This window comes from Modestobacter sp. SYSU DS0875 (genome assembly GCF_054050915.1).
Map to the genome: position 1 here is coordinate 1 of NZ_JBJHAH010000024.1, position 57512 is coordinate 57512.

The window sequence follows — 57512 nt, forward strand, 5'->3', positions numbered from 1 at the left end:
CCCCCCGGCCGGGCCCCCCCCCCCCCCCCCCCCCCCCCCCCCCCCCCCCCGCCCCCCCCCCCCCCCCCCCCCCCCCCCCCCCCCCCCCGCGCCGGGTCGGCGCGGCCCGGGGTCAGCCGGGTCGGCTCAGGCGAGGCAGGTGAGCGGCCGGCCGCCGTTGAAGGCGACCATGTCCTGCAGCGCGGCCATCACGTCCAGCGGCCGGCCCCGATCCCCGGGATCACCGGAGAGGTCGGCGTAGGCGCGGTGCAGGTTGCCCACGATGCGCTCGGGGTCGCTGAGCCCGGCGAAACGTCCCAGGTCGGTGGCCCGGGCCAGCTCCAGCGGGGTGACGCCGGCGGCCAGCCCTTCCCGGGCCAGGCTCTCCACGAAGCGCAGGTAGGCCAGCACGTCGTCGATGACCTCCGGCCCGGTGACCGCGCCGTGGCCGGGCACGATCGTGCGCGCCCCCAGCGGCCGGACGAAGCGCTCCAGGACGTCGATGGCGCCCAGGACCGACCCGGAGAGCAGGAACGGCGTGCCCCCGTTGAACAGCAGGTCGCCGGCGAAGAGCACCGAGCGGGCCGGGATCCAGACCACGACGTCGTTGGTGGTGTGCGCCGGCCCGCCGCTGTGCACGACCTGGCACTCCAGGTCGTCCGACCAGAGGGTGACCCGGTCGCGGAAGGTCAGGAACGGCGGCGCCAGCGACAGGTCGCCGTAGTCGACGGGCGACCAGATCGGCCCGTTGCCGACCTGCCCGAGCGCCAGCACCTCCCGGCGGGCGTCCTCGTGGGCGACGATCGTGGCCCCGGTGAACAGCGAGTTGCCCGCGGTGTGGTCGGGATGGCTGTGGGTGTTGACCAGCGTCCGCACCGGCGCGGGGCTGCGCTGCGCGATCGCCCCCAGCAGGTCACGGGTGCGCCGCTCGGTGGAGGCAGCGTCGATCACGCTCACCCCGTCGCGGCCGACGATGAACCCGGCGTTGTTGATCATCCAGCTGCCGTCGGGCTGGACGAAGGCGAAGACGCCGTCGGCGACCTCCTCGGCGCGGCCGGGCCCGAGGGCCAGCCGGTCGATCGCGTGGTGGGTGCTCACGCCGTCCTCCAGGGCTCGATCGGGTGCCGGCTCGCGCCTGGGACGATCCGGTTGCGGGTGCCGCCCAGGCCCGCGACGGACGTCGTGACGACGTCCCCGGGGCGCAGCGGCGGCAGGTGGTCGCGGCCGTGCCGTCCCCACAGCTCGGCCAGGCACCCGTTCTGGCAGGTGCCCGACCCGAGCAGGTCGCCCGGCCGGACGTCGGCGCCCCGCGAGGCGTAGGCGACCAGGGCCTCGAAGGTCCACGACATGTTGGCCAGGGTGTCCCCGCCGATCAGCTCGTCGTTGACCCGCACCTCCATGCGCAGGTCGTAGGAGGGCCCCGACCGGTGCGGCGCCAGCTCGTCCGGGGTGACGAAGAACTGCCCGAGAGTGGTGCTGCCGTCCTTGCCCTTCGCCGGGCCCAGCCGCATGCGCATCTCGTGGAACTGCACGTCGCGGGCGGAGAAGTCGTTGAGCACCACGAACCCGGCGATGTGCCCGGCGGCGTCCTCCACGGCGATGTCCCGGCCGGCCGCGCCGATGACCGCACCCACCTCCAGCTCGAAGTCGAACAGCGCGCAGCCCGGCGGCACCGGCACGTCGGCGTACGGGCCGGCGATCGCGTAGGGGTTGGAGAAGTAGAAGGTGGGGATCTCGAAGAACTCCGGGGCCACCCCGCCCTCCGGGTTGCCGTTCCGGGAGATGCCGTTGGCGTGCTCGTAGAAGGTCGAGAAGTCACGGAAGGTCGGCGGCGCGAACGGCGCGAGCAGGTCGGCCCCCGCCAGCGGGACGACGTCGGCCCGGGACCGCAGCGCGGCGTCGGCGGCCTCGGCCAGGCGGCCCGCAGTGCCGATCAGCTCCGGCAGCTCCACCCCCGGGGGCAGGCCGGCCAGCTCCTCGCCGTCGACGACGGCCAGCCGGGGCCGGCCTCCGGTCGCGTGCCGCACGATCCTCATCGGGTCGCCTCCGCGGTCTGCCGCACGTCCAGGCCCAGCAGTCGGACGGCGTTGCCGCCGCGCACGGCCGCGGTGGTGGCGGCGTCCAGCCCGGCGGCCTCGAGCCGGTCGACCGGGTCCTCGACCCCCATGTCGAAGGGGAAGTCGCTGCCCAGGGTCACCTGGCCGGCGCCCATCACCGCGACGAGGTGCCGCAGCTGCTCGGCGTCGTAGACCAGGGAGTCGACCCAGGTGCGGCGCAGCAGCTCGCTCGGCGGCACCGAGGTGGTCCGGGCGTCGCCGCGGGCCCGCCAGGCGTGGTCGGCCCGGACGGCGTAGCTGCCCAGGTAACCACCGCCGTGCGCGGACCAGATCCGCAGCTGCGGGTGGCGTTCCAGCAGGCCGGAGAAGACGATCCGGGACAGCGCCAGCGCCGTCTCCGTGGGATTGCCGACGGTGTTGAACAGGTAGTAGGCATCCAGCCGCTCGCCGAGCGTGCACCCCCAGGGGTGGATGAGCACCGCGGTGCCCAGCTCCTCGGCGGCGGCCCAGAACTCCGCCAGCGAGGGGTGGTCCAGCTCCCGGCCGGGGCCGGCGGAGGTGGAGATCTGCACTCCCCGCAGGCCCAGGTCGCGCGCGGCGGTGCGCAGCTGCTCGACCGCCAGGTCCGGTTCGTGCAGCGAGACCGTGCCGATCGGCAGCAGGCGGTCGGGGGCCTGGTCGCAGTAGGCGCGGACCCCCTCGTTCGTCGTGGTGACGAACCGGTCGGCCAGCTCGCGGTCGGCCCAGTGCGCCGGTGCAGGCATGGGGCTGACGACCTGCAGGTCGACCCGGGCGGCGTCCATCGCGGCCAGCCGCAGGTCGAGGCCGGTGAGCCGGGGCATCAGCTCGGCCAGCTGGCCGATGTTGTGCTGCAGGGAGGCCGGGCCCAGCGTCGCGGCGTCGGTGCGCCGCTGGTCGGCCAGGCCGGGCTGCCCGTCGAGCAGGGCATCGACCTGGGGGAGGGCGACGTGCGCGTGCACGTCGATGGTGGGTGGGGTCGGGGGCGTCGTCACTGACTCTCCTCGGGTGTGCCGGGCGGCGGTGCCCGGCGGGGTCGGCGGCTGCGTGGTCAGGCCGGCTGGGCGGTCACCGCCTGCACCCGCCCCATGAGCCCGGGCACGTCGCCCTGCACCCGTTCCAGCTGCCACCGCGCCAAGGTCACCGACCCCTCGACCACGGTCTGCACGCGCGCCAGCCGGCGCTCGTGGAACCGGGCCCACAGGTCCCCGTCGACCACCGGCGCCGCCAGCAGCAGCTCGCTGAGCACCAGCGCGTCCTCCAACGCCATCGCCGCGCCCTGAGCGAACGTCGGCGGGCAGGTGTGCGCCGCGTCGCCGATGAACACCACCCGGCCGCGGTTCCACGGCGCGGGCAGCAGGTGCTCCTCGAACAGCGTGTAGTGGATCGCGTCGGGGTCCTTCACCGACTCCCGGATCTCCCGCCAGGGCCCGCCGTAGTGCGCGGCCAGCTCGCGGACGATCTCGACCTTCTCCTCCGGGGTGACCGTGGAGCGGTCCTGCGCGTCCTCGACCAGGAACGCGTAGAGCATGTCCTTCGACGTGGGGGTGTACCCGGCGATGTGGCAGCGACCGCCGTAGTACAGCTCGCCGGTCGGGACGTCGGCGGGCCGCGGCGCGAACACCCGCCAGATGCCCATGCCCAGCGGGCGCGTCTCCAGCTCGACGCCGAGCAGCGCGCGGGTGGGCGACCGCACGCCGTCCGCGGCGACCACCAGGTCGTACCGGTCGGCGCTGCCGTCGCTGAGGACGACGTCCACGCCGTGCTCGTCCTGCGCCAGCTCCACCACCGTGGTGGCGAAGCGGAAGGTCACACCCGCGTCGGTGGCGCGGTCGGCGAGCAGCGCCGCCAGCGCCGGCCGGTACATGCCGATGGCGTTGGGCAGGCCGTCGGACGGCGCGGCCGGCGCCCCCTCCGGCGGCCCGCCCATGGTCGCCAGCACGGTCGCCTCGGGGTCGGGTGCCCGCAGCCGCAGCTGCGTCGAGTCGGCGCCCTCGACCAGGCACTGGTCGAGGATGCCCACCTCCCGCAGCACCCGCAGGGCGTTCGCCTGCAGGGTGATGCCCGAACCCAGCGCGGACACCTCCGGCTTGACCTCCACCAGGTCGACCCGCACGCCGGCGTCGGCCAGCATGGTGGCGGCCGCCAGGCCGGCCGCCCCGCCGCCGATGACCAGGACCTCCTGCACTGCTCTCATGTCCCTCGCCCCGCGCTCAGACCGGCGGCGCGACGAAGACGCCGCGGTCGGGGTCGTTGAAGCTCTCCTTGCCGACCAGTTCGTCGAACGGGTTGGCGGTGCCCCACTGGTCCTGCACCTCGAGGTCGGTGACGTCGTAGAGGCTGGGGTGCCAGCTGTCCTCGTCGAGCTGCTCGAGCTCGGTCGTGTACTCCATCGTGTTGCCATGCGGGTCGATGAAGTAGCTGAAGGTGTTGTCGCCGGCCAGGTGCCGCCCTGGGCCCCAGATCATCCGGGTGCCGGCGCGCAGCAGCCGGCCGGTGCCGCGCATGTACTCGTCCAGGCCGCGCATCTCGAAGGAGATGTGGTGCAGCGAGGCGTGCGGCGCCTTCGCCACTGCGAAGCTGTGGTGCTGCGGATTGCACCGCATGAAGGTCATCAGGTCACCGACGAACGGGTGGGTGAGCTTGTCGGAGGTGGCGAAGCCCAGGTGTCGGGCGTAGAAGGCCTCGGTGCGCGCGGTGTCGGGGGAGTTGACGACGACGTGCGACAGGCGGACCGGGATGGCCTCGCGCTCCTCGATCCGGCGGTGCCGGCGGTTCTCCACCTCGGTGGAGATCTCGACCGTGCGGCCGTCGCAGTCGAAGAACCGGAAGCCGTAGCCGCCGCCCAGGGTCTGCATCGCGTCGGGCTCGCTGACCAGCTGCACGCCGGCCGACCCCAGCCGGGCGGCCATGGCGTCGACGTCCGCGCGGGAGGCCGCGCCGTAGGCGATCAGGTCCAGCCGCTTGTCGGCGTCCTTGCGCAGCCGGACGACGTACTGCTCGGGAGAGCCCTCGGCGGCCAGGTACACCAGGTCGCCGTCCTCGGCGACCGGGGTCAGGCCCCACAGGTCGGTGTAGAAGGCCCGCTGCCGGTCGTAGTCGGGCACGGCGATGTCGACGTGCCTCAGGTGGGTGATGAGCCGGTCGGACACGGCTGTCCTCTCTCGGTGCGGTCGGTGGGTGGTCAGGCCTCGTCGACGCAGCGGTTGGACTGCGCGCCGAGGCCGGTGATGGTGGAGTCCATGACGTCGCCGGCCCGCAGCAGGCGGCCGTGGGCCAGGCCGTTGCCGGCGGGGCTGCCGGTGAGGACGAGGTCGCCCGGCTCGAGGGTCGCGACCTGCGAGCACCAGGACACGATCCGGGCGACGTCGTGGACCATGTCCTTCGTCGACTCGTCCTGCATGACGTCGCCGTTCAGGCGCAGCGTGATGCGCAGGTCGCCCGGATCTGGCAGCGCCTCCCGCGGCACCAGCACCGGCCCGGTCGGCAGGAACGTCGGGGAGTTCTTGGCGGCCAGCCAGTCGGCGCCGAGCGCCGCCGAGTCCTTGCGGAACAGCTTGTCCCGCAGGGTCACGTCGTTGACGATCGTCCAGCCGGCGACCACGTCCAGCGCGCCCTCGACGGGCACCCGCCGGGCGCGCCGGCCGATCACGGCGGCCAGCTCGAGCTCCCAGTCCGGCTGCTCCCCGTCCCGGGGGAGCAGCACGTCGTCATGGGCGCCGCAGATCGCGCTGGGCAGCCCCTGGAACACGAAGGGCGGGAGCGCCAGGCGCTCGTCCATGTGCGCCGCGGCGTCCGCGCGCACCTGCTCCGGGGTTCGGCCGTCCGCGCCGTCGTGGTGGGCGACCACCAGGTCCAGGACGTGCGTGCGGTAGTTCGCGCCGGCCTGGAACACCTGGCGGGGCTCGACCGGGCTCAGCACCGTGCAGCCGGCCAGCGGCGCCCAGCCCTCGGTGGTCAGCGCGAGCTCACGGAGCAGCGGCAGCACCTCGTCCCAGCGGTCGAGCAGCGGCCCGGTGCCGGCGGGGTGGCCGAGCTCCGCGCGGCCGGACAGGTCCAGGACGCGGTCCCGGGCGACGAGCGCGGGGAAGTCCCGCCCGCCCCCGTCCCGCAGTCGCGCCACCGCCCACGTCCCCGCGTGGTCGATCTCCGAGACGCCGGCTTCGCTGTGCATCTGGCTGGGCCCCTCACGTGTGTCCGACGGTGGACGCCCCGGCCGGACCAGCTCGTCCGGAGGGCGCGCCCAGCATCTGCGACGGGGGTCACACAGCGGAAACGCCGCTTGGGTATGGCCGGCCATCCGCGCCGCGGATGACGCAGGTCACGTCCAGGCCGAGCCGCCCGGACGGGGGAGCCCGCGGGCAGGTGGGTCACCGGCGGGCGGCGGTCCCTCTACGCTCCCGCGGCACCGGTCATCGACGATCGCCAGAGGAGAGCGCATGGAGCTGCCCAGCCTGGATGTGAACCTGGTGATCGTCCTGCACGCGCTGCTGGAGGAGCGGAACGTGACCCGGGCCGGCGAGCGGGTGGGCCTGAGCCAGCCGGGGACCAGCGCGGCCCTGGCCCGGCTGCGCCGGCACTTCGACGACCCGCTGCTGGAGCGGACCGGGTCGACCTACGAGCTCACGCCGCTGGCCCACGCCCTGCGCAGCCAGGTCAGCGACACCATCCAGCGGCTGGAGCTGCTGCTCAACGCCCGGCCGGACTTCGACCCGGCGACGTCGGAGCGGCAGTGGGTCCTCCAGTGCTCGGACTCGGTGCAGACGTTGCTCGGGCCGGGGATCGTCCGCGAGGTCATGTCCGAGGCGCCGCACGTGCGCCTGGACTTCCAGCCGCTCGACCCCCGGTTCGCCGTCGACCCGCTGACCGCGGCGCGCGACATCGACGTGATGATCGCGCCCCGGGGCCTGTTCACCGCGCCGACGCTGAACGCGGTCGAGCTGTACCGGGACCACTGGACCTGCGTCACCTCGGTGGCCAACACCTCGGTGGGGGAGCACCTCAGCCCGCAGGAGATCAGCGACGCGCGCTGGGTCGTCTCCTTCCGCGACCCACCGATGAACTCACCGGTCGACGCCGCCCTGGCCGCTCTGGGCATCGACCGCCGCAGCGCGGTGAAGGTGCAGAACCTGACGTTGCTGCACCGCCTCGTCGCCGGCACCGACCTGCTGGTGCTGGCCCACGAGCTGGTCGCCGGGGACCTGGCGGCACAGGGCCTGCGGCGGGTCGAGCTCCCCGTCGCGCTGCCCCCGGTGGTCGAGGCCGCGTGGTCGCACCCCAGTCGGCAGCTCGACCCGGGGCACCACTGGCTGCTGGGCGTGTTGCAGCGGGTGGCGGCCGGCATCACGCCCCCGGGCTGACCCCGGGGCGGCCGCTCTCCGCTACGCCCGGCGGGCAGGACGGCGACATCCGCGTCGTGCCAGCCCGCCCACTGCGCGATGCGCACCAGGCGCCCGGATCCCGGCGCCGGGTTGTCGTCGGGTCCCGGAGCCGACAGGGTGGACCAACCCGTCGGGGACCACCCCGCGCCATCGGCCCCCGACCCGGCCCCGTCCCAGGGAGGCGCCGTGTCCGCCGACGTCATCGGGCTCAGCCTGCTGGTGCTGGGCGTCCTGCTCCTGGTCGCCAAGCTCGTCCGGATCCGCTCGCGGATCGCGCAGAAGCTGTTCCTCCCCAGCTCGATCATCGGCGGCTTCCTGGCCCTGCTCATCGGCCCCGAGGTGGTCGGCTCGGTGGCCGAGGCGATCGGCGGCGAGGACGCCCCGCTGACCGGGGGCCTGTGGCCCGCCGAGTTCCTCGACGTCTGGGCGTCGCTCCCCGGCCTGCTCATCTCGGTGGTGTTCGCGACGCTCTTCCTCGGCGAGCGGATCCCCAAGGTCAAGGAGGCCGCCGAGCTGGCCGGCCCCCAGCTGGCCCTGGGCGTGACCATGGCGTCGGGCCAGTACGTGATCGGGCTGCTGCTCGCCGTCCTGCTGCTCGTGCCCTTCCTCGGCCAGGACCCGATGGTCGGCGCCCTGATCGAGGTGGGGTTCGAGGGCGGTCACGGCACGGCCGCGGGGCTGGGCAGCACCTTCGCCGACCTCGGCCTCCCGGAGGGCCAGGACCTGGCGCTGGGCCTGGCCACGGTGGGCGTCGTCTCCGGCGTCGTCGTCGGCATCGCCCTGATCAACTGGGGGGTGCGCACCGGCCGCGCCCAGGTCCTCGAGGACGACGCGAAGACGTCGCTGGCCGAGCAGCGCGGGCTCTACGAGCGGGAGGAGCAGAAGCCGGCCGCGATGCTGACGGTGCGCACCGCCTCGGTGGAGCCGCTGGCCATCCACTTCGCGATCGTCGCCGTGGCGATCCTGCTCGGGCTCGCCCTGCTGGAAGGGCTGCAGGCGCTGGAGGCCGCGCTCTGGGCCGACACCGTCGAGCTCTTCGAGTTCGTGCCGCTGTTCCCGCTGGCGATGATCGGCGGCGTCGTGGTGCAGAAGGTGGTCGATCGCTTCGACCGCACCGGCATCGTCGACCGGCAGATGATGCTGCGCATCCAGGGGATCGCGCTCGACCTGCTGATCATCAGTGCCCTGGCCACGCTGTCGATCCAGGCGATCGCCGACAACTGGGTGACGTTCCTGGTGCTGGCGATCGCCGGTCTGTCCTGGAACGTGGGTGTCTTCGTCTTCCTGGCGCGGCGGATGATCCCGCGGTTCTGGTTCGAGCGGGGGATCGGCGACCTGGGGCAGTCCCTGGGCGTCACGGCCACCGGGCTGATCCTGATCCGGGTCGCCGACCCCAACGCGGCCACGCCGGCCATGGAGGCCTTCGGGTACAAGCAGCTGGCCTTCGAACCGTTCTTCGGCGGCGGTCTGGTCACCGCGGCGTCGCTGCCGCTGATCGCCCAGTTCGGGGCGGTGCCGCTGCTGGTCGTGATGGCAGTCCTGCTGGTGGTGTCGCTGGGGGTCGGCATCCTCTGGTTCGGGCGGCGGACGCCGGCCGAGGAGGAGGCCCGGGCCCCGGACGGCTGATCCGGCGATTGCCTGCCCGCCCGTCCGTCTCCAGCGTGGTCGCTCCAGCACGAGGGCATGAGGGCGCTGTGCGTGCTGCGGAGCTGCAGCCGGAGTGCCTCGGATCTCGCGGCGAGCCGGTCCAGGGCCTGAACGCGACAACGCCCCACGCCCCTGACCCGGAAGGACGTCGAGGCGCCTCGGTGTCCGGTGTCCGAGTCGCGACACGGTACGTGCGCACACGCCTCGGTCCGGTCACTCGCTGACCGGGCGTGGTCCCGCCGCCAAGCGTGGGGGACCCCTCGCCTGCCCGCCGTTGCGGGGCGCGGCCCCTGGCGAGCCGTGCTCGACGTCCCCGGCCCCGCGAGATCGCGGCCGACGCCGCGGTGGCGACCCGCGGGGCCGCTACCAGCTCATCGCACCCGATCAGGCGCGGCCGAGGACCCAGAAGTTCTCGCCGCGCTGGGCCTCGAGCTCGCTCAGCAGCTCGCGGTGGATCTCACGAACCCGGGCCGGCGTGATCGCCTCCGCCGGGTCCACCTCCTCGATCTGCAGGCTCGTCTTGTCCTCGTAGAGGTGCTCGCCGGCCAGGCGGGCCTGCTCGTCGTAGGGCCACAGGAAGACCTGCCGGCTGGAGACGTGGTACAGCCCGTCATCGCTGGGGACGTCGTAGCCGACCGCCCGCAGCTCGGCGCCCTTGGCCAGCTGGTGGAAGGTGAGCTCGTCCGCCACCCCCCAGTCGGCGACGGCCACCAGGTCGTCGGAGTTCCACAACACCGACTCCCCGACGCTGCGGTAGAAGCCCAGGACGCCGTCCTTGCCCTCGATCACCGCCGGGGTGTCGCCCCAGGTGACCCGGTAGACGGGGTGGTCAGTCATCATGTCCGCCGCCACGATGCGCTCGAAGTCGCCAGCACCTTCCAGGTGCACGTGGCGCCAGTAGTTCAGCAGGATCGCCCGGTGCCGCGGATCGGTCGTCCGCTCCAGCAGCTGCGCCGTCGGGTTCATGCACTCGTACACGGCCTTCTCGAACCGGTTCATGTCCTGAGCGTTCCTCACCACTTTCGGCGGGGCAACCACAGGCCGGGCTGCATCGGTGCCGCAGCCGGACCTCGTCGGCCGCGTGGAGGCGAAGGGGGGATGCGGAGACGGTCGACATCCATCGGAACTCGACCGGCGGGCGAGCAGTCGTGGACTCCAACGCGTCGGGACTCGACAGACGGATCGTCACGGGTGCCGCGCTGCTGTTCGGGCCGAGCGACGAGAAGGTCGCCGTTGCCGACTGGGGCTTTGCTGCGGCGTCAAGGTTCGACGTCCACCTCCCGGGCTCCGAACTGACCGAGATCGGCTCTCCAGCTCCGCCAGCCGGGCCGCGTCATCGGAGGGAGAGGGGCCGGTCCGGCCGCTCGGGGACCCGGACGTCCGGTCGCTCGTCGCGGACGCCGGGGCCCGGGGGCTGGTCAGCGCTCCGGCCGCTGGGGTGTACTCCTCGGGCGAGCCGGGCTCGCCGCACGGCCGCCGACGCGGCCGGGGCGTTCAGCAGAGGGGGCACACGTGCAGGTGACCATGACGGATGCCGCGGAGCAGCACCGGTACGAGGGACGTGTCGACGGCGAGCTGGCGGCGATCGCGGAGTACATCCGGACCCCGGACCTGGTCGTCTTCACCCACACGGAGGTCCTCCCCGGGCACGAGGGCCGCGGCATCGCGTCGTCGCTCGTGCAGCAGGCGCTGGACGACGTGCGACGGCAGGAGCTGAAGGTGCTGCCGTTGTGCCCCTTCGTCGCCGGCTGGATGCAGCGGCACAGCGACGGCTACGGCGACCTGGAGTACCGCTCCCGGACGACCATCACCGCCGCCACCGCCTGAGCCCATCGCCGGTGAACCACCGGGCGCTCCCTCGCCCGGCCGGGCAGCGGGGGCCGGTGGGGCCGCTGCGTCAACGCGGCCGTCGCAGGCACCGTGCGGCTGTCCGACCCGTCGCGCCGATGTCCCTGGCGGCGGGCTCCCGCCTCGGGTACCCGATGGTGCGCGCCGCGCCAGTGGCTGCTGGCGCCAGCCCCGGCGCCCGCGGCCACCGCGCCCCGATCGCAGCCCTGTCGTGTGATCGTCGAGGTGGCGGGTAGCGGCGCTGTGATGGCTGCCAACGTCTTCGTACTCGGAATGGACGACCTCAACGCGGAGATCCTCGATGACCTGCCCGAGGACCGCTATCGGTTCCACGGGCTGCTGCCCAAGGACGAGTTGATCGGGGTCGAGGACATCGACCTGCCGGCGCTGCTCGACCGGGCCCAGACGCACCTCGAGGCCTTCGACGGACCCATCGACGCGATCATCGGCTACTGGGACTTCCCGGTCAGCTCCATGGTGCCGATCCTGTGCCGCCGGTTCGGCGTGCCGGGCCCGTCGCTCGAGGCGGTGACGAAGTGCGAGCACAAGTACTGGAGCCGGCTCGAGCAGCGGAAGGCGATCGAGGAGGTGCCCGAGTTCGCCCTCGTCGACGTCGACGAGCCGGGCCGGCTGCCGGCTGACCTGCGCTACCCCGTGTGGCTCAAGCCGGTGAAGTCGGTGTCCTCGGAGATGGCCTTCCGGGTGGTCGACGACGACCAGCTCTCGGCCGCGCTGGCGGAGATCCGGGAGGGCATCGGGAAGTACGCCGAACCCTTCGAGTTCGTGATGGACCAGCTCGACCAGCTCCCGCCCGACATCGCCGAGGTCGGCGCCCGGGTGTGCCTGGCCGAGGAGGCTGCGGTGGGCCGGCAGGTGACCGTGGAGGGCTACCGGACGGCGGGCCGCTCGCACGTCTACGGCATCGTCGACTCACTGCACTACCCCGGTACGTCCAGCTTCCGGCGCTACCAGTACCCCTCTCAGCTGCCCGAAGAGGTGCAGCGCCGGATGACGACGCTGTCGGAGCGGGTCATCGACCAGATCGGCCTGGACCAGATGACGTTCAACATCGAGTACTTCTGGGACCCGGAGACCGATCGCGTCCGGCTGCTGGAGGTCAATCCTCGGCACTCGCAGTCCCACGCGCTGCTCTTCGAGCGCGTCGACGGCGTCTCCAACCACGAGCTGCTGCTCGAGCTCGCCCTGGGGCGGCAGCCGACCGAGCCACGCGGCGACGGCAGCTACGGGATCGCGGGGAAGTGCTTCCTGCGGGCCTTCGACGACGGGCTGGTGACGCGGACGCCGTCCCCGGAGGACGTCGCACGCGTCGAGCGGGAGGTCGAGGGCGTCACCGTCGAGGTGGTCGCGGAGCAGGGGCACCGGTTGTCGGAGCTCTCGCAGCAGGACAGCTACAGCTACGAGCTGGCGCTGCTGTTCATCGGTGCGCAGGACGAGGCGGAGCTCGACGCCAAGTACGACCAGTGCGTGCGGATGCTGCCCTTCGAGTTCGAGGAGGCCGCACGTGGCTGACGCCGAGCTGCGCCTCCTGCGGGAACTCCCCGGCGAGGTCGTCGAGGACGAGCACGTCTGGATCCCGATGTCGGACGGGACGCGGTTGGCCGCACGGATCTGGCGGCCGGCGGACTCCGCGGACCAGCCGGTGCCGGCGGTCCTGGAGCTGATCCCGTACCGCAAGCGCGACCTCACCGCCTACCGCGACTCCATCCACCACCCCTACATGGCCGGCCACGGCTACGCGTGCGTACGGGTGGACCTGCGGGGGAGCGGCGACTCCGAGGGGGTGCTGACCGACGAGTACCTCGAGCAGGAGCTCACCGACGCCGAGGAGATCCTCGCCTGGCTGACCGAGCAGCCCTGGTGCAACGGGTCGACCGGCATGATGGGCATCTCCTGGGGTGGTTTCAACGCCCTGCAGGTCGCGGCCCGCCGGCCACCGGGACTGGATGCGATCGTGACGGTCTGCTCGACCGACGACCGGTACGCCGACGACGTCCACTACATGGGCGGGTGCCTGCTCAGTGACAACCTCTCCTGGGCCTCGACGATGTTCGCCTACAACTCGACCCCGCCGGACCCGGCCCTGGTGGGGGACCGGTGGCGGGAGATGTGGCTGGACCGCCTGCACGGCAGCGGCCTGTGGCTGGAGGAGTGGTTGCGCCACCAGACCCGGGACGAGTACTGGCGGCACGGCTCCGTCGGCGAGGACCCCTCGGACGTCCAGTGCGCCGTCCTGGCGGTCAGCGGATGGGCCGACGGGTACTCCAACGCCGTCTTCCGGATGATCGAGAGCCTCGAGGGGCCGCGCCAGGGGCTGATCGGTCCCTGGTCGCACAAGTACCCGCACCTGGGCCAGCCCGGCCCGGCCATCGGCTTCCTGCAGGAGGTCGTCCGGTGGTGGGACCGCTGGCTGAAGGGCATCGACAACGGCGTCACCGAGAACCCGGCGCTGCGGGTGTGGATGCAGGACAGCGTGCCGCCGCTGACGGCCTACGAGGAGCGCCCCGGCAGGTGGGTGGGGGAGCCGAGCTGGCCCTCGCCGCACATCCGCCAGGTCGCCCACCCGCTGGCCCGCAACCGGATCGTCACCGGCGGGGAGGCGCCGCCGGAGGAGTCGCTGGGCATCGAGTCGCCGTTGTCGGTGGGGCACTTCGCCGGCAAGTGGTGCTCCTACAACGCGCCCCCGGACCTGCCCTACGACCAGCGCGAGGAGGACGGCGGCTCGCTGGTGTTCGACAGCGACGTCCTGGAGCAGCAGTACGAGATCCTCGGGGCTCCGGCGGTGGAGCTGGAGCTGACCAGCAGCCGACCGAACGCGATGGTGGCGGTCCGGCTCTCCGACGTGGCGCCGGACGGGCGGGCCACCCGGGTCACCTACGGACTGCTCAACCTCACCCACCGGGACGGGCACGCCGACCCGCAGCCGCTGGTCCCCGGGGAGCGCTACCGCGTCCAGGTCCAGATGAACGGTGTCGCCCACGCCTTCGCGGCCGGCCACCGCATCCGCCTGTCGCTGTCGACCTCGTACTGGCCGCTGGCCTGGCCCTCACCGGAGTCCCCACGTCTCGAGGTGACGACCGGGTCGAGCCGGCTGCTCCTCCCCAACCGGCCCCTCGCGGAGTCCGACGAGGTCACGCTCCAGCCCTTCGAGGAGCCCGAAGGGGCCGAGCCGATCACGGTCACCAACGTGCAGCCCGGCGAGCACCGCTGGCAGGTCACGCGGGACCTGATCGGCTACGAGTCCGCGCTGGAGGTCGTCAACGACCTGGGGACCGTGCGCTTCGACGACATCGATCTGGAGGTGACCCGGCGGGCCGAGGAGCGCTACAGCTCCGTGGGGGACGACGTGGGGTCCGTCGGCGGGGAGACGACGTGGCGGTTGGCGTTCCAGCGGGGTGACTGGCTCGTCCGGACGGTGACCCGCACCGTGCTGACCTCCACCGCGACGGACTTCTGCCTGCACGCGGAGCTGGATGCCTACGAAGGCGACCGGCGCATCGTGTCGCTGAACTGGGACCGGACGGTGCCACGGCATCTCGTGTAGGTCGATCCCCGCCACGCGCTCGGCGCCGTCCCCCGACGACGCAGTCGCCGCTGACCGGCCCGGTCAGCGGCGACTGCGCGGGCGGACGGCCCGGGGGAAGAGGGCGGTGGCGGCAGGCATCCACCCGCCGCGGCCGAGGCGGCGCGAGCAGAAGCCCGCAGACCTCGAGCAGGGGGCCCCGCCTCACGTACTCCGCAAGCGGATGCGCGCCTGGGAAGATCAGTCCTCCGGGGCGGGCGCCAGGGTCTTGGTGAAGAAGACGCGGCGGTAGCCGCCCTGTCCGGCACGGTGGGTCTCACGGTAACCGCGTCGGGCGTAGTAGGCGACGTTCTCGGTCATCGCCACATTGGTGTAGAGCCGCACCTGCGCAAGGCCCAGGGCGCGGGCGTGCTGCTCGGCGAGGCCGAGGAGCAGGGAGCCGAGCCCCTCGCCGCGCCGGGCAGCGTCCACGGCGATGTTCTCGATCAACAGATGATCGGTTGCCACCTCGCCGACAAGGACGGCGACCGTGCGGGCGTCCTGCTCCAGCACCCAGGCGCAGGCTGGTGGGGTCAGGTGACCGTAGTCGGCCAGCATCGGTGCCGGTTCACGACCGATCCGAGGCACGTAGGGCTGGTAGGCGGCGCGGGTCAGTTGGTGCATCGCGGCAGCATCCCGGTCACCCGCAACCCTCACCCGGAGGCCCGCACGCCCCCCAGCCGCCGACACCTCGTCCTCCACGGGGCCAGCCTTCCAGTTGGGCCCGTCGCAGCGTGGTGTTCGGGTCGTCGGCTTCCGCGGGAGGTCTGATCACGAGCCCACCCCCGCACCTCGACCACGATGGCCGGCCGGGACCACGGGACGAAGACGGCGGGTGAGCGCACTGGTGCGCGGCGCGCGGATCGGCGATCGTGGGGGCTGGTGGTGTCGCTGGGGGGCATCCTCTGGTTCGAGCGGCGGACGCCGGCCGAGGAGGAGGCGCGCACCCCGGACGGCTGACCGCGCACGTACCCGATCCCCACAGGTCCCGAGGGTGCAGCGGTGACCGCGGGCAGCGGGCGCGGTACCGGTGCGGCGGCCTTCCGTCCCGGTCCGACCACCGTGGCGTCCTGCTCCTGTTGTGGCATGGTCGGGTGTGCCCCCGTCCGTTCGGGAGGTGGTGCTGGACGGTCGGGTACCCCGTGCGGGCGCCGGGCGAGGGGAGCCATGAGCGGGGAAGCCATCCGGGACGTCGACGCAGAGCAGGACGGGCCCGCATCGCCACCATCCGCATCGCCACCATCCGCATCGTCACCACCGGCGTCCGGCCCGGCTCAGGGAGCCGAGGTGCCGGTACCGGCGGTCCCGGTCCCCGGCGGGACCGTCCCCCCGGAGGCGCCGGAGGCCCCGTCGGTGCTGGGCGCGATGGCGATCCTGCGGATCGGCGGCTTCCTGGTCCTCTACCTCAACGCCGCGGCGGTCTTCCTGGGCGTCATGGCGCAGGCGATCGCCCGCAGCTGGCTGGCCTTCGAGCTGACCGGGTCGAACGCGGCCCTGGGTGGGGTGCTGCTGGCGTTCGGCGTGGCCCTCCTGGTGGCCACACCGTGGGGTGGGGTCGCCGCCGACCGGCTGCCCAAGCGGCTGGTGCTGCAGGTCTCGGTGCTCCTGCTGGCGGTGTCGAGCGCCTGGATCGGGCTGGCCGTCGTCCTCGACGTCATCGCCTACTGGATGCTGCTGGGTGCGGGCGTGCTCCAGGCCGTGGGTTTCGCGCTGTTCAACCCGGCCCGGATGGCCTTCCTGAGCGAGCTGGTGCCCCGCGGATCGGTGCCGCAGGCGGTCTCGCTGCTGCTGGTCAACGCCGAGGTGAACCGGGTGGTCGGTCCGGCGCTGGCCGGCGTGGTCATCGGTGCGGTCACCTGGGGCATCGAGGCGGTCTTCCTGTTCAGCGCGGCGCTGGCGACCGTCGGGGTGCTCCTCACCGCAGCCCTGCCCGCCGGGCGGCGGCAGGGTGAGGCCTCCGGCCGGTCCCCGCTCGGTGAGCTCGCCGACGGGGTGCGCTACGTCCGCCGGCACCCCGAGCTGAGCGCCCTGGTGTGGTGCGGCATCGGCGTCGCCATGATGGGGCTGCCGTACCTGGCCTTCATGCCGACCATCTCCAGCGACCTGTTCGGCCTCGGCTCGGTCGGCTACGGCGTCCTGGCGGCGACGTCCGCGGTCGGTGGGGTCGCGGCGGGCCTGCTGCTGGGCCGGCGCGCCTCGTGGGTGCGGCAGACCCGGGTCCTGGTGGGCTCCGGCGCCGTCTTCGGCCTCGCCATCTGCGCGCTGGCGATCGCGCCCAACGCCTACGTCGCAGTGGTCGTGCTCCTCGCCGTCGGCGCGTCGATGCTCGCCTTCCAGACCACCAACCAGTCGCAGCTGATCGCCCTGTCGGACATGGAGTACCACGGGCGGGTGCAGGGGCTGATCATGCTCAGCTTCAGCGCGTTCGGCATCGCCGCGCTCCCGCTGGGCCTGCTCGCCGACCTCATCGGGCTGCGGTGGACGCTCATCGGGATGGGCGCCGGTGTGCTCGCCTTCGTGGCCCTGTACGCCGTCCTCAGCCGGCGCCGGATGGCGGGCGCAGGCCGGTTGCGGGACCTGGGCTGAGCCACCGGCCGCAGCGGTCCGGGCGGGGCGGGGTCAGCGCCAGTCGACGCCGGGCAGGGTGGCGCTCCAGGACTCGGCGATCTGGCCGTCGGCGACCCGGTGGACCACCAGCCAGGTGACCACCGACGTCTGCCCGGTCTCGAGGTTCAGGCCGGTGGTGGTGGCCCGCGTCCAGATCCTGTCCTCGGCGGTCACCTGGTCGTCGACGGTGGTGGCCGGGTCGTGCAGCAGCTGCCAGGACTCGCGGACCTCCCGCTTGAACTGCGCCCGGGTCAGCGACCGGGTCCCGGCGGAGGAGTGCCGCACGTAGGGCTCGGCGATGAGCTCGTCGATCACCGTGAGATCGCGGCGGTTCCACAGCCCGTCCCAGTAGCGCTGGACGATCGAGGTCGGTGCCTGCTGGGTCACGATGCGGGAGCCTAGGGCCGCGACCGGACCGACCGGTGCAGCTGGCCCACGGTTCCGTGACCAGAGCCCGACAGCGCCCCGGATCCGGTCAGGCCTGCCCGGGTTCCCTGGCCGGTGCCTGGGGTGCCGGGAGCGGGGTCCAGGGCAGCGGAGGTGCCACCGGGGGTGCGGTGAGCTCCTGGTAGGCGGTGGTGTGCGCCCGCAGCGCGCTGACCGCCTCGGCGACGTCGGTGGCCGGTCGGCCCGCTGCGCACGCGGCCTGCTCGGCGTCGGACACCGCGCCGCAGACGTCGGCGACCGTGTCGAGGTAGGCCCGTGCCTCCGGCGCCGGGTCGGCACCGGCCGGGTCGTGCACCAGGGCCCGCTGCCGCAGGCGCTGCTCGAGCCCGCGCCCCTCGGCGTCCAGCGAGGGCACCAGGTCCGGCACCTCGCCGAGGTGGGCACCGGCGGCCTGAGCGGAGGCGACCTGGCGGCGCAGCCGATCACGAGCGCGGGCGACCTCGAGCTGGAGCTCGGCGCAGGAGCGTCGCGGGCCCGGGGGCAGGCGGCTGGCCGCGACGGCGGTGGCGCCCTGCACGCCCAGCTCGCGGCCGCGCGCGGCGAGCTCCCGGCCCCGGGCCGCCAGCGGACTGCGCCGGACCCGTCGGAGGACCAGCCATCCGGCGAGCGCGGCCAGGAGCAGGAGCGTCACGAGCACGCCACCGAGGACGGTGATCACCGTCGGGTCCAGCCAGAGCAGCCAGGACAGCTCGTCGTCGGCGCGCACGTCCAGGGCGCCGGTCGGCAGCGGGGTGGTCATGGTGCTCCTCGTCCAGGGCGGTGTGCCGGCTGCCGGGTGAACGTCCGGGGTCCGTCCCGCGGTTCCCGCCGTCGGTGCTCCAGCCGGGGACCCCGCCTCCTCCGGCCGCATGTGATGTCTGCGGCGTCGGAGGGTAGGCCCCGGGGAACGTCAACTGCTGGAGGGAACGACATGGGCCTCATCTCTGGACTCGTCAAGGCCAACCTGCTCAAGCGACTGCTGAGCCGGTTCACCGGCGGTCGGCGCGCCTGATCGCCGATCCCGCGACAGCGCTCCGCCACGGAGCAGCCCGGACGGCCCTGGTCGACCTCCTCGCCGAGGAGGACGGCCGGGGCCGTCTCCGTCTCCCGGCCGGTGGCCGGGTACCTGGACCGGCCACCGCCGACGCCGGCGGAGGCGACGGTGGCACGCGCGCCGAGTGACTGCGGTGGGTGACGACATACCGACGGAAAGTAGGTTGACTCTGCAACCGAACCCGACAGCGGACGGCGCTGCGGCCGGTGCCCACCGCTGGCGTGCGGACAGGTCACGAACGGCGGAAACGGCAGGTCAGGCGCGTCCGGCTGGCCGTCCGGCGGCGGCCGAGGAGGCGCGTCGGCACCCCCGGGTCCTGCCCGTTCCAGAGCCCGGTGGAGGCAATCGGGGGATTGCCGTGGCCGATCGCCGTCTGCCTACCGTGCGCTCGTCCACCGACTGCGGAGGACCCGGATGGCGGCCCGCCGAACCTGCCCACCGCCACCGGACCAGACGACACGACGGGCAGGCGCGGGGGACCCACGCGCAGGACCGGGCCCTCGGGCCCTGGGGTGAAGCCGCATCCGCGGCCGGGCAGCTCTCGCCCGAACCCGACAGCTAACTCCGCAGGCGGTGAGAGGCGCACATCCATGGCACAGCGACACCCGGGACGGCACCTCCGTCCCACCCGGCGCCCGAGCATGGCGTCCGTGACCCGTCCCGCCCTGACGGTCGCGGCAGCAGTGGCCGTTCCCCTCGCGGTGGCCGCCCCGGCGCACGCCGCGGAGTACACGGTCGCTCCCGGCGACACCCTCAGCACCCTCGCCGCGGCCCACGGCACCACCTGGCAGACCATCTACGCGGACAACGCCGGCACCGTCGGCGCCGACCCGAACCGCCTGCGCGTCGGCCAGGTGCTCACCATCGGCGGCGCGGCACCCGCGGCGCCGGCCGTGACCTCGCAGAGCGTCTCGCGGGAGTACGTCGTCCGGGCGGGCGACACGCTCGGCAGGATCGCGGCCGCCCACGGCACCACCTGGCAGCAGGTGCACGCGCTCAACCGGGAGGTCATCGGCGGGAACCCGAACGCCCTGCGCGTCGGTCAGCGACTCGTGCTCGGCGGCACGGTGGCTGCTGCCGCGCCCCGGGTCGCCGAGCGGCCGGCCAGCCGGAGCGCGGACCGTGCCGCGCCAGCCGCGCCAGCCGCGCCAGCCGCGCCAGCCGCTCCCGCGGCTCCGGCGGCGAGCGCGGGGGCCTACGACGTGTGGGCTCCGCACGTCCGCCCCGCCGTCCAGGAGGTCGCCGAGCGGTTCGGCGTCGGGACGGTCGTGACCCGGCCCGGCCACAGCCCGACAGAGGACCTCGCGGCCGACTTCATGGTCCACACCGACCGGGCCAAGGGTGACGCCGTCACCCAGTACGTCATCGACAACGCGTCCCGGTTCCGGGTCGAGTACGTGATCTGGCAGCAGCGGATCTGGCAGGCCCGTACGGGCACGTGGCAGGGCATGGCGGACCGGGGGTCGCCCACCGCCAACCACATGGACCACCCGCACGTGTCGTTCCTGCCCGGCTGACGCCCGCCGTCATGGGCCGCTGAGGCCGGATCGCCGACGAGCGCCCCTTCCCCGGCAGCCAGCCGGGGGAGGGGATCGTCCGGTCAGTCCCGAGCGAATCCCGATCGCCGATGCTCGGTCGGGCTCCCTCCGAGCTCCGCACTATGGGCGGCCAGCCCAGCGGAACACTGCTCCGTGCGACCCGGACCGGAGCTGGCGGACAACGCTCGTGCGCACATATCTGTGGAGTGAGCGATCCGCCATCTCGACGGCGACCTCGTCCGCGCTGCGAGCAAGATCGATCTCCGTGCCGTCGAGCGGGCCACCCTCGGCCACGACCCGTTCGCTGGACTCAGCCACCAACCGAACGTACGCACCGCCGTCCCGCGCGGAGGCAGCTACCGACGTACCGCAGGGCTGCCTGGCGACGAGCCGGCCGCCGTCCCGCAAGGGGATCCCGCTGTGGGACGACGGCGGCGAGCTGGCTTCGGCCTGTTGCGGAGCCGGGGCACTTCGCTCTTCGTGTTGATGCATGCGCATTGACCGTTGCTGTTCGCTCGCCAGTCGATCGAGCGAGACGGGCGAGACGGGTGACTGACCATGCGCGCTCATGCATGACTATGCTGGTGGTCATGTCACATGCGTCTGCCGGCTGGGTCGTCGTCGCGTGCACTCCCGTGTCGCGCCGCCGCTGGAGCGGCACGTGCTGGAGCGGCGATCCCGCGACGTCGTGACGGCCCCGTCGGATGTGCGGGTCTGTGTCTTCGGGGACTCCTTCACCGCCGGGGTCGGGGATCGGACCGGAGCGGGGTGGGTCGGCCGGGTGGCAACCGCAGCACAGGATTCCCGCTGGATCCTGACGGTCTACAACCTGGGCGTGCGTCGGGACACGTCCGTGGACATCGCGCGGCGCTGGTTCGGAGAGGCCCGCACCCGGCTGAAGGACGGCGACCGCTTCGGCGTCGTGCTGGCCATCGGGGTCAACGACGTCGATGAACAGTGGGGACGGCGGCGGGTGCGCCGCGACCGGACCCTGGCCGTGCTGGCCGACATGCTCGACGACGCACACACCGCTGGGTGGGCGCCGCTGGTGGTCGGTCCGCCACCGGTGCTCGACCCCTCCCTGAGCGCCTGCGCGGCCGACCTGGCGGCCGGCATGGCCGAGGTGTGCGCTCAGCGTGCCGTGCCGTTCATCGACGTCGGCGTCCTGGCCGACGACCCGGTGTGGGCCGCGGAGGTCGCCGCCGGGGACGCCTTCCATCCCTCGACCGCCGGCTACGGGCGGCTGGCCGGGATCGTCGCGCCCGTCGTCACCGACTGGCTGGGTGAGCTGGTGGACCGACCGGTTGCACAGCTGCGGCCGGGGCGGACCGGGAACGCCCGGTGAACGAGCCGCTGATCTCCGCCCTCCCGTCGGGCTGGTCGGTGCGCCACCCGCACGCCGACGACCACACGCGGGTGCAGACGGTGCTGGGCCAGTGGTGGGCCGGCTTCGGTGGCGAGGCCGGAGCGCGGGAGCGGGCAGCGTTGCTGCCCCGGCTGTTCTTCGAGCACTTCACCGACACCAGCTACCGGATCGAGGACGACGACGGGCGCCTGGTGGCCTTCCTGATCGGATTCCTCTCACCGTCCCACCCCGGCCTGGCCTACGTGCACTTCGTCGGCGTCGATCCCGCAGGCCAGCGCGCTGGCCTGGGGTGCTGGCTCTACGCGCGATTCTGCGCCGCCGCCACCGCGCGCGGGGCCTGGAAGGTCGGGTGCATCACCAGCCCCGGCAACCGGAACTCGATCGCCTTCCACACCCGGCTCGGCTTCCGCCTCGAACCCGGCGACCGGACGGTGAACGGGATCCCGGTCCACAGCGACCACGACGGCCCCGGACTGCACCGCGTGCTCTTCACCCGCAGCCTCGACGACCGCGGCTCTCCAGGCACGCCGGGCAGCTGATCAACGTGCTCAGCCAGCGTTGACTCGGCGACCCAGTGCGGATCTGTTGGGGTGTTCACTCGTCCAGCACAGCGGCGGTGCTGGCGAGGCTTCTCGACGACGGGTGCCTCGCCCGAGCTGGCCCGGGCCCTGCCACCCAACGGAGTCGTACCGCGAGTGACCACGAACGCTCATGGTGCCGCCGCCCCGATGGGCAGGTAGCCGTACCAGCGGAGCAGTGCGGTCCCGGTTACGAGGCGGGCTGTAGTGCCGCCAGAGCGGGCACCAGGCGCGCACGGTCTCGGCGTTCGGTCTCGTCGACGGTGGGCAGCCATGGGCAGGAGACGTCGACGGCGACGACTCGGCCGGTGTCCATGACTCGCTGGGCAGCAGACAGCACCTCGGTCGGGCTGGGACCTCCTGGAGCCGGGAAGCGGAGCCCGGGCATGCTCTCCGGGTCGACGACGTCAACGTCCACGTGGAGCACCAGCGGACCGGGCGGCAACTGCCCTGCGGTCACGTCCTGCACCGCGATCCGCCGAGGCCCTCCCGAGGCGAGCACCTCGATCTCTGCCGGATCCAGGTCGCGGGCATCCACCAGCACCGCCTGCTCGGCAGTCAGCGGCCCCAGCCGCAAGGCATCGCCGAGCAGCTCCGGATGGGCGCCCATCGCCAGCTGCAGAGCCATGCCGCCCGGATAGCCGGACGTCGACGTGTGCAGCGTGTGCACGTCACCGTGCGCGTCGAACCAGACGATCGACGGGCTCAACGCTGCTCGCTGCAGTCCCGCCAGGACCGCTGTGGCGACCAGGCAGTCACCGGACAGGACCACCCGGTCGGCCGACCTCTCGCGCGGAGGCGACGGTGTCGGCCACGTGCTCGTACAGCATCTGCAGCCGCGGCCACATGCCTGTGTCCGGAAGTTCGGGGTCGACCACCACGACCTCATGGTCCGGTCGCGGGATGTCCGAGGACTGGAGGCGTTCATCCTGGTGAAACGGCACGATGACGTTGACCACGATGGTGATGCTGCCTCACCTGGCGGCGGCGCTCCGCAACAGGCGGGGGAACTCGGGCAACAGCACCGAGCTGCACCTACACCTACAGGTGAGCGACTCGACCGACTGGACCCGTGCGCGCGGACTGCCGTTTGCCTTCCGCCGCCCGAACGGCTCGCCCTGGGTGCCCGCGAACACGGAGCTGGTCAGCAGTTGACGCTCCCGCGCGGGATCTGCCACGGCGGTCTTCGCCCGAGCAGAGTCGTGCCGGCGTCAGCGTCCATAGGGCAAGGTCTGCTGGGCCCGACGGTCAGTACTGATCTGGACAGGAGGCCGTGGCCCTCGACTCGTCCCGAGCCGTGATGATGCTCTTCGCCTCTTCTGCTGCGTACCTGTCCAGCGGCGAGTTCTTGCCGTCTAGCACGAAGACTCGTTCGGAGAGCGTCCATTCCGGAGCTCTCACCTGCTCGGCCGGGTCATCGGCCACAAGGGTGATCTGCGACGGGCCTGAGGTGGGGTGGATCCACTCGTCGATGTAGAACGTCACGAGCAAGCCGTCGGCCTCCTGACTGGTGCTCGCCACGGTCCCCCAAAAGGCATGGTCAGAGCAAGCAATGACTGCTGCAGCACTGCCCAGGCTGCTGGCCTCAGCCTCGCTATCGCTGGTCCCGCAGCCCGCGAGCAACACCGATGCCGCAACAGCAGCTCCCGCGGACCAGGGCCGGGGATGCCCCCTTCCGCCCGACCGAGGGCGCAAGAGCATGCTTTCGGTCGCCATCGACCCAACGTAGGCACCGATGCTGGCGGTCGGACAGCAGGACGCGATCACAGTCGCCTTCGCGACACCTGTAGAGGAACGCCCAACGGGGATGGCGCAGGTCAGGTGGGTGCGCCGTGCGGCGGCCGTCCCGTATGCCCCGTCCGGTGAGGAAGCTCGTAAGGGGGCGCCAACCGGTAGGTCTGCTGCGGCCTGGCCTTGTTCCTGGCGGTGATCGGTTGGGAGCGCCCCCAGTTCAGCCCATCCCTTGCCAGAGAGCGGACGACCAAGACCCGGCCGAGGACCACGGCCAGCCGGTCGTTCGATGCAGTCCTTCAGGCATCCAGCGGACGTGCCGATCTCAGAAGCAGGAGAACCCCCACCGGCCTGAGGGCCGTGGGGGTTCAACTCGGTGTCCGAGGGGGGAGTTGGACACCGTGAAGTGGGAGCCGTCCCACCGGCTTCTCCCGCTGGGGGAGTGGGGCGCGGTGTGCGCGGCTTCGTGGACATGGTCGGAACGTAGCCCGCCGGTCGGACAGCCCACGATCCATGGGTACTCATGCCCGGCCGCCTCGCGGGGTCAGAAGGCTCGCACCGCCCGCCACCCACGGACGGCCACTGCCGTGGTTCCTCGCCAAACTCGGCCGGCGGGGCTGTGCTTCTTTCCCGTGATAAAAGACTTACATGGAGTAAGTGCAACAAGGAGTGCGAGCGCAGGGGCCCAGTAAAGCAAGAAGCGAGCGAGTGGCAACCCCGGTACGGCGCCCGGGTCGACAGCACCCACGCCGCTTCCCCCTGATGCCGCCGCAAGGATGATTAGCGAGACCCCCCACAGACAGAGCAGTACGGTCCACCAGCGGACCGGATACCCCGATGCGGCCCGCACCGTCAGGACGAGGAGCATCAGGGAGAGCGGACCGAGCCGCGCAAGCGTCGACTGCTCTACCGCGTCGGCGTACTCCGCTCCGAGGCTGTAGTGCGCGCCGTTCACTACCAGCAGACTGACGGCCAGCGTTCCCCCGACGATGTAGCGCCATGCCACAGCGGTCTCCGATACGTCCTTCGTGAAGACTCTGACGACCCGTCGTGCGGCCGCCCCTTTGATGTTCCGGCCGACTGAGCGACGCTCCAAAAGCGACAGCGTGAGCATGAACAGATGTAGGCCGCCCAGCCAGGCCACGAGAACCCAGAGGGAGCCACCGAGCTGGGACAGCGCTGCGAATCCACGTCTGTTGAGGTCCACAGTCTCGGCCAGGAAGGCGAGCACGATCACTGCGGTGAGAACTGCGCTGATCCGACGACGACGCGTATGCCGACCTACGAGGAAGCGCTCCTGCCCCTGAATCCGTTCTGAGGCTTGGCGAGCGAGGTCGTTATTGACCATCAGTGCCAGCTCATGCGTAATGCGCCACACCGCGGGTGACCCGTGGTGGAAGTACGAGATGTGGTCGAGCAGCGGGTTTCCAAGCGCGGGAACAAGTCGTTCCTGGGCGTGCGGAAGGCTCGGGAACAGCAAGCGTCCAACCATGTCGTGTGGACTGCTGAGCTCCAGCCACCTCCCCTGAAGCGGGCGTGTGGCGAGGCTGGCCAGCTCGTGAGCAAGGTCGGTACCGCTGACCAAGCGCCTTGAGAGAAAGGACAGTAAGAGCCCACCCCCGACTAGCAGCGCGAAGGCGGGAAACCCGACTTCGTGCCAGGGAAGCATCGTATCCCAGAGGTACTTGCTCGTCTCGAATGACATGGACGCCAACAGTTCCGCACCTGTTCGGCGCTCCAGTTCGTCTGCGGGGGCTGCGAGGTCGGCACCCGCGCGCGCCATGTCAGTGAGCGTTGCGCTGGCGAAGGCCAGCGTCGCCCTAATCCCCGGCGCGAAGGCGAGGCCGGCGAGGACGGTGGAGAGAAGCGTCAGCCACGCCGCGGCCACGAGCGAAGGGCGATCGAACCGTTGGATGATCCAGATCGGCTTCAAACCCGAACCTACGCCGATGAGACGCTTCACCGTGCCAGCCGGTCGGACGCCCCCTCGGCGGGAAGGACGGCGCGCGGGAGTGCGCGAAAGAGCCAGATGGGCCAGGTACCCGCCCTGAGAATGCCCGATGACGACGACCTCGTCGGCCCGCTGGCCGACCCATTCGAGTGCCTGCCGGATCCGCTGCAAGACAACCTCGGTGTCCTGACCCCCGCTCGCAGCTATTTGCACGTCCCCGAGGATGTTCCGGCTGCGGGCGATGCTGAGCACAAGCACCAGACCGAGCAGAAACAGGCCAAGGGGTCGAACGGCGTAGGCCACTCCGACGACGACGACAACGAGCATCAAACGCCATCCAGCGCGAAACACGCTCAGCTGGAACGGCTCAGCCAGTGTGGGCGTCAATGCCAGACGAAGGCTCCGGCGCCGGCCCCCGTCGTCCTCATCCCGTAGGGCGTCCTCGTCCCTGCGATCCGGCAGGATCATCAGGAAGAGGAGGACGGGCAGGAGCCGTACCAGCCACCAGAGGAAGCGAAGTCGTCGCCTGGGTACGGCCCGAGACCAGTGCGCCTCGGCGCAGACAACTGAACGTGGCCGTCCTCGAGGATCCTCCAGCGTCAGCACCCCATGCGATGGCCACGCTTCGGTGGAGCGGTCCGGCGCCGTGGCCTTCGGTTCGAACCTGACGGTCCAGTCCGTTGTGTCCTGAAGATGCCGCTCGACGGCCCCAGCCAGCCGGGTGAGGAAGGCCCCTGGTCGCTGATTACCGATCCCATGAACGACGAGAAGCCCGACCGGATGCTTGCCGCCGGGACCCTCTGTCGATCGTCCACCGGTTACTTCTTCGGCCGCCGGCTTGCGCGCCGGGGGTCTCTTGGCTTTGCGTTCCTTGCGCCGTGTGCGTGCGGCTTTCCCGGAACCCATCTGCGTCGCCCCCCCCGTCAGCGCCACTGGACCCGCTCTACCCGCCGGCATCCCGGCTCGCAATCCGCTGCCTGTTCCGTCCCGGGTTCAGTGGAGGCTCGGAACTGACGCGGCGACGGTAGTCGCCGCGGTGTGGTGCCGGTAGAAGTCGTCTTCGTGCTCGGCGGGTGGGATCAGGCCGATCTCGCCGTGCATTCGTCGGTGGTTGAACCAGTCGGGGTACTCGGCGACGGCGATCTTGAGGTCGTCGATGCCCTTCCACGGGCCCTTGTTGCGCACCAGCTCGGCCTTGAACAACGAGGTGAACGCCTCGGCCAGGGCGTTGTCGTAGGAGTCGCCGGTCGAGCCGACCGAGGCGACCGCGCCGGCCTCGGCCAAGCGCTGGGTGTAGCGCACGGCGACGTACTGCACGCCCTTATCCGAGTGGTGGACCAGCCCGGTCACGTCGTGGCCGGTGCGCCGGCGGGTCCAGATGCACCATCTCCAAGGCGTCGAGTGCGAGGTCGGTGCGCAGGGAGCGGGACAGCTGCCAACCGACCACCCGCCGGGAGTAGACGTCGGTGACGAAGGCGGCGTAGACCCAGCCGGTGAAGGTCCGGCAGTAGGTGATGTCGGCAACCCACAACTGGTCCGGGCCGGACGCGGTGAACGCCCGCTCCACCAGGTCCGGGCGGGTGTCCGGGCCGGTCCCAGGCGCCGTGGTGCGCGGGCCCTTCGCCCGCGTGATGCCGCGTATCCCGGCCGTGCGCATCAGCCGCTCGACGGTGCACCGGGCCACGGCGTGGCCCTGCCGGTGCAGCTCGGCGTGGACCTTCCGGGCGCCGTAGACCCCGAAGTTCTCGGCGTGCACCCGCTCGATCACCGCGGTGGTGGCCGCGTCGGTGACCGACCGCGCCGAGGGCGGCCGGGTGCGGTGGGCGTAGTAGGTGCTCGGGGCGATCTGCGGTTGATCACAGATCGGCTCGACCCCGTGCTCATCCCGGTGGCCGTCGATGAACTCGACGATCACCGCTGTGGGCGGTCGAGCTCCGCCGCGAAGAAAGCCGAGGCGCTCTTCAAAATCGCATTCGCCCGCCGCAGCTCGCGGTTCTCCCGCTCCAGCTCGGCCAGCCGAGCCGCGTCATCGGTCGTAGTGCCCGGGCCGGTGTCCTTCATCGATCTCGGCCTGAGTGACCCAGTTGCGCAGCGTCTCAGGGTTGATCCCCAGCTGCTCACCGATCCGCCGCAACGCCCCGGTGCGGGTCGCCGGGTCCCGCCGGGCGTCGACCGCCAGCCGGATCGCCCGCTCCCGCAGCTCGTCGGGGTACTTCCTCGGTGCCGCCATGACTCTAATCCTCACGTGGATTGAGAGGCTCCATCAGACCCGGGGCGGGACACCCCGCCACGAGCGTCTCCTTGGTCTGCCAGGGGTGCGCAGCGCGCGCAGCCATGCGGGCCCTTTCCCATCCTGGCGCGGCCCGTAGGTTTGGATCATGCGGCAGATCGAGACGTCCTCCTTGCGCGGTGACTTGAGCCTCGCGGACCTACTGAGCATGGCGGGCGTCGCGACGGACGACGTGCTCCTCGTCCGGCACACCTACAGCGCCGACGGCCTCACCGGCCCGCAGGACGCCACGGTTGAGAACGTCCTTACCTACTCCCGAGTCCAGGCGCTCCGGCAGAGCAAGATCCCTAGAGATCCGCCTGCCTTGTGGCTCAACTTCGTGGCGGACGGCAAGCGGCGGTCCCGTTTCCTCGCGGCGTACGAGAACAGGGGAGAAGTCCTCGCTGAGCGGACCGACGTCCAGCGGTACTTCGATCTCCACCCGTCCGACGTTCTCGTGTCGCTTAGGAACCGGCTCGTCATCGAGTGGTCGAACGACACGATCAACTGGGCCAAGGCAGGCGGGAAGGCCGATCAGATGCCCGTGGTCGAGATCGCCGACCCTGCCCGAGTGCCGTTTCCAGGCTTCGACGAAGTCCTCATCACGTACGACGAGCTGTTGGCCATCGCTGAGGACTCGCGATACGCGGAGTGGAGGACAGCGCTCGCCGCCGTCCAGGGCGTCTACCTCGTCGCAGACACCAGCAGCGGCGAGCTGTACGTCGGGAAAGCGGACGGCACGGAGCGCCTCCTGGGTCGGTGGAGCGCCTACGCCCGCGACGGCCACGGCGGCAACGTCGCGCTTCGCGAACTTGCAGAGATCGACGTGACTCACCGTCGGCACTTCATCTTCAGCATCTTGCGTGTGTTCGGCCCGACTGCGACTACCGCTGAGGTCGACGCGGCGGAGGCCCATTACAAGCGGGCGCTCCTCTCCCGGCAGTACGGCCTCAACCGGAACTAGCAGGCGGTACCGCGACCATGGCGGCTACGCTGTCCGGAAATGCAGTGAGAAGCAGAAGTGCGTGGGATGGAGCTGCTAGAGGCAGTCCTCCCTCGTCCCCGGGCCAGCGCAGTGCATGCTCCGCCCGAGTGCACCTCAGCTTGGAAGACGTCACGCCCGAAAGTTGGGGGACTCCTGCACGGAGTGGTGACAGGTTGGGTCGAGACTGCTGCAGGACCACCGCCGGCACCGCCGATGAGGGGATAGCTGACCTGCCGTCACCGACCCCTGGTCGGCTGACGTAGTACTTCAGCCATCCAGCGGACATGCCGATGCCAGAAGCGGAAGAACCCCCATCAGCCAGTGAGGCCGTGGGGGTTCAACTCGGTGTCCGAGGGGGGACTTGAACCCCCACGCCCCGCAAGGGGCACTAGCACCTCAAGCTAGCGCGTCTGCCATTCCGCCACCCGGACAGGTGGGCCACCCTCGCGGGCGCCGTGGGCAAGCATAACGGAGCCCGACGGCGACCCGGGACAGGCCCCGGTGGCACCATCGTCGGCATGTCCGAGACCACGCCCCAGCCCCTCGTCACCGCCCAGGCCGAGGTCGCGGACCTGCTGTCCGACCTCATCCGGATCGACACCACGAACACCGGCTCAACCGCGACGAGCGCGGGGGAGCGGGCCGCCGCCGAGTGGGTGGCCGGCAAGCTCGACGAGGTCGGCATCAGCAGCGTCATCCACGAGTCCGAACCCGGCCGCGCGAGCCTGGTCGCCCGGATCGAGGGCGCGAACCGCGACCGGCCGGCGCTGCTGGTGCACGGCCACCTCGACGTCGTCCCGGCCGACCCGTCCGAGTGGAGCGTCCACCCGTTCAGCGGCGAGCAGCGCGACGGCTACGTGTGGGGCCGCGGCGCCGTCGACATGAAGGACATGGACGCGATGACCCTCGCGCTCGTCCGCGACTGGGCCCGCACCGGGGTCAAGCCCGACCGCGACATCGTCCTGGCCTTCGTCGCCGACGAGGAGGCCGGCGGCCGGCACGGCGCGCACTTCATGGTCGACCACCACGCCGACCTCTTCGAGGGCTGCACCGAGGCGATCAGCGAGGTCGGCGGCTTCAGCATCACCGTCCGCGACGACCTCCGCCTGTACCTCGTCCAGACCGCCGAGAAGGGCCTGGCCTGGATGAAGCTCACCGCCCAGGGCCGCCCCGGCCACGGCTCCTTCGTGCACGACGACAACGCGGTCACCCGGCTGGCCCAGGCGGTCTCCCGGATCGGCTCCAGCCGGCTCCCCACCGTGGTGACCCCGCCGATGAAGCAGTTCCTCGCCGAGGTCGGCGCCGCCTACGGCGTCGAGATCGACCCGGACAAGCCCGATGAGGCCCTGGCCCGGCTGGGCAGCATCAGCCGGATGATCGGCGCGGCACTGCGCAACACCGCCAACCCGACCATGCTCGACGCCGGCTACAAGGCCAACGTCATCCCCGGCACCGCCAGCGCGACCATCGACGGCCGCTTCCTCTACGGCCAGGAGGCCGAGTTCGAGGCCCAGCTCGACGAGCTGATCGGCGAGGGCGTCACCCGCGAGTGGATCACCTACGACCAGGCCGTGGAGACGACGTTCGACGGCCCGTCGGTCGACCTGATGGTCCAGGCGCTGCAGGCCGAGGACCCGGGCGCCCGCGCCGTCCCGTTCACCATGAGCGGTGGCACCGACGCCAAGAGCTTCGAGACCCTCGGCATGCGCTGCTTCGGCTTCTCCCCGCTCAAGCTCCCCGCCGACCTGGACTTCGCCTCGCTGTTCCACGGCATCGACGAGCGGATCGCGGTCGACTCGCTGCACTTCGGCATCCGGGTGCTCGACCGGTTCCTGCGCGGGGCCTGACCGGCGCAGGCATGATGCCGGGATGACCGCGATCACCCCGGGCAGCGTCGCCCTGATCACCGGCGGCACCGGCGGGCTGGGCCGCGCCCTCGCCGCCCTGCTGCGCCGGCAGGGGGCGACCGTGGTGCTGGCCGACCTCGACGGCCTGCGCGCCCGGCAGACCGCCGCCGACCTGGGCGCGGCCTTCCTGCCGCTGGACGTCACCGACCGGGCGGCCAACGCCGCCGTCGTCACCCAGGTGGAGGCCGACCACGGTCGGCTGGACGCCGTCTTCCTCAACGCCGGCATCGCCGGCTCCGGGCAGCAGCCGCTGGACGTCGACGACCTGCTGCGCGTGGTCGACGTCGACCTGCTGGGCGTCGTCTACGGCACCGAGGCCGCGTTGCCGGCGCTGCGCCGCGCCGGCGGGGGATCGATCGTGGTCACCGCGTCCCTGGCCGGCCTCGCCCCACAGGCCACCGACCCCGGCTACAGCATCGCCAAGGCCGGTGCGGTGGCGTTCGTCCGCTCGCTGGCGCCCCGGCTGGTGGACGACGGCATCACCCTGTCCGCCGTCTGCCCCGGGTTCGCCGACACCGCGATCATCGACCCGCTGCGCGAGGCGTTCGCCGCCGTCGACTTCCCGGTGCTCGACGCCGATGAGGTCGCCGATGCGATGCTCAGCGCCTGGACCGCCGGGCAGGCCGGAGCCGCGTACGTCGTCCAGCCCGGCGTCGGTGCCGTCCCGTTCCGCTTCCCGGGGGTGCCCAGCGCGAAGACCGCCGACGGGCAGACCGCGACACTGCCCACCGGACTGGTGCCGCCCGGCGGGTCCTGAGGTCGGTCAGTCGCCCACGCGCACGGCCAACACCGCGACGTCGTCGTCCAGCCGGCCGGACATCCCGGTGACCAGTGCGTCGCAGAGCTGCTCGAGCGGCTGGTCGGCGAGGCGGCCCAGCTCCGCGACCAGCCAGTCGGTGCCGGCGTCCAGCGGAGCGTCGCGCCGCTCGATCAGGCCGTCGGTGTACAGGACGACGGTGTCACCGGCCGACAGCACGGCGCTGTGGTCGGTGCGGGGAACGTCGACGGTCAGCCCGAGCAGCAGGTCGGCCGGCCGGTCGAGCAGCTCGACGTGCCCGGCGGCGGTCACCCGCACCGGCGGTGGGTGCCCGGCGTTCGACCAGCGCAGCAGCCTCCCGGTCGATCCGGGCGACGGGCTGGCCGTGGCGGTCACCGCGGTGACCAGGGTGTCCAGCTCCAGCCGGTCGAGCGCGCCGTCCAGTGCGCCGAGCACCGCTGCCGGTGACGTGCCATCCGGTGCGCCGGAGACGGTCAGCGCGATGCCCCGCAGCACGCCGCGCGCCTGGGCCATGGTCGCCGCGGCGGCGACGTCGTGCCCGGCCACGTCGCCGATCACCAGCATGGTGGCGCCGTCCGGGAGGGTGAAGGCGTCGTACCAGTCGCCGCCGACCTGCGCGTTCTTCACCGCGGGCAGATAGCGGACGGCGATCTGCAGGCCCGGCACGGCAGGTGGATCGGTCAGCAGGGCCCGTTGCAGGGACTCAGCGAGCTCGACGGCGGCGCGGGACTCGGCCGCTTCGGCGCTGAGCCGGGTGAGCAGCGCTTCCCGGCGCAGCCGCAGCGTCACGGTGCCCATCGCGAGCACGCCACCCGCCACGATCGCCGCCAGCCGGACGAGCATCGCCGGCAGCGTGTCCGGCTGGTACTGGTCCTCGTCCAGACCGAGCGCCAGGCCGACGACGAGGGCGGCCACCCCGTAGCCGGCGGTGGCGCGGCGGCCCAGGATGGTGGCGGCGGTGAGCGGCGCGATGCAGACCAGCCCGAGGATGATCTGCCCCTGGCTCAGCGCCAACTGGGCCACGGCGAACCCCACCAGGATGCCCAGGGGCAGCACGTGCCGCCGGGCCATTCCCCGATCCACCTGCGTCCGCCTCTCGTCGTGGGGTCCGCAGCCACGGATCGTGACCCTTGGTGGACTGTGCGCACTCTAGCCAGCCCACCCGGGTGACCCGGGTCACTGCGCGCCTGGCAGGGTCGGGGGATGCGTGCCTGGCGAGTCCACGCCCTCGGTGACCCGTCCGAGGTGCTCTCCCTCGACGACGTCGAGCCGCCCGTGCCCGAGAACGGGCAGCTGCTGGTGCGGGTGCGCGCCGCCGGCCTCAACTTCCCCGACGTGCTGATGGTCCGAGGGGAGTACCAGGAGCGGCCCCCGCTGCCGTTCGTCCCCGGCGTCGAGCTGTGCGGGGAGGTGGTCGGCAGTGGGCAGCGGGTGCTCGGCTCACCGGTCGGCGGACCGGGGGCCTTCGCCGAGTACGCGCTGATGGACGCCGCCGCGGCCTGGCCGGTGCCCGACGCCATGCCCGACGAGCAGGCCGCCGCACTGCACCTGACGTACCAGACCGGGCACGTCGGGCTGCACCGCCGGGCGCACCTGCAGGCGGGGGAGTGGCTGCTCGTGCACGCCGGAGCGGGCGGGGTGGGGTCGGCGGCGATCCAGCTCGGCAAGGCCGCCGGCGCCCGGGTGATCGCCACCGCCGGCGGACCGCGGAAGACCGAGGCGTGCACCCGGCTGGGCGCCGACCACGTCATCGACTACACCGACGAGGACGTCGTCGCCCGGGTCAAGGAGCTCACCGGTGGCCACGGCGCCGACGTCGTCTACGACCCGGTGGGCGGTGACGTCTTCGACGCATCCCGGAAGTGCGTGGCCTTCGAGGGACGGATCGTGGTCGTGGGGTTCACCAGCGGCCGCATCCCGCAGGCGCCGGCCAACCACGTGCTGGTGAAGAACTACAGCGTGGTGGGGCTGCACTGGGGGCTCTACCGGCGGCACGACCCGGCGTTGATCGGCACCGTGCACGAGGAGTTGTGCCGGCTCTTCACCGCCGGTGCGATCTCGCCGCTGGTCGGTGACGTCCGCCCGCTCGACGAGTTGCCGCAGGCGATGGCCGCGATCGCCGACCGCGCCACCGTCGGCAAGGTCGTGCTGGTGCCCTGAACGCCGCTCGCGGGTCCGGCCTCAGATCATCGGGCGGGGGAGGTACGACAGTCGCATCCGCCGGCGCATGATGATCTTCCGGGTGCCGTCGGCGTGCAGCTGCAGCCGGGCCAGCTCCCACCCGCCGGTGTCGGACTGGAGGCTCATCAGTTGCGCGGCGGCCGAGCGCGAGGTGCCCGGCGGGATGCGCAGCGGGGCGTACTCGTACTCGGCGGCTGCTGACACCCGACCGATTGTGCCCGTCGTTGGGCCCGTGGTCATGTGGGCGTCACCACCGGTCCACCGGCCGGGGTGTGAGGCCGCGTGGTGCCGGGCAGGGGAGACGGCGGGTCCGGCACCACGCCGGGCCCCCTGAACGGGAAGGAGACGGCCGTGACCGAGCCGAACGCGACCGAGGCCGACCGCCAGGAGCAGGAGCAGGCCGTGGGATCCGGCGGACCCGAGCTCGCCGACGAGGTCGGCCCCGTGGGCGACGGCGTCCCGGAGGCCGACGCCATCGAGCAGCGCCTGACCGCAGTGCCCGGGGGTGGGACCACCTACCGGGGCGCGGCCGTCGAGGCCGACGAGTACGACGTCCTCGAGCAGCAGGCGTCGGTGCCCGACGACGACGACGAGCTCCGCACCTGACGGTCGTCGGGGACCGACGAGCTCCCGGCGCGCCGCGCTGACCTGCGGAGTCGATCACCGTCGGCCATGATCACGATCGTGACCGCCGGCGTGATCATCGTGCTGCTGCTGGTCGGGCTGCCGTTGCTCGCCTGGTGGCTGGGCAGCCGCGACTTCTGGAGCCGCCTGCGGCCGCGTCGGGACGACGACGTGTGGGGCGACGTGGTGCGGACCCATCGGCTCCGCCCGGCCGAGATCGTCGAGGTCCAACGGGCGGTCACGTGGGGCCGTGAGCTGTCCGACCAGCGGTTGCGGGTGGCCGCCGTCGACTGGGCCACCCGGGCGAGGGACTGGCGGGTCCCGCCGAGCCGTCACGCCCGGCTGCTCCTGCTGCTGGTCGTGCTCTGGTTCGTCGGCCAGCTGGTGTCGCTGGTGGTCGCGCTGGTGCAGGGCCGCTGGGGAGATGCGCTGGTGCCGGCGCTCCTGCTGGCCGCCGGGGTGGTGCCGCTGGTCTGGTTCCGGCGCGGGACCAGGCGCGCGATCGAGCTGAACAGCCGGCCGGCGCGGTGACCGCCTGGGTGGCCGTGCGCGCGGGCCGCCGGCAGCACCGGCCGGCGGCCCGCCGCCCGTGGATCAGCGGGAGTAGTACTCCACGACCAGCTGCTCTTCGCAGATCACCGGCACCTCGGAGCGCTGCGGCCGGCGGGCGACCACGCACCGCAGCTGGCTCAGCGACACCTCGAGGTACTTCGGGGCCTCCGCGTGCGCCCCGGATGCGGCCACCTGGAACGGCGCCTTCTCCCGGCTGCGCTCGGCGATCTCCACGACGTCGTAGGGCTGCACCTGGTAACTCGGCCGGTCGACCCGCTGCCCATTTACCGTCACGTGCTGGTGGCTGACCACCTGGCGCGCCTGGTAGATGGTCCGGGCGAAGCCGGCCCGGAGCACCGTCGCGTCCAGGCGCGACTCCAGGTCGATGATCAGCTCCTCGCCGGTCTTGCCGCCGGTGCGCTTGGCCCGGTCGAAGGCGCGGCGCAGCTGCGTCTCGCTGATGTCGTACTGGGCGCGCAGCCGCTGCTTCTCCAGCAGCCGCGTCTTGTAGTCGCTGGTGTTCTTGCGCTTCCGCCCGTGCTCGCCCGGCGGATAGGGGCGCCGCTCGAAGTAGCGCACGTCCTTCGGGGTGAGCGGGATGCCCAGCGCACGGCTGCGCCGGACCTTGGGGCGAGACTGGTTCACACGGACCTCCAGGTTCGGTTAGGCTCACCTTACCCCGACGATGGATCGGGTCGAGCCCGGAGTGACCGATGACGCGATCGACCCGCCCTGCCGCCCCGGTTCCGCCCGCGGAGCCGGTCCGGCCCTCCGCCGCCGAACGCGCCCGCACGGTCGCGGCCCGCCCCGCGGCCGCGGTCTGCGCCGCCGGCATCGACGGCAGCCGGGTGCTCGCCCACACCGTCACCGCCGACGGTCGGGTGCTGCTCGTCGTCCCGACCGGCGGCGAGGTGTGCACCGCGGTCACGCACTGCGCCGACGGCGACCTGGCCGCGCTGCTGCTGGTCACCGACCACGCGCCGGTCCCGCTGCGCGACCCGGTCCGAGGGCAGGTCTGGCTCTCCGGCTGGCTGACCGCGCTGACGGGGGAGGCGGCGCTCGAGGCGGCGCTCGCCTTCGCCGAGGTGGCGCCGGTCGCGGCGCTGCTGGACGTCGGCCGGGGTGCGACCCTGCTCGCGCTGGAGCTGGCCGAGGTCGTGCTGGGGGAGAGCGACGCCGTCCTGGAGATCGACCCGGCGGACTTCCTGGCCGCCGAGCCCGATCCGCTGGTGGAGGTGGACGAGGACGCGCTGCGGCACCTGGCGGAGTCGCACCCCGAGGAGCTGGCGCTGCTGAGTTCGCGGATCCCGTCCGCGTGGCTGGGCCGGGGCGCCCAGGTCCGGCCGCTGGGGCTGGACCGGTGGGGCTTCCGGCTGCGGATCGAGCGGCCGAGGGGCTGCTGCCAGGACGTGCGCATCCCCTTCGCAGACCCGGTCACCTCGGTCGAGGACCTCGGCCCGGCGATCCACCGGCTGATGTGTGCCGCACGGGGCGGCTGCCCGGGGCACTGACCGGCGGTCAGCGCCCCGGACCGGGGGTCAGTGCCGGGCGGAGTTCCGGCTGCCGGTGATGCTCTCGGCAGTGCCGATGAGCAGGACGGCGGCCACGATCGCGACGATCGAGCCGATGATGTTCAGCTCGCCGAAGTCACCGGTGCCGAGCGCCACGGCGACGACGCCGCCGATCAGCGAGCCGACGACGCCGAGGCCCAGGGTGGCCAGGATGCTGAGGTTCTGCTTGCCGGGCTTGATCAGCCGCGCGAGAGCGCCGACGACCAGACCGAAGACGAGGAAACTGATGATGCCCATGGGCGGATCGGTGCCCAGCATGATCACCCGGGCAAACGTGCAGTGATCAACTCCCCAGATCCGCCAGCAGCTGGGCCAGCCGGGTGCGCCGCGGCCGGACGTCGACCTCCCGCACCGCCCGGGCCAGCGCCGCGCCGCTCGCGTGCACGATCGACAGGTGCTTCTGCGCCCGGGTGAGCGCGGTGTAGACCAGCGGCCGGGACAGCATGCCGCCTGCCTCCGGCGGCAGCACGACGACCACCCCCGGCCACTCCGAGCCCTGGGCGCGGTGCACGGTGATCGCCCAGCCGTGCCGCAGGTCGGGGAGTGCGTTGCCGGTGACGGTGACCGGCCCCGAGCTGAAGTCGACCGTCAGCGACCCCTCGCCGGTGCCGGTGACCACGCCGACCTCGCCGTTGGCGAACCCGATGGGCTCCAGGTCCAGGTGGTTGGCGGTGGCCACCACCCGATCGCCGACGTCGAAGCCCCACACCGTCCCGTCGCCCGGGTTGAGCTCCGCCTTCAGCGCCTTGTTCAGCTCGATCGTGCCGGCCGGGCCACGGTGCACCGGGGTGACCACCTGCACCGTCGCCGGGTCGATGCCCAGCGCCCGGGGGATGGAGTCGGTGACCAGCTGCACCACCCGCTTGGCCGCCTCGGCACTGCCGACGGCCGGGACGATGACGACCTCCCGGTCGGGGGACTCGACCTGGGTGAGCTCGCCGGCCCGCACGCCGGTGGCCAGCCGGGCGATCGCGCCGCCGGCGGCCTGCCGGTGCAGCGTGGTCAGCTCGGTCACCGGGACGGCGCCGGAGTCGATCAGGTCGCCCAGCACGTGCCCGGGGCCGATGGAGGGCAGCTGCGCGGGGTCACCGACCAACAGCAGGTGCGTGCCGTCGGCGCAGGCCTCCAGCAGCGAGGCGGTCAGTTCGACGTCGAGCATGGAGGCCTCGTCGACCACCACCACGTCGGCGTCCAGCGGCCACTCCTCGTTGCGGGAGAACCCGCCGGTCATGCCCTGGGCGCCGAGCAGCCGGTGCACCGTGACCGCGGGGTGGTCGGTGAGCTCCTCCAGCCGCTTGGCCGCCCGCCCGGTGGGCGCGGCGAGCGCCACCTCGGTGCCCTTGCTCTGCAGCAGCTGCACCAGCGAGGCGACCGTGCGGCTCTTCCCGGTGCCCGGTCCACCGGTCAGCAGCGAGAACCCGGCACCGAGCACCTGCGCGACCGCCGCCTGCTGCGCGGGGTCCAGCCCCTTGGCCACCGAGCGCACCGACGCCGGGTCGGCGATCCGCTCCGCGGTGGCCATCAGCCGGTGCACGTTCTCCGCCACCGCCTCCTCGGCCATCCCGAACCGGGCCAGGGACAGGGTGCGCAGCGCCGGGTCGGGTTCGGGCAGCTCGTCGTCCGGGCCGAGCGCGTCCTCGTCGAACTCGGGCTCAGGGGGTTCGTGCTCGAGCACCTCACCGGACTCCACCGCCGCGACGATCGCCGCGGCGGGGTCGCCGATGCCCTCGGCGCGCAGCGCGGCGACCACCAGGTCGGCCGGCAGCACGGTGTGCCCGTCGCGGGTGGCGGTGCGCAGCGTGAGCCCGACGATCGCCCGGCCGCGGCGGGCGTCCTGCCGGTCGGCGCCCTTGAGCACCGCGATGGCCAGCCGGTCGGCGTCGCCCAGGGACACCCCGGACAGGCCCAGCAGTGCCCACGGGTCGTCGCGGAGCCGGCGGGCGGCGTCCGGCCCGAGCGCGTCGGCCACCCCGGCGGCGAGCTTGGCCTCCAGCCCGGCGCCGACCAGCAGCCCCACCACCTCGTAGGTGGGCGCGGAGGCGAGGAAGGAGGAGAACAGCCGCTCGGCGCGCTGGCGCCCCACGCGGGGGAGCTTCAGCAGCCGGTCGGCGGTGACGTCGTCGGGCCGGGTGATGCCGGCGGCGGGCAGGTCGGCGGCGGTCCGCTTGCCGAGACCGGGCCACAGGCCGGCGGCGCAGAAGGCGGCGAAGACCGGGTCGCCGCCGGCGGGGGGAGGGGTGCTCACGTCGGTCAGTGCTCCAGGCGGCGCTCGGGATAGGAGAAGTGCGGCGAGGAGACGTCGTCCAGCGCCGTGACGATCGCCGGGGGGAGGCGGACGCCGTCGGTGTCCAGCACCTCCTGCAGCTGCTGGGCGGTGCGCGCCCCCACGACCGGGGCGACGACGCCGGGGCGGTCGCGCAGCCAGGCCAGCGCCACGCCCACGGGGGTGGTGCCCAGCCCCTCGGCCGCGGTGATCACGGCCTGCACCACGCGGTCGGCGTGCGCCGAGCGCAGCTGGTCGATGAAGCCCTGCCACTGCGGGGACGCCCCGCGGGAGTCCTCCGGCGTGGCGTGCCGGTACTTGCCGGTGAGCAGTCCCCGGCCCAGCGGCGACCAGGGCAGGATGCCCAGCCCGAGCGCCTCGGCCGCCGGTGCGACCTCGCGTTCGATGCCGCGCTGCAGCAGCGAGTACTCGACCTGGGTGCTCACGATCGGGGTGCGGCCGGGCCAGGCGCGCTGCCAGGTGGCGGCCTGCGCGGTCTGCCAGCCGGTGTAGTTGCTGATCCCGACGTAACGGGCCCGCCCGGAGGCGACCGCCGCGTCACAGGCGGCCAGCGTCTCCTCCAGCGGCGTGGCGTCGTCCCAGTCGTGCAGCTGCCAGAGGTCGACGTGGTCGAGCCCGAGCCGCCCCAGCGAGGCGTCCAGCGCGGCCAGCAGGTGCCCGCGGGAACCCCCGCGGCCCATCGGGCCGGTGCCGGTGCGGCCGACGGCCTTGGTGGCGACCAGCACGTCGCCCCGGGGGACGACGTCGGCCAGCAGCCGGCCGAGGGTGCGCTCGCTGTCGCCCTGCCCGTAGACGTCCGCGGTGTCGACCAGCGAGCCGCCGGCGTCGACGAAGGCGGTCAGCTGCATCGCCGCCTCGTCCTCGTCGGTGTCCCGGCCCCACGTCATGGTGCCCAGGCCCAGCCGGGAGACGACCAGCCCGCTTCGTCCGAGCGCGCGCTGTTCCACGACCGGTCAACCTACCGGCGACCCGGGCGCCGGCCCCGGATCGCCGGGACACCGGGAGGTCGCCCCGGCCGGCACGGTCACGGGCCCTAAGGTGTGCTGCCGTGCCCACGACCGTCCCGCCCCGTCCCGACCGCCCGGCCCGGGAGTTCTGACCGTGGGGTGGATCGAGGCCGTCGTCCTGGGGCTGGTGCAGGGGCTCACCGAGTTCCTGCCCATCTCCTCCAGCGCGCACCTGCGCGTGGTGGGGGAGGCCTTCGGCTGGGACGACCCGGGTGCCGCGTTCACCGCGATCACCCAGATCGGCACCGAGGTCGCGGTGCTGCTGTACTACCGGCGCAAGATCGGCCAGATCGTCATCACCTGGGTGAAGGCTCTGTGGACCCCGGCGCTCCGCAGCGACCCGGACGCCCGGATGGGCTGGCTGATCATCGTCGGCAGCATCCCGATCGTCGTCCTCGGGCTGCTGTTCCAGGACACGATCGAGACCACGCTGCGCGACCTGCGGATCGTCGCCGTCGCGCTGGTCGCCTTCTCGCTGGTCCTCTACTGGGCCGACCGGGTCGGCCGCACCGAGCGGGAGCTGCCCGACCTCACCGTCAAGCACGGCCTGCTGTACGGCCTGGCCCAGGCGATGGCGCTCATCCCCGGGGTGTCCCGGTCCGGGGGGACGATCACCATGGGCCGATTCCTCGGCTACTCCCGGACGGCCGCCGCCGACTACTCCTTCCTGCTCGCTGTGCCGGCGGTGCTCGGCGCGGGCGTCTTCCAGACCTACGAGGCGCTGACCGGCGACATCGCCGGCGAGGTCGCCTGGGGCCCGACCGTCCTGGCCACGGTGATCGCGTTCGGCGTGGGGCTGACGGTCATCACCTGGCTGCTGCGCTACCTGAAGCGGGGCAGCTTCACCCCGTTCGTCGTCTACCGCATCGTGCTCGGCCTGCTGATGCTCGCGCTGGTCGGCGCCGGGGTGCTCGACCCGACCTGAACGGGGGCGGAGGACCCCCGTCACTCGCTTGCTCGCGGCGGGGCCCTGCACGGGGGCCATAGGCTGGGCCGGTGACCACGCTGATCCTGCTGCGGCACGGACGCACGACGGCCAACACCTCGGGCGTGCTGGCCGGCTGGACCCCCGGCGTGCGGCTGGACGAGTCCGGCGAGGCGCAGGTCCGGGCGGTCGCCGGGCGGCTCGCCGGCGTGCCGCTGGCCGCCGTCGTCAGCAGCCCGCTGGAGCGCTGCCAGCAGACCGCCGGCGCCGTCGTCGAGGGGCGCGAGCTGGAGGTGCAGACCGACGACCGGTTCGGCGAGGCCCGCTACGGCGACTGGACCGGCCGGCCGATCAAGGAGCTGACCAAGGACCCGCTGTGGAAGGTCGTGCAGCAGCACCCCTCCGCCGCGGTCTTCCCCGGACCCGAGGGGGAGGGGCTGGCGCAGACCCAGGCCCGCGCGGTCGCCGCCGTCCGGGAGTGGAACGCGAAGCTCGGTCCCGACGCGGTGTGGCTGGCCTGCAGCCACGGCGACGTGATCAAGGCGGTGCTCGCCGACGCGTTCGGCATGCACCTGGACTCCTTCCAGCGGATCGTCGTCGACCCCGCGTCGATCTCGGTGGTCACCTACACCGACACCCGGCCGTTCGTCGCCCGGGTCAACGACACCGGCGGCGACGTCTCGGCGCTGATCCCCCCGAAGAAGCGGCGCGGACGGCGGAAGGCGTCCTCCGACGCGGTCGTCGGCGGCGGCGCGGGCGCGGGCCACGCCTGAGCGAGCCGCGTAACCTGATCGGCGTGCCACGTCAGGTCTTCCTCTTCGACCGTCCCACCCGGTTCGTCGCCGGCACGGTGGGCCAGCCCGGCGACCGCACCTTCTACCTGCAGGCCTCCGACGAGGCCGGCCGCACGGTCAGCGTGGCGCTGGAGAAGACGCAGGTCCAGGTGCTCGCCGACCGGATGAGCGAGCTGCTCGACGAGATCGCCACCCGGGCCACCGTCGTCGTCCCGCCCGAGGCCGACCCCGACGACCTGGAGCCGCTCACCGCGCCGGTCGACGAGGAGTTCCGGGTCGCCGCGATGGGGCTGGCCTGGGACGGCGAGGCCGCAGCGGTCGTCGTCGAGGCCGTCGCCGCCGGCGACGAGCCGGTCGAGGAGGACGTCATCCTCTCCGACAGCGACGAGGGCCCCGACGCGCTGCGGGTCACCATCACGCCCGCTGCCGCCCGGGCGTTCGTCGCCCGCGCCCGCCGGGTGGTCGCCGCCGGCCGGCCCTCCTGCCCGCTGTGCTCGCTGCCGCTGGACCCGGCCGGGCACGTGTGCCCCCGCCAGAACGGCTACCGCCGCTGACCGGCAGCCGGCCGCCCCGATGACCGACCCCGGCCCGCGCCCCGAGCGGGAGCCCGACGAGGACGTCGTCCTGGAGTGGGTCCCCGCCGACGAGCTCGACGACGACGGTCCCGAGGACGACGACGTCCGCACCCTGGACCCCGCCGCCTTCGACCACGGCGACCGACGCGCCCCCCACGGCCGGGCCGAGATCGACGTGCTGCTGCGCGACGGCGAGCTCGACATGGAGGGCCGGCTGCTCGACGCCAGCAACGTCACCCTCGTCGGCGCCATCCGCACCGACGCACTGGCCGCCACCTGTGTCTACAAGCCGGTGGCGGGGGAGCGGCCGCTGTGGGACTTCCCCGACGGCACGCTGGCCGGCCGGGAGATCAGCGCGCACCTGATCAGCGAGGCGACCGGCTGGTCGATCGTGCCGCCCACCGTGCTGCGCGACGGCCCGTTCGGCACCGGCATGGTGCAGCTGTGGATGGACGGCGACCCGACGGTCGACCTGGCCGAGTTCGTCCGCCGCGACGACCCCGCGCTGCGGCGGATGGCCGTCTTCGACGCGGTGGTGAACAACGCCGACCGCAAGGGCGGCCACATCATCCCGATGCGCGACGGCCACGTGTACGGCGTCGACCACGGCATCTGCTTCTCCGTCGACCCGAAGCTGCGCACCCTGCTGTGGCAGTGGGCCGGCCGGCCGATCCCGGTCGCCCACCTCGAGGTGCTGGAGCGGCTGGCCGAGCAGTTGCGCGGGGACCTGGGGGAGCAGTTGCACGAGCACCTCACCCGGCGCGAGGTGCACCGCACCCAGCAGCGGGTGGCCCAGCTGCTGCGCACCGGGCTGCACCCGCAGCCCTCCGGCGACTGGCCCGCCCTGCCCTGGCCGCCCTTCTGAGCTGTGCCCCGGGATCAGGTGAGCTGATCGTCGTTGCTCCTGGCTCACGGCGTGCGGTGAGCCAGGAGCACGCACGGTGAGCCAGGACGGGCCCAGGGACGTTGTCCGTCATCGCCCCGGCTGCCAGGGTGGGCGGGTGCCGCACCGCAGCCGCCTCGCCGTCCTGCTCATCGACCTGCCCCCGGAGCTGCACGCCCGCGGCCAGCAGTTCTGGTCCGCGGCCACCGGCCACCCGATCGAGCCCGACGCCATCGACGACGTCTGGTCCTCGCTGGGCTCCTTCGCCGACGGCTTCCACCTGGAGGTCCAGCGCACCGGCCCGGGCACGGCACCCCGCTGGCACGTCGACATCGAGACCGACGACGTCCCCGCCGAGGTCCGCCGGCTGGAGGCCCTCGGCGCGGTGCGGATCGCCGACATGGGCGGCTTCTGGCAGATGAAGGACCCCGCCGGGCTGCTGTTCTGCGTCATCGGCGTCCAGACCGGCGAGGAGTTCGAGCGGCACGCCACCACCTGGCCCTGACCCGGCCGACCCCCGTGGAGGGTGACCGGGCACCGGGCGGCCTGCGGTCGTGTCGGCGGTCGGTCTTAGGCTCCTGACGTGCTCTCCTGGCCCGCCCCGCTCCTCCCCACCCTGCCCGGGTCCGGTACCGCCCTGCGGCTGTTCGACACCGCCCGCGGCACCGTCGTCGACACCCAGCCGGGCCGGATCGCGCGGATGTACGTCTGCGGCATCACGCCCTACGACGCCACGCACCTCGGCCACGCCGCCACCTACCTCGCCTTCGACCTGGTCAACCGGGTCTGGCGGGACGCCCGGCACGGCGTCCACTACGTGCAGAACGTCACCGACGTCGACGACCCGCTGTTCGAGCGGGCCAACCGCGACGGCGAGGACTGGATCGTGCTCGGCATGCGGGAGACCGCGCTGTTCCGGGAGGACATGACCGCCCTGCGTGTGCTCCCGCCGGAGGACTACGTCGGCGCGGTCGAGTCGATCCCGCGGATCGTCGGCAAGGTCGAGGAGCTCTGGAACGCCGGGCTGGCCTACCAGCTCGACGACGGCACCGGCGACGTCTACCACGACGTCTCGCAGGCCCCCGGCTTCGGCGGGGAGTCCCACCACGACGAGGCGACGATGCTGCGGCTGTCCGCCGAGCGCGGCGGCGACCCCGAGCGCCCGGGCAAGCGCTCGCCGCTGGACCCGCTGCTGTGGCGCGGCGCCCGCGAGGGCGAGCCGTCCTGGCCCGGCCCGCGCGGCGTCACCGGGCGGCCCGGCTGGCACGTCGAGTGCGCCGCCATCGCCCTGGACACCCTCGGCATGGGCTTCGACGTCCAGGGCGGCGGCAGCGACCTGGTGTTCCCGCACCACGAGTACTCCGCGGTGCACGCCGAGGCGCTCACCGGCACCAAGCCCTTCGCCCAGGCCTACGTGCACGCGGCGATGATCGGCCTGGACGGCGAGAAGATGAGCAAGAGCCGGGGCAACCTGGTCTTCGTCTCCCGGCTGCGCGGCGACGGCGTCGACCCCATGGCGATCCGGCTGGCGCTGCTGTCCGGGCACTACCGCACCGACCGCACCTGGACGGCGGAGCTGCTGACCCGGGCGGAGGAGCGGCTGGACACCTGGCGCCGGGCCGTGGCCCAGCCCACCGGCGCCCCCGCCGGTCCGGTGCTGCGGGCGGTGCGCGAGCGCCTGGCCGACGACCTGGACAGCCCCGGAGCGATCGCCGCCGTCGACCGGTGGGCCGCCGCCACGCTCGACACCGACCGCGCCGCCGGGGAGGACGGGGCGCCGGCCGTCGTCGCCGACCTCGTCGACGCGCTGCTGGGCATCGAGCTCTGACCGTGGGCCAGCCGCTGCCGGACGCCGGGGGAGCACCGTTCCGGCTGGCCGACCGGGCGGCGCGGGAGCGCGCCGAGGAGCAGCTCGCCCCGGCTGCCGCCCGCGCGGCGGCGACCCGCGGACGCGCCCGCCCCGAGCCGGAGGACGCGCTGCGCACCGCCTTCGAGCGCGACCGCGACCGCATCCTGCACGCCAAGGCGTTCCGCCGGCTCAAGCACAAGACGCAGGTGTTCCTCCACCCCGACGGCGACCACTTCGTTACCCGGCTGACGCACACCCTGCAGGTGACCCAGGTGGCCCGCTCGCTGGCCGCGGCGCTGTCGCTGAACGAGACCCTGGCCGAGGCGATCGCGCTGGCCCACGACGTCGGGCACTCACCGTTCGGGCACATCGGCGAGGAGGCGCTGGACCCCTACGTCGCCGGCGGCTGGCACCACGCCGCGCAGGGGGTGCGCATCGTCGAGGTGCTGGAGGACCTCAACCTCACCTGGGAGGTGCGGGACGGCGTCCGGGCGCACAGCTGGAAGATCAGCCCGCCGCCGGCCACCCGCGAGGGCGAGTGCGTGCGCTACGCCGACCGGATCGGCTACCTGTCCCACGACGCGCTGGACGCCGTCCGGGCCGGGGTGCTGCGGGTGACAGACCTGCCCGCCCGCGCCCGCGCCGTCTTCGGCGACCCGGGCAGCGCCATGGTGGGCTCGATGATCGAGGCCGTGGTCGAGGGCAGCCTGTCCCCGGCGAACACCGCCGGGGCGGTGGTCATGACGCCCGACGCCCTCGAGGCGATGCACGAGCTGCGGGTCTTCATGTTCGAGCGGGTGTACGGGTCCGACACCGCGGCCGGCCAGAAGCACCTGGCCGTCGACGTGATCCGGCGGCTGGTCGACCACCACCTCGCCCACCCGGAGCTCATCCCGGCCAGCTACCGGGACACCGAGGCCGACGTGCTCACCCAGGTCGTCGACTACGTCACCGGGATGACCGACCGCTACGCCCTGGCCACCCACGACCGGCTCTTCGACGACACCGCCGCCCCGCGGATGCGCCCACTGCTCGTCGCGCCCTGACGCCCGCCCCTGGACGAGAACGGGCTGAGCGCTGCCATCCGCGGAGGACGACAGCGCTCAGCCCGTGGCTGATCTCGGATCAGTCCGCGCCCGACGAGCCCCGCCGGCGCAGTCGAAGGACCCCGTCGCTCCCCACCTCGCGCACGCTCGAGGCGGGCCCCTGCGACGGGGCCGAGGTCAGCCTGCGCCGCCGCGGCGGCGCAGGTACCTCTCGAACTCGCGGGCGATCTGGTCGCCGTTGGCCTGGGACAGGTCGGTCGCGGTCTGCCGCTCCTCGAGCGAGCGCACGTACTCCACGACCTCGTCGTCCTCGCTGGCCATCTCCGAGACGGTCGTGACCCACTCCTCGGCCTGCTGCGGCAGCACGCCCAGCGGGATGGTGAGCTCCAGGACCTCCTCGACCCGCCGCAGCAGCGCGACGGTCGCCTGCGGCGAGGGCGGCTGGGACACGTAGTGCGGCACCGCGGCCCAGAAGCTGATCGCCGGCAGGCCAGCCTGCACACAGGCGTCCTGGAACACCCCGAGGATGCCGGTCGACCCCTCGTAGCGGGAGGTCTCCAGGCCCCACTTCTCGGCGGACTCCGCGTCGTAGGCCGACCCGGTGACCGGCGTCGGGCGGGTGTGCGGCGTGTCGGCGAGCAGCGCGCCCAGCCCGATCACGGTGTGTGCGCCCAGCTCGTGGCACAGCTCGATGAGCTCCTCGCAGAAGCTGCGCCAGCGCATGTTCGGCTCGATGCCGCGGATGAGCACCACGTGCCGGTCGCTGCCCTCGGGCTTGGCCACGGAGATGCGGGTCGTCGGCCACTCGAGACGCCGGCTGACCCCGTCGACAAGGGAGACGGTCGGGCGGTTCACCTGGAAGTCGTAGTACTCCTCGGGATCCAGGGCGGCCAGCGGATCGGCGTCCCAGATCAGCTCCAGGTGCTCCACCGCCCCGGTGGCGGCGTCCCCGGCGTCGTTCCACCCCTCGAAGGCGACGACCACCACGGGGTCGTCCAGCTCGGGCAGGTCGTCTGCGGTGGACTTCGGATCGATCACTCTGACCAGCCTACGTCGGTCCGCCCGACCCGCCCGGCGACCGGCACCGGCGGTGCAGGGGGCCGGGGACACGGCGCGTGGCCTCCGTCACCACCCGGCGGCGTCGAGGTGCCATCATGGGCGGGCTGTTCGAGGACGACGAGGCACCGCCGCCCGTCGGAGTTGCCAGGGCCCTGGCGCCGGACGCGTTCGTGACCGTGACCGAACGACCTCCCCGAGGACCGCCGTGCCCGAGTTCCCCGCGCCTGGCCCCACTGTGCCCGACCGCGCCGTGCCCGACTCCGCTGTGCCCGCTGCCACCTCCCACCGCCCCGACGCCACCGCCGAGCTGACCGACCTGCTCCGGCGGCGCATCGTCGTGCTGGACGGCGCGATGGGGACGGCGATCCAGCGCGACCGGCCCTCCGAGGCCGGCTACCGCGGCGAGCGGTTCGCCGACTGGCCCACCGACGTGCAGGGCAACAACGACCTGCTGAGCATCACCGCCCCGGCGATCGTCACCGGCATCCACCGCGAGTACCTCGAGGCCGGCGCGGACCTGATCGAGACCAACACCTTCAACGCCACCCGCATCTCGCTGGGCGACTACGGCATGGCCGACCTCGCCTACGAGCTGAACCTCGCCTCCGCCCGGCTGGCCCGCGCCGCCTGCGACGAGACGACCGCGCGGACGCCGGACCGACCCCGCTACGTCGTCGGCGCCATCGGCCCGACCAGCCGGACGGCGTCCATCTCCCCGGACGTGAACGACCCGGGCGCCCGCAACGTCACCTACGACGAGCTGGTCGAGGCGTACCTGGAGCAGGCCGCCGGGCTGGTGGACGGCGGCTCCGACGTGCTGCTCGTCGAGACGGTGTTCGACACGCTCAACGCCAAGGCGGCGATCTTCGCGCTGGAGACGCTGTTCGAGCGGCACGGTCGCCGCTGGCCGGTGATGATCTCCGGCACGATCACCGACGCCTCCGGCCGGACGTTGTCCGGCCAGGTCACCGAGGCGTTCTGGCACTCGGTCCGGCACGTCGAGCCGCTGCTGGTGGGGCTCAACTGCGCGCTGGGCGCCACGGAGATGCGGCCCTACATCGCCGAGGTCGCGCGGGTCGCCGACACGTTCGTCTCCTGCTACCCGAACGCCGGGCTGCCCAACGCCTTCGGTGAGTACGACGAGGCGCCCGAGGAGACCGCCGCCGTCCTCGAGGAGTTCGCCGCCGCCGGCTTCGTGAACCTGGTCGGCGGTTGCTGCGGCACCACCCCGGCGCACATCGCGGCGATCGCCCGGGCCGTCGAGGGCAAGGCGCCGCGCACCCCGGTCGAGGTCGGCCCGGCGCTGCGGCTGTCCGGCCTGGAGCCGGTCACGGTCGACGAGCACTCGCTGTTCGTCAACGTGGGGGAGCGCACCAACATCACCGGCTCGGCCCGCTTCCGGAACCTGATCAAGGCGGGTGACTACCCGGCCGCCCTGGCCGTCGCCCGCCAGCAGGTCGAGGCCGGCGCGCAGGTCATCGACATCAACATGGACGAGGGGATGATCGACGGCGTCGAGGCGATGGACCGCTTCACCAAGCTGATCGCCGCCGAGCCGGACATCTCCCGCGTCCCGGCGATGATCGACTCCTCGAAGTGGGACGTCATCGAGGCCGGGCTCAAGAACGTCCAGGGCAAGGCGATCGTCAACTCCATCTCGATGAAGAACGGCGAGGAGGAGTTCGTCCGCGAGGCCCGGCTGTGCCGCAAGTACGGCGCCGCGGTGGTCGTCATGGCCTTCGACGAGGACGGCCAGGCCGACACCCTGGAACGCCGCAAGCAGATCTGCCGGCGCGCCTACGACCTCCTGACCGAGGAGGTCGGGTTCCCGGCCGAGGACGTCATCTTCGACCCGAACGTCTTCGCCGTCGCCACCGGCATCGAGGAGCACGCCGACTACGGGCTGGCGTTCATCGAGGCGACCCGCTGGATCAAGCAGAACCTGCCCGGCGCGCTCGTCTCCGGCGGCATCTCCAACGTCTCGTTCTCCTTCCGCGGCAACAACAAGGTCCGCGAGGCGATCCACGCCGTCTTCCTGTACCACGCCATCCGGGCCGGCCTGGACATGGCGATCGTCAACGCCGGGCAGCTTGAGGTCTACGACGAGGTCCCCGAGCTGCTGCGCGAGCGGATCGAGGACGTCGTCCTCAACCGCCGCCCGGACAGCACCGAGCGGCTGCTGGAGATCGCCGCGGACTTCGCCGGGGACGGCTCGGTGCAGGAGGTCGCCTCCGAGGAGTGGCGATCGCTGCCGGTGGCCGAGCGGATCACCCACGCGCTGGTCAAGGGCATCGACGCCTTCGTCGAGGACGACACCGAGGAGCTGCGCCAGGAGATCCGCGCCCGCGGCGGCCGGCCGATCGAGGTGATCGAGGGTCCGCTGATGGACGGCATGAACGTCGTCGGCGACCTGTTCGGCGCCGGCAAGATGTTCCTGCCGCAGGTGGTCAAGTCCGCGCGGGTGATGAAGAAGGCCGTCGCCCACCTGATCCCGTTCATCGAGGCGGAGAAGCAGCCCGGAGACGTCGAGCGCAGCAACGGCACGGTCGTCATGGCCACCGTGAAGGGCGACGTCCACGACATCGGCAAGAACATCGTCGGCGTCGTCCTGCAGTGCAACAACTACGACGTCGTCGACCTCGGCGTCATGGTGCCCGGGCAGCAGGTGCTGGACGCCGCCAAGGAGCACGGCGCCGACGTCATCGGCGTCTCCGGGCTGATCACGCCGTCGCTGGAGGAGATGGTGAACCTGGCGTCGGAGATGGAGCGCCAGGGCTTCGACATCCCGCTGCTCATCGGCGGCGCCACCACCTCCCGCGCGCACACCGCGGTCAAGGTGGCCGAGCGCTACCACGGCCCGGTGATCTGGGTGAAGGACGCCTCGCGGTCGGTGCCGGTGGTGGCGGCGCTGCTGTCCGACGAGCAGCGCCCGGCGCTGCTGGCCGAGACCGCCGCCGACTACGCGGCGCTGCGCGAGCGGCACGCCGCCCGGACCGACACCCGTGCGCTGCTGCCGCTGGCGGTGGCCCGGCAGGCCGCCACGCCGATCGACTGGTCTGCCTACACCCCGCCGCAGCCGCGGATGCTGCAGTCGGGGAGCGGTTCCGGGTTCGTCCGGCACTTCGCCGACTACCCGCTGGCCGAGCTGCGCGCCTACATCGACTGGCAGCCGTTCTTCAACGCGTGGGAGATGCGCGGCCGGTTCCCCGACATCCTGCACAACCCCACCACCGCCGACGCCGCCCGCCGGCTGTACGCCGACGCACAGGAGATGCTCGACCGGATCGTCGACGAGCGGTGGCTGCGCGCCAACGGGGTGTTCGGGCTGTTCCCGGCCAACCAGGTGGAGGGCGAGGACATCGCCGTCTACACCGACGGGTCGCGCAGCGCCGTCCGCGCCACGCTGCACCAGCTGCGCCAGCAGACCGAGGGCCGGGACGGCGCGCCGCGGAAGTCGCTGGCCGACTTCGTCGCACCGGCCGGGACCGGGCTGGCCGACCACGTCGGCGCCTTCGCCGTCACCGCCGGACTGGGCGCCGCGGAGCGGGTGGCGGCGTTCAAGGCGGCCAACGACGACTACAGCGCGATCATGCTGGAGGCGCTGGCCGACCGGCTGGCCGAGGCGTTCGCCGAGCGGCTGCACCAGCGGGTGCGCACCGAGTTCTGGGGCTACGCGCCCGAGGAGGGCCTGGACAACGAGGCGCTGATCGCCGAGCGGTACCGGGGCATCCGACCGGCGCCGGGCTACCCCGCCTGCCCGGAGCACACCGAGAAGCAGACGATCTGGGAGCTGCTCGACGTGGCAGCCACCACCGGTGTCCAGCTGACCGAGAGCATGGCCATGTGGCCGGGCGCCTCGGTCAGCGGCCTGTACTTCTCCCACCCCGAGTCGCGGTACTTCGTGCTGGGCCGGGTGGGCCGGGACCAGGTCGAGGACTATGCCCGGCGCAAGGGCTGGGCGGTGGACGAGGCCGAGCGGTGGCTGTCGCCGAACCTCGGCTACCGGACGGTGGACGAATGAAGGGCCCTGGTGCCCCCCACCACCCGCAAGCTCGTGGCGGGCCCCTGCACCAGGGCCGCTCCAGCACCTTGCGAGCAGTGCTGTTCGACATGGACGGCACGCTGGTCGAGACCGAGGAGCTCTGGGGCGAGGCGATGGCCGCGCTCGCCGCCGAGCTGGGCGGGGTCTTCTCCGCCGCCGGCCGGGCGCGGACCGTGGGCACCAGCATGCGCGTGGCGATGGGCATCCTCCACGCCGACCTCGGGGTCCAGCGCAGCGCCGAGCAGCTGGCGGCGGACGCCCGCTGGGTCGAGGACGAGACCGCCCGGCTGATGGGCGTCCGGGGCATCCCCTGGCGTCCGGGGGCGCGCGAGCTGCTCGCCGAGGTGCGGGCGGCCGGGCTGGCGACGGCGCTGGTCACCACCACCCCGCGCCGGGTGGCCGCGCTCGTGCTCGACCGGATCGCCGAGGACCTCGGTGGATCTCCGTTCGACGTCACCGTGTGCGGCGACGAGGTGCCGGCCCGCAAACCCGACCCCGCGCCCTACCACCAGGCGATGGCGGCGCTCGGAGTGACCGCCGACCAGGTGGTGGTCATCGAGGACTCGGAGGTGGGCGCCACCGCGGGGCTCGCCGCCGGCGCCGCGGTGCTCGGCATCCCGTCGTTGCAGTCACTGAACCCACGCAACGGCCTCACCCTGAGGTCGAGCTTGACCGGCCTGTCGCTGGTGGAGCTGGACGCACTCGTCGGTCCGCGCCAACCGGCCTGATCCGTGGGCAGGGACGCCGCCCTCAGCGCTGCCCGAGAGCACCGGGAGGCATGGGCCCGCGGGTGGCGAGGGGAACTCGGCTTCGCATTGGTCCTGTTGCACGACCTGCAGTCCACGAGGAGCTGCGACCGTTGAACGCCGGTGGCCCGGAACCCGCCATGTCCTGGGCCGCTGACGTACACGTCAGTGGCCCGGGGAGTCAGACCGGGCTGACCGGCAGGGTCGTGCGCCAGCCTGCGGCCGCGGCCGCCTCGACCGGGAACGGCGGGGGAGTGCCGCCGAAGGCCGGGCACAGCGCCTGGTGGTCGCACCAGTTGCACAGCCGGCTCTTGTTGGCCCGGAAGTCGCCGGTGGCCACGGCGCGCTCGATCGCCGACCAGATGGCCTGCAGGGTCCGCTCGAACCGGACCAGCTCCGCCTCGTCGGGGGCGTAGGTGAGCGCGTCGCCGTCCTTGAGGTACAGCAGCTTCAGCTGAGCGGCGACCACGCCCCGGGTACGCCACAGCACGAGTGCGTAGAACTTCATCTGGAACAGCGCCTTGGCCTCGAAGGCCTCCCGCGGCACCCCACCGGTCTTGTAGTCGACCACGCGCAGCGCCCCGGTCGGGGCGACGTCCAGCCGGTCGACGTACCCCCGCAGCAGCAGCCCGTCGGGCAGGGTGACCTCGACCAGCTCCTCCCGGCCGTGCGGCTGGATGCGGGTCGGGTCCTCCAGCCGGAAGTAGGTCTCCACCAGTTCACCGGCCGAGTCCAGCCACGCCTCGAGGCTCTCCGCCGCGGGCGCGCCCTCCTCGGGCGCCTCGAACAGCTCGACGACGCCCGGCTCGTCGCGCAGCTCTGCCCAGGCCGGCTCGACCAGCGTGCGGGCGGCCTCGACGGTGCGCTGCGCGGGCGGGAGGTCGTAGAGCTTCTCCAGCACCGCGTGCACCAGGGTGCCCCGCACCGCCGCCCGCGACTTCTTCTCCGGCAGCCGGTCGATGGTGCGGAACCGGTAGAGCAGCGGGCAGGACTTGAAGTCCGCGGCGCGGGACGGGGACAGCGACGGGCGCCGGGGCGTGGCGTCGGCCGCCGTCGTCCGTTCCGCCGGGGACTCGGGGCCCGGCCCGGTCGCGGACTGGTCCGTCTCCACCGTCACGGTCATGGCAGCGAGGCTAGGTCGCCCCTCCGACAGTTCCGAGCGTCCGCGCCGCAGGTCACACAGATCGGCGTCCGTACCCTCGCCTCCCGTGAGCGCAGAGCAGGAGCACCCGCTGGAACTGGCCCCGGAGACCCCGGCGGAGGCGCCGACCGCGGGCTCCGCCGTCGGCGAGGCGCTCGCCGAGGCGCCGCTGGAGCCGGTCGTCGCCGGCGAGGTCCCGCCGGTGGAGCCGGTGGAGGGGGCCTTCCGGGTGGGGGACCGGGTGCAGCTCACCGACCCCAAGGGCCGGCACCACACCGTCGTCCTGGAGCCGGGCAAGGAGTTCCACACCCACCGGGGCGCGATCAGCCACGACGACCTGATCGGCGCGCCGGAGGGCTCGGTGGTGCACTCGACGGCGAACACCGGCTACCTGGCGCTGCGCCCGCTGCTGGCCGACTTCGTGCTCTCGATGCCCCGCGGGGCGCAGGTGATCTACCCCAAGGACGCCGCGCAGATCGTCGGGTTCGGCGACGTCGGCCCGGGCATGCGCGTGCTGGAGGCCGGCGCCGGGTCCGGCGCGCTGTCGTGCTCGCTGCTGCGCGCCGTCGGCTCGACCGGCAGCCTCACCAGCTACGAGCGGCGTGAGGACTTCGCCGACGTCGCCCGCGGGAACGTCGGCGCCTTCTTCGGCGAGGTGCCGGCGAACTGGTCGCTGCGGCTGGGCGACCTCGCCGACCACCCGGCCGCGGAGGTCGTCGACCGGGTCGTGCTGGACATGCTGGAGCCGTGGGCCGTGCTGCCCACCGTCGCCGCCGCGCTGCGCCCCGGAGGCGTGCTGATCGGTTACGTCGCCACCACCACCCAGCTGTCGACCTACGTGGAGGGGCTGCGGGCCCAGGGCGTGTGGACCGAGCCGTACGCCTGGGAGACGATGCTGCGGCCCTGGCACGCCGAGGGCCTGGCGGTACGCCCCGAGCACCGGATGGTCGCGCACACCGCCTTCCTGGTCACCGCCCGCCGGCTGGCCGAGGGCGCCGTCGCGCCGATGAGGCAGCGGCGCAAGAAGCTCGCCTGAGCGGGGGCCGACAAGGCCCCGCACGTGTCGGGGGGATGACGTCCGGACCCACGGTGCGCGGTCGTTCCGAGCGTGCGGCGCCGTCACCTCCCGCGTGTATAGATTGGCTGCCTGGCTCCCCCCGAGTGTGCGGAGGTGCGCGATGGGCCTCGGTCCTGGCACTGGTCCTGACGAGTTCCGAGCGCGGCGTGAGCGTGACGTCGCCTCCCTGGTGAACCAGATCTCCTACCTCGAGGAGGAGATCGCCCTCCTGCGGCGCAAGGTGACCGACAGCCCGCGGCACGTGCGTGCGCTGGAGGAACGGCTCGCCGAGGCGGAGGGCCGTGCGGCCTTCCTCTCCGAGCGCAACGACAAGCTGGCCGGCACGCTGCGCGAGGCGCGCGAGCAGCTGGTCACGCTGAAGGAGGAGATCGAGCGCCTCGGCCAGCCGCCGTCGGGCTACGGCGTCTTCCTGGAGCGCTTCGACGACGGCACGGTCGACGTGTTCACCGGCGGCCGCAAGATGCGCGTGTCGGTGTCCCCGGACGTCGTCCTCGACGAGCTGATGCACGGCCAGGAGGTCATGCTCAACGAGGCGATGAACGTCGTCGCCGCGCGCGGGTTCGAGCGCGCCGGTGACGTGGTCACCCTCAAGGAGCTGCTCGAGCCGGTGGCCGGTGAACCGCGCCGCGCGCTGGTCATCGGGCACACCGACGACGAGCGGGTGGTGCGCCTGGCCGACTCGCTGGAGGGGCAGCCGCTGCGCAGCGGCGACTCGCTGCTGCTGGAGAACCGCTCCGGCTACGTCTACGAGCGGATCCCGAAGAGCGAGGTCGAGGAGCTCATCCTCGAAGAGGTCCCCGACATCGACTACGAGGACATCGGTGGCCTGGGCCGGCAGATCGAGCAGATTCGCGACGCCGTCGAGCTGCCGTTCCTGCACGCCGACCTGTTCCGCGAGTACGAGCTGCGCCCGCCCAAGGGCATCCTGCTGTACGGCCCGCCCGGCTGCGGGAAGACGCTGATCGCCAAGGCGGTGGCCAACTCGCTGGCCAAGAAGGTCGCCGAGGTGCGGGGCGACGCCGACACCAGCCAGGGCCGGTCCTACTTCCTCAACATCAAGGGTCCGGAGCTGCTCAACAAGTACGTGGGCGAGACCGAGCGGCACATCCGGTTGGTCTTCCAGCGCGCCCGGGAGAAGGCCAGCGAGGGCACGCCGGTCATCGTGTTCTTCGACGAGATGGACTCGATCTTCCGCACCCGCGGGTCGGGGGTCTCCTCCGACGTCGAGTCGACGATCGTGCCGCAGCTGCTCAGCGAGATCGACGGCGTCGAGGGCTTGGAGAACGTCATCGTCATCGGCGCCTCCAACCGCGAGGACATGATCGACCCGGCGATCCTGCGGCCCGGCCGGCTCGACGTGAAGATCAAGATCGAGCGGCCGGACGCCGAGGCGGCGCGGGACATATTCAGCAAGTACCTGACGACGACGCTGCCGATCCACGCCGACGACCTGGCCGAGCACGGTGGCAGCCGCGAGGCGACCATCGCCGGGATGATCCAGTCCACCGTCGAGCGGATGTACTCCGAGACCGAGGACAACCGCTTCCTGGAGGTCACCTACGCCAACGGTGACAAGGAGGTCCTGTACTTCAAGGACTTCAACTCCGGGGCGATGCTGCAGAACATCGTCGACCGGGCGAAGAAGATGGCGATCAAGGACCGTCTGGAGACCGGCACCGGAGGCCTGCGCGTGGGGCACCTGATGGCCGCCTGCGTCGACGAGTTCAAGGAGAACGAGGACCTGCCCAACACCACCAACCCCGACGACTGGGCGCGGATCTCGGGCAAGAAGGGCGAGCGGATCGTCTACATCCGCACGCTGATCTCCGGCAAGGGCGCCGACAGCGGTCGCGCCATCGACACCGCGACCAACACCGGCCAGTACCTGTAACCACCGGACCAGCCCCGCGACGGCCCGGCCCCCGCAGGGGGAGCCGGGCCGTCCGTCGTCCATCCGTCAGGTGGGGCCGAGTGCTCTTGGCACCGTGGTGATCACTCTCTACCTTCCTCCGTGTCCGGAAGGGCTCTCCCAGCACCCGACCAGTGGAGGACCGACCAGTGAAGGCGATCGTGCGGGAGAGGTACGGCTCGGCGGACGTGCTGGCGGTGGCGGAGCTCGATGAGCCGACGATCCGCGCCCACGAGGTGCTCGTGCGGGTCCGGGCGGCCGGCATCGACCGCGGGGTGTGGCACCTGATGACCGGTACGCCTTACCTGCTGCGCCTGGGAACCGGGTTGCGCCGCCCACGGACCCGGGTCCTGGGCGTGGACGTCGCCGGGACCGTCGTGGCGGTGGGCGCCGAGGTGACCGGTGTGCGGCCGGGCGACGAGGTGTTCGGCAGCTGCAGCGGCTCGTTCGCCGAGTACGCGGCCGTGCCCGACGACCGGTGCACCAGGAAGCCGGCGGAGGTGGGCTTCGAGCACGCGGCGGCGCTGCCCTCCTCCTCGGTCACGGCGCTCCAGGCGCTGCGTGACCAGGGCCGGGTGCAGCCGGGACAGCGGGTGCTGGTGATCGGTGCCGGCGGCGGCGTCGGCACGTACGCCGTGCAGCTGGCCGCGGCGTTCGGCGCCCAGGTCACCGGCGTCTGCAGCACCGCGAAGGTGGAGCTGGTCCGGTCACTCGGCGCGGACGAGGTCATCGACTACACCCGGGAGGAGCTCACCGGACGGTACGACCTCGTCCTCGACATCGCCGGGAACCGCACGCTGCGTCGGCTGCGGCGGCTCCTGACACCCCGGGGGACGCTGGTCATCGTCGGCGGCGAGGGTGGCGGGCGCTGGACGGGCGGACTGGACCGCCAGCTCCGCGCCGTGCTGTGGTCCCTCGTCCTCCGCCAGCGGATGCGGTTCTTCGTCTCCACCGCGCGGCGGGCCGACCTGGAGGCCGTCCGGGAGTACGTCGACAACGGTCAGGTGACCACGGTCCTCGACCGGACCGTCGCCCTGGGGGACGTGCCCCGGGCGATGCGTGACCTGGAGCAGGGGCTGGTCCGAGGCAAGGCCGTCGTCGCCCTGTAGCGGCCGCCTAACCTGAGCCCATGAGCGTGCGACGGGTCATGGGGACCGAGCTGGAGTACGGCATCTCGGTGCCCGGGCAGCCGGGGGCGAACCCGACCACGCTGTCCAGCCAGGTCGTGAACGCCTGGGCGGTGGCCGAGGCGCCGGCGCCCCGCCGGCCGCGTTGGGACTTCGAGGAGGAGTCGCCGCTGCGGGACGCCCGCGGGTTCGACCTCTCCCCGGCGGCCGCGCTGGACCACAACGACCCCGACGAGGACTCCGGGATGGCCAACGTCATCCTGACCAACGGCGCCCGGCTGTACGTCGACCACGCGCACCCGGAGTACTCGACGCCGGAGGTGACCAGCCCGCGCGACGTCGTCCTCTGGGACAAGGCGGGGGAGCGGATCATGGCCGAGGCGGCCCGCCGGGCGGCGCGGGTGCCCGGCACGCAGCCC

At 72.7% G+C, this 57512-nt stretch carries 52 protein-coding genes, 1 tRNA gene, 1 pseudogene, 1 riboswitch and 1 other annotated feature (1 of these 56 running past the window's edge); of the genes and pseudogenes, 30 read left to right on the top strand and 24 right to left on the bottom strand.

Annotated elements, in window-relative coordinates; all coding sequences use genetic code 11:
• Positions 1-126: 126 nt before the first annotated feature.
• Genes ACI79Y_RS14405 through ACI79Y_RS14430 form a run of 6 tightly spaced genes read right to left on the bottom strand, consistent with a single transcriptional unit; the run spans position 127 to position 6228 of the window.
• On the bottom strand, positions 127-1077 hold the full coding sequence (locus tag ACI79Y_RS14405) for an MBL fold metallo-hydrolase (RefSeq protein WP_457159138.1): 951 nt from the start codon (positions 1075-1077) through the stop codon (positions 127-129).
• Positions 1074-2015, bottom strand: coding sequence for a fumarylacetoacetate hydrolase family protein (locus ACI79Y_RS14410; RefSeq protein ID WP_457159139.1), 942 nt, complete (start codon positions 2013-2015; stop codon positions 1074-1076). Before ACI79Y_RS14410 ends, ACI79Y_RS14405 begins: the two co-directional genes overlap by 4 nt.
• Positions 2012-3049 (bottom strand): amidohydrolase family protein, encoded by a 1038-nt coding sequence (locus ACI79Y_RS14415; protein WP_457159140.1) that lies wholly within the window; start codon positions 3047-3049, stop codon positions 2012-2014. Before ACI79Y_RS14415 ends, ACI79Y_RS14410 begins: the two co-directional genes overlap by 4 nt.
• Positions 3050-3105: 56 nt before the next feature.
• Positions 3106-4251, bottom strand: coding sequence for an FAD-dependent oxidoreductase (locus ACI79Y_RS14420; RefSeq protein ID WP_457159141.1), 1146 nt, complete (start codon positions 4249-4251; stop codon positions 3106-3108).
• Between the two features lie 16 nt (positions 4252-4267).
• Positions 4268-5206 carry a VOC family protein gene (locus ACI79Y_RS14425; protein ID WP_457159142.1) on the bottom strand — a complete coding sequence of 313 codons (939 nt, stop codon included), beginning with the start codon at positions 5204-5206 and terminating at the stop codon, positions 4268-4270.
• A 32-nt stretch (positions 5207-5238) separates the two neighbouring features.
• Positions 5239-6228, bottom strand: a complete 990-nt coding sequence (locus ACI79Y_RS14430; protein ID WP_457159143.1) for a fumarylacetoacetate hydrolase family protein — start codon at positions 6226-6228, stop codon at positions 5239-5241.
• Positions 6229-6493: 265 nt separating this feature from the next.
• Between ACI79Y_RS14430 and ACI79Y_RS14435 the strand changes: the two genes are divergently transcribed.
• Both ACI79Y_RS14435 and ACI79Y_RS14440 read left to right on the top strand, forming a co-directional pair.
• Entirely contained in the window at positions 6494-7414 is a 921-nt protein-coding gene (locus ACI79Y_RS14435; RefSeq protein WP_457159144.1) for a LysR family transcriptional regulator, read from the top strand.
• 207 nt (positions 7415-7621) lie between these two features.
• The gene (locus ACI79Y_RS14440) at positions 7622-9061 is read left to right on the top strand and encodes a sodium/glutamate symporter (protein WP_457159145.1); all 1440 of its coding nucleotides are present in this window, start codon (positions 7622-7624) and stop codon (positions 9059-9061) included.
• Between the two features lie 405 nt (positions 9062-9466).
• On the opposite strand, the gene ACI79Y_RS14445 is transcribed toward ACI79Y_RS14440, so the two are convergent.
• Positions 9467-10081, bottom strand: a complete 615-nt coding sequence (locus ACI79Y_RS14445; protein ID WP_457081180.1) for a hypothetical protein — start codon at positions 10079-10081, stop codon at positions 9467-9469.
• A 525-nt stretch (positions 10082-10606) separates the two neighbouring features.
• Between ACI79Y_RS14445 and ACI79Y_RS14450 the strand changes: the two genes are divergently transcribed.
• The 3 genes from ACI79Y_RS14450 (at position 10607) to ACI79Y_RS14460 (ending at position 14492) form a co-directional block, all read left to right on the top strand.
• A complete protein-coding gene (locus tag ACI79Y_RS14450; protein ID WP_457159146.1) occupies positions 10607-10909 on the top strand; it encodes a GNAT family N-acetyltransferase in 303 nt (100 codons plus the stop codon).
• 267 nt (positions 10910-11176) lie between these two features.
• Positions 11177-12460, top strand: coding sequence for an ATP-grasp domain-containing protein (locus ACI79Y_RS14455; RefSeq protein WP_457159147.1), 1284 nt, complete (start codon positions 11177-11179; stop codon positions 12458-12460).
• Entirely contained in the window at positions 12453-14492 is a 2040-nt protein-coding gene (locus ACI79Y_RS14460) for a CocE/NonD family hydrolase (RefSeq protein WP_457159148.1), read from the top strand. Before ACI79Y_RS14455 ends, ACI79Y_RS14460 begins: the two co-directional genes overlap by 8 nt.
• 219 nt (positions 14493-14711) lie before the next feature.
• On the opposite strand, the gene ACI79Y_RS14465 is transcribed toward ACI79Y_RS14460, so the two are convergent.
• Complete coding sequence (locus ACI79Y_RS14465) at positions 14712-15212, bottom strand: GNAT family N-acetyltransferase (RefSeq protein WP_457159149.1); 501 nt, start codon at positions 15210-15212, stop codon at positions 14712-14714.
• A gap of 99 nt (positions 15213-15311) precedes the next feature.
• Between ACI79Y_RS14465 and ACI79Y_RS14470 the strand changes: the two genes are divergently transcribed.
• On the top strand, positions 15312-15470 hold the full coding sequence (locus ACI79Y_RS14470) for a hypothetical protein (RefSeq protein ID WP_457159150.1): 159 nt from the start codon (positions 15312-15314) through the stop codon (positions 15468-15470).
• Positions 15471-15797: 327 nt separating this feature from the next.
• Positions 15798-17096: an MFS transporter gene (locus ACI79Y_RS14475; protein ID WP_457159151.1), complete on the top strand. Its 1299-nt coding sequence runs from the start codon at positions 15798-15800 to the stop codon at positions 17094-17096.
• Positions 17097-17129: 33 nt separating this feature from the next.
• Here the strand turns inward: ACI79Y_RS14475 and ACI79Y_RS14480 are convergent, their stop codons facing one another.
• Together ACI79Y_RS14480 and ACI79Y_RS14485 are read right to left on the bottom strand one after the other, a co-directional pair.
• Positions 17130-17504, bottom strand: coding sequence for an ester cyclase (locus tag ACI79Y_RS14480; protein WP_457159152.1), 375 nt, complete (start codon positions 17502-17504; stop codon positions 17130-17132).
• 88 nt (positions 17505-17592) lie between these two features.
• A complete protein-coding gene (locus ACI79Y_RS14485; RefSeq protein WP_457159153.1) occupies positions 17593-18303 on the bottom strand; it encodes a hypothetical protein in 711 nt (236 codons plus the stop codon).
• Between the two features lie 765 nt (positions 18304-19068).
• Positions 19069-19165: riboswitch (cyclic di-AMP (ydaO/yuaA leader) on the top strand.
• Between the two features lie 82 nt (positions 19166-19247).
• Here ACI79Y_RS14485 and ACI79Y_RS14490 point away from each other — a divergent pair.
• From ACI79Y_RS14490 to ACI79Y_RS14500, 3 genes are all read left to right on the top strand, one after another.
• Positions 19248-20114: a LysM peptidoglycan-binding domain-containing protein gene (locus ACI79Y_RS14490; RefSeq protein WP_457159154.1), complete on the top strand. Its 867-nt coding sequence runs from the start codon at positions 19248-19250 to the stop codon at positions 20112-20114.
• A 589-nt stretch (positions 20115-20703) separates the two neighbouring features.
• The gene (locus ACI79Y_RS14495; RefSeq protein ID WP_457159155.1) at positions 20704-21480 is read left to right on the top strand and encodes a GDSL-type esterase/lipase family protein; all 777 of its coding nucleotides are present in this window, start codon (positions 20704-20706) and stop codon (positions 21478-21480) included.
• Positions 21477-22040: an N-acetyltransferase family protein gene (locus ACI79Y_RS14500; RefSeq protein ID WP_457159156.1), complete on the top strand. Its 564-nt coding sequence runs from the start codon at positions 21477-21479 to the stop codon at positions 22038-22040. The genes ACI79Y_RS14495 and ACI79Y_RS14500 overlap by 4 nt, the downstream gene beginning before the upstream one ends.
• Positions 22041-22269: 229 nt before the next feature.
• Here ACI79Y_RS14500 and ACI79Y_RS14505 read toward each other — a convergent pair whose 3' ends face one another.
• The 5 genes and pseudogenes from ACI79Y_RS14505 to ACI79Y_RS14525 all read right to left on the bottom strand — a co-directional run bounded on the left by ACI79Y_RS14505 (position 22270) and on the right by ACI79Y_RS14525 (position 27991).
• Positions 22270-22851: an arginase family protein gene (locus tag ACI79Y_RS14505; protein WP_457159157.1), complete on the bottom strand. Its 582-nt coding sequence runs from the start codon at positions 22849-22851 to the stop codon at positions 22270-22272.
• The gene (locus ACI79Y_RS14510) at positions 22835-23038 is read right to left on the bottom strand and encodes a hypothetical protein (protein ID WP_457159158.1); all 204 of its coding nucleotides are present in this window, start codon (positions 23036-23038) and stop codon (positions 22835-22837) included. The genes ACI79Y_RS14505 and ACI79Y_RS14510 overlap by 17 nt, the downstream gene beginning before the upstream one ends.
• Before the next feature lie 289 nt (positions 23039-23327).
• Positions 23328-23564, bottom strand: coding sequence for a hypothetical protein (locus ACI79Y_RS14515; RefSeq protein ID WP_457159159.1), 237 nt, complete (start codon positions 23562-23564; stop codon positions 23328-23330).
• A gap of 790 nt (positions 23565-24354) precedes the next feature.
• Complete coding sequence (locus tag ACI79Y_RS14520; RefSeq protein ID WP_457159160.1) at positions 24355-26229, bottom strand: hypothetical protein; 1875 nt, start codon at positions 26227-26229, stop codon at positions 24355-24357.
• Positions 26230-26754: 525 nt separating this feature from the next.
• A pseudogene (locus tag ACI79Y_RS14525) lies at positions 26755-27991 on the bottom strand (IS3 family transposase).
• Positions 27599-27712: a sequence feature (AL1L pseudoknot), on the bottom strand. (Overlaps the previous pseudogene by 114 nt.)
• A gap of 148 nt (positions 27992-28139) precedes the next feature.
• Between ACI79Y_RS14525 and ACI79Y_RS14530 the strand changes: the two are divergent.
• Entirely contained in the window at positions 28140-28994 is an 855-nt protein-coding gene (locus ACI79Y_RS14530) for a GIY-YIG nuclease family protein (protein WP_457159161.1), read from the top strand.
• Positions 28995-29361: 367 nt separating this feature from the next.
• Here the strand turns inward: ACI79Y_RS14530 and ACI79Y_RS14535 are convergent.
• Positions 29362-29446: transfer RNA gene (locus tag ACI79Y_RS14535), tRNA-Leu, on the bottom strand.
• 87 nt (positions 29447-29533) lie between these two features.
• Here ACI79Y_RS14535 and ACI79Y_RS14540 point away from each other — a divergent pair.
• Both ACI79Y_RS14540 and ACI79Y_RS14545 read left to right on the top strand, forming a co-directional pair.
• A complete protein-coding gene (locus ACI79Y_RS14540) occupies positions 29534-30862 on the top strand; it encodes a M20/M25/M40 family metallo-hydrolase (RefSeq protein WP_457159162.1) in 1329 nt (442 codons plus the stop codon).
• A gap of 22 nt (positions 30863-30884) precedes the next feature.
• Positions 30885-31679, top strand: a complete 795-nt coding sequence (locus tag ACI79Y_RS14545) for an SDR family oxidoreductase (RefSeq protein ID WP_457159163.1) — start codon at positions 30885-30887, stop codon at positions 31677-31679.
• A 6-nt stretch (positions 31680-31685) separates the two neighbouring features.
• Here the strand turns inward: ACI79Y_RS14545 and ACI79Y_RS14550 are convergent, their stop codons facing one another.
• On the bottom strand, positions 31686-32771 hold the full coding sequence (locus tag ACI79Y_RS14550) for a PP2C family protein-serine/threonine phosphatase (RefSeq protein WP_457159164.1): 1086 nt from the start codon (positions 32769-32771) through the stop codon (positions 31686-31688).
• A 132-nt stretch (positions 32772-32903) separates the two neighbouring features.
• On the opposite strand from ACI79Y_RS14550, the gene ACI79Y_RS14555 reads away from it, so the two are divergent.
• On the top strand, positions 32904-33860 hold the full coding sequence (locus ACI79Y_RS14555; RefSeq protein ID WP_457159165.1) for an NADPH:quinone oxidoreductase family protein: 957 nt from the start codon (positions 32904-32906) through the stop codon (positions 33858-33860).
• Positions 33861-33881: 21 nt separating this feature from the next.
• Here the strand turns inward: ACI79Y_RS14555 and ACI79Y_RS14560 are convergent, their stop codons facing one another.
• Complete coding sequence (locus tag ACI79Y_RS14560) at positions 33882-34085, bottom strand: DUF5703 family protein (RefSeq protein ID WP_457159166.1); 204 nt, start codon at positions 34083-34085, stop codon at positions 33882-33884.
• 147 nt (positions 34086-34232) lie between these two features.
• On the opposite strand from ACI79Y_RS14560, the gene ACI79Y_RS14565 reads away from it, so the two are divergent.
• The gene (locus tag ACI79Y_RS14565) at positions 34233-34487 is read left to right on the top strand and encodes a hypothetical protein (protein ID WP_457159167.1); all 255 of its coding nucleotides are present in this window, start codon (positions 34233-34235) and stop codon (positions 34485-34487) included.
• Positions 34488-34553: 66 nt separating this feature from the next.
• Positions 34554-35036 carry a hypothetical protein gene (locus ACI79Y_RS14570; protein ID WP_457159168.1) on the top strand — a complete coding sequence of 161 codons (483 nt, stop codon included), beginning with the start codon at positions 34554-34556 and terminating at the stop codon, positions 35034-35036.
• A 63-nt stretch (positions 35037-35099) separates the two neighbouring features.
• On the opposite strand, the gene rpsD is transcribed toward ACI79Y_RS14570, so the two are convergent.
• The gene (gene rpsD / locus ACI79Y_RS14575; protein WP_457159169.1) at positions 35100-35702 is read right to left on the bottom strand and encodes a 30S ribosomal protein S4; all 603 of its coding nucleotides are present in this window, start codon (positions 35700-35702) and stop codon (positions 35100-35102) included.
• A gap of 68 nt (positions 35703-35770) precedes the next feature.
• Here rpsD and ACI79Y_RS14580 point away from each other — a divergent pair, with 68 nt between their 5' ends.
• Positions 35771-36568, top strand: coding sequence for a DUF2470 domain-containing protein (locus tag ACI79Y_RS14580; RefSeq protein WP_457159170.1), 798 nt, complete (start codon positions 35771-35773; stop codon positions 36566-36568).
• Between the two features lie 27 nt (positions 36569-36595).
• Here ACI79Y_RS14580 and ACI79Y_RS14585 read toward each other — a convergent pair whose 3' ends face one another.
• Genes ACI79Y_RS14585 through ACI79Y_RS14595 form a run of 3 tightly spaced genes read right to left on the bottom strand, consistent with a single transcriptional unit; the run spans position 36596 to position 39859 of the window.
• Positions 36596-36886 carry a GlsB/YeaQ/YmgE family stress response membrane protein gene (locus ACI79Y_RS14585; protein ID WP_457159190.1) on the bottom strand — a complete coding sequence of 97 codons (291 nt, stop codon included), beginning with the start codon at positions 36884-36886 and terminating at the stop codon, positions 36596-36598.
• Positions 36887-36911: 25 nt separating this feature from the next.
• The gene (locus tag ACI79Y_RS14590; protein ID WP_457159171.1) at positions 36912-38873 is read right to left on the bottom strand and encodes an AAA family ATPase; all 1962 of its coding nucleotides are present in this window, start codon (positions 38871-38873) and stop codon (positions 36912-36914) included.
• 5 nt (positions 38874-38878) lie between these two features.
• On the bottom strand, positions 38879-39859 hold the full coding sequence (locus ACI79Y_RS14595; RefSeq protein ID WP_457159172.1) for an aldo/keto reductase: 981 nt from the start codon (positions 39857-39859) through the stop codon (positions 38879-38881).
• Positions 39860-40013: 154 nt separating this feature from the next.
• On the opposite strand from ACI79Y_RS14595, the gene ACI79Y_RS14600 reads away from it, so the two are divergent.
• From ACI79Y_RS14600 to ACI79Y_RS14630, 7 genes are all read left to right on the top strand, one after another.
• Complete coding sequence (locus tag ACI79Y_RS14600; RefSeq protein WP_457159173.1) at positions 40014-40844, top strand: undecaprenyl-diphosphate phosphatase; 831 nt, start codon at positions 40014-40016, stop codon at positions 40842-40844.
• Positions 40845-40915: 71 nt separating this feature from the next.
• The gene (locus ACI79Y_RS14605) at positions 40916-41617 is read left to right on the top strand and encodes a histidine phosphatase family protein (RefSeq protein ID WP_457159174.1); all 702 of its coding nucleotides are present in this window, start codon (positions 40916-40918) and stop codon (positions 41615-41617) included.
• 23 nt (positions 41618-41640) lie between these two features.
• A complete protein-coding gene (locus ACI79Y_RS14610) occupies positions 41641-42192 on the top strand; it encodes a DUF3090 family protein (RefSeq protein ID WP_457138744.1) in 552 nt (183 codons plus the stop codon).
• A 19-nt stretch (positions 42193-42211) separates the two neighbouring features.
• Positions 42212-43078 carry an SCO1664 family protein gene (locus ACI79Y_RS14615; RefSeq protein WP_457159175.1) on the top strand — a complete coding sequence of 289 codons (867 nt, stop codon included), beginning with the start codon at positions 42212-42214 and terminating at the stop codon, positions 43076-43078.
• A gap of 136 nt (positions 43079-43214) precedes the next feature.
• The gene (locus ACI79Y_RS14620) at positions 43215-43601 is read left to right on the top strand and encodes a VOC family protein (RefSeq protein WP_457159176.1); all 387 of its coding nucleotides are present in this window, start codon (positions 43215-43217) and stop codon (positions 43599-43601) included.
• 78 nt (positions 43602-43679) lie between these two features.
• Complete coding sequence (gene mshC / locus ACI79Y_RS14625; RefSeq protein ID WP_457159177.1) at positions 43680-44924, top strand: cysteine--1-D-myo-inosityl 2-amino-2-deoxy-alpha-D-glucopyranoside ligase; 1245 nt, start codon at positions 43680-43682, stop codon at positions 44922-44924.
• A gap of 2 nt (positions 44925-44926) precedes the next feature.
• The gene (locus ACI79Y_RS14630) at positions 44927-45991 is read left to right on the top strand and encodes an HD domain-containing protein (RefSeq protein ID WP_457159178.1); all 1065 of its coding nucleotides are present in this window, start codon (positions 44927-44929) and stop codon (positions 45989-45991) included.
• A 177-nt stretch (positions 45992-46168) separates the two neighbouring features.
• On the opposite strand, the gene ACI79Y_RS14635 is transcribed toward ACI79Y_RS14630, so the two are convergent.
• A complete protein-coding gene (locus ACI79Y_RS14635) occupies positions 46169-47029 on the bottom strand; it encodes a PAC2 family protein (RefSeq protein WP_457159179.1) in 861 nt (286 codons plus the stop codon).
• 271 nt (positions 47030-47300) lie between these two features.
• On the opposite strand from ACI79Y_RS14635, the gene metH reads away from it, so the two are divergent.
• Positions 47301-51071, top strand: coding sequence for a methionine synthase (gene metH / locus ACI79Y_RS14640; protein ID WP_457159180.1), 3771 nt, complete (start codon positions 47301-47303; stop codon positions 51069-51071).
• A 77-nt stretch (positions 51072-51148) separates the two neighbouring features.
• Positions 51149-51820, top strand: a complete 672-nt coding sequence (locus tag ACI79Y_RS14645) for an HAD family hydrolase (RefSeq protein WP_457159181.1) — start codon at positions 51149-51151, stop codon at positions 51818-51820.
• A gap of 199 nt (positions 51821-52019) precedes the next feature.
• On the opposite strand, the gene ACI79Y_RS14650 is transcribed toward ACI79Y_RS14645, so the two are convergent.
• Positions 52020-52961 (bottom strand): RecB family exonuclease, encoded by a 942-nt coding sequence (locus ACI79Y_RS14650; RefSeq protein WP_457159182.1) that lies wholly within the window; start codon positions 52959-52961, stop codon positions 52020-52022.
• Positions 52962-53046: 85 nt separating this feature from the next.
• Between ACI79Y_RS14650 and ACI79Y_RS14655 the strand changes: the two genes are divergently transcribed.
• The 4 genes from ACI79Y_RS14655 to dop all read left to right on the top strand — a co-directional run.
• Positions 53047-54015, top strand: coding sequence for a tRNA (adenine-N1)-methyltransferase (locus tag ACI79Y_RS14655; protein ID WP_457159183.1), 969 nt, complete (start codon positions 53047-53049; stop codon positions 54013-54015).
• A gap of 211 nt (positions 54016-54226) precedes the next feature.
• Positions 54227-55948, top strand: coding sequence for a proteasome ATPase (gene arc / locus ACI79Y_RS14660; RefSeq protein WP_457159184.1), 1722 nt, complete (start codon positions 54227-54229; stop codon positions 55946-55948).
• Between the two features lie 167 nt (positions 55949-56115).
• A complete protein-coding gene (locus ACI79Y_RS14665; RefSeq protein ID WP_457159185.1) occupies positions 56116-57075 on the top strand; it encodes an NAD(P)-dependent alcohol dehydrogenase in 960 nt (319 codons plus the stop codon).
• Between the two features lie 20 nt (positions 57076-57095).
• Positions 57096-57512 carry the beginning of a depupylase/deamidase Dop gene (gene dop, locus ACI79Y_RS14670; protein WP_457159186.1) on the top strand. Its footprint extends 1089 nt past the window's final position, so only the first 417 of its 1506 coding nucleotides appear in the window; its start codon is at positions 57096-57098; its stop codon lies beyond the right edge, outside the window.

Coding starts and splice junctions, on each gene's coding strand:
- ACI79Y_RS14455 (WP_457159147.1), top strand. CDS start 11,177: ATGGCTGCCAACGTCTTCGTACTCGGAATGGACGACCTCAACGCGGAG.
- ACI79Y_RS14420 (WP_457159141.1), bottom strand. CDS start 4,251: ATGAGAGCAGTGCAGGAGGTCCTGGTCATCGGCGGCGGGGCGGCCGGC.
- ACI79Y_RS14445 (WP_457081180.1), bottom strand. CDS start 10,081: ATGAACCGGTTCGAGAAGGCCGTGTACGAGTGCATGAACCCGACGGCG.
- ACI79Y_RS14550 (WP_457159164.1), bottom strand. CDS start 32,771: ATGGCCCGGCGGCACGTGCTGCCCCTGGGCATCCTGGTGGGGTTCGCC.
- ACI79Y_RS14410 (WP_457159139.1), bottom strand. CDS start 2,015: ATGAGGATCGTGCGGCACGCGACCGGAGGCCGGCCCCGGCTGGCCGTC.
- ACI79Y_RS14580 (WP_457159170.1), top strand. CDS start 35,771: ATGACGCGATCGACCCGCCCTGCCGCCCCGGTTCCGCCCGCGGAGCCG.
- ACI79Y_RS14585 (WP_457159190.1), bottom strand. CDS start 36,886: ATGCTGGGCACCGATCCGCCCATGGGCATCATCAGTTTCCTCGTCTTC.
- ACI79Y_RS14470 (WP_457159150.1), top strand. CDS start 15,312: ATGGCCGGCCGGGACCACGGGACGAAGACGGCGGGTGAGCGCACTGGT.
- ACI79Y_RS14450 (WP_457159146.1), top strand. CDS start 10,607: ATGACGGATGCCGCGGAGCAGCACCGGTACGAGGGACGTGTCGACGGC.
- ACI79Y_RS14530 (WP_457159161.1), top strand. CDS start 28,140: ATGCGGCAGATCGAGACGTCCTCCTTGCGCGGTGACTTGAGCCTCGCG.
- ACI79Y_RS14615 (WP_457159175.1), top strand. CDS start 42,212: ATGACCGACCCCGGCCCGCGCCCCGAGCGGGAGCCCGACGAGGACGTC.
- ACI79Y_RS14435 (WP_457159144.1), top strand. CDS start 6,494: ATGGAGCTGCCCAGCCTGGATGTGAACCTGGTGATCGTCCTGCACGCG.
- ACI79Y_RS14540 (WP_457159162.1), top strand. CDS start 29,534: ATGTCCGAGACCACGCCCCAGCCCCTCGTCACCGCCCAGGCCGAGGTC.
- ACI79Y_RS14520 (WP_457159160.1), bottom strand. CDS start 26,229: ATGATCCTGCCGGATCGCAGGGACGAGGACGCCCTACGGGATGAGGAC.
- ACI79Y_RS14555 (WP_457159165.1), top strand. CDS start 32,904: ATGCGTGCCTGGCGAGTCCACGCCCTCGGTGACCCGTCCGAGGTGCTC.
- ACI79Y_RS14430 (WP_457159143.1), bottom strand. CDS start 6,228: ATGCACAGCGAAGCCGGCGTCTCGGAGATCGACCACGCGGGGACGTGG.
- ACI79Y_RS14545 (WP_457159163.1), top strand. CDS start 30,885: ATGACCGCGATCACCCCGGGCAGCGTCGCCCTGATCACCGGCGGCACC.
- ACI79Y_RS14495 (WP_457159155.1), top strand. CDS start 20,704: ATGCATGACTATGCTGGTGGTCATGTCACATGCGTCTGCCGGCTGGGT.
- ACI79Y_RS14570 (WP_457159168.1), top strand. CDS start 34,554: ATGATCACGATCGTGACCGCCGGCGTGATCATCGTGCTGCTGCTGGTC.
- ACI79Y_RS14650 (WP_457159182.1), bottom strand. CDS start 52,961: ATGACCGTGACGGTGGAGACGGACCAGTCCGCGACCGGGCCGGGCCCC.
- ACI79Y_RS14485 (WP_457159153.1), bottom strand. CDS start 18,303: ATGACCACCCCGCTGCCGACCGGCGCCCTGGACGTGCGCGCCGACGAC.